The sequence below is a fragment of the Pseudoxanthomonas winnipegensis genome (assembly GCF_030322905.1).
In the GTDB taxonomy this organism is placed as follows: Bacteria; Pseudomonadota; Gammaproteobacteria; order Xanthomonadales; family Xanthomonadaceae; genus Pseudoxanthomonas_A; species Pseudoxanthomonas_A winnipegensis.
Genome location: NZ_CP095475.1, coordinates 3484430 through 3540889, shown reverse-complemented (window position 1 = coordinate 3540889; position 56460 = coordinate 3484430). Strand labels below are relative to the sequence as shown.

Sequence of the window (56460 nt, the reverse complement as noted above, 5' to 3'; positions counted from 1 at the left end):
GATGGCCGCGTACGGCCCGAACCGGCCCAGCCGCACGCTGACCGGCTTGCCGGTCTTGGGATCGGTGCCCAGCTCGCGCGCGCCGCTGGCCTCGGCGCGGTCGACCGATTCCTTCTTCTCGTCCACCAGCTGGATGAAGGGCTCCCAGAAGCGCGTCATCAGCGGCACCCAGTCCTCCTCGCCGCGGCTGACCGCATCCAGCTCGTCTTCCATCTTGGCGGTGAAGTCGTAGTCCACGTAGCGGGTGAAGTGCCCGGACAGGAACTTGCTGACCGCGCGGCCGACGTCGGAGGGCCGGAAGCTGCGGCCTTCCATCTCCACATACTTGCGGAAGATCAGGGTCTGGATGATCGAGGCATAGGTGGAGGGACGGCCGATGCCGTATTCCTCCAGCGCCTTGACCAGCGCCGCTTCGGTGAAGCGCGGCGGCGGCTGGGTGAAGTGCTGCTCGGCGTTGATGCGGTCCAGCGGCACCGTGTCGCCCGGCTTCATCGCCGGCAGCTTGCGGCCTTCGTCCTCGTCCTCGGCGCTCTTGGTGTCCTTGCCTTCCTCGTACACGGCCAGAAAGCCGGGCACCACCACGGTGGTGCCGCTGGCGCGGAAGGCGTGCTGGCTGCCGGCGGCCAGCTCGACGCTGACCGTGTTGAGCGTGGCAGGGATCATCTGGCAGGCCACCGCGCGCTTCCAGATCAGCTCGTACAGGCGGCGCTCGTCGTCGGACAGGTAGCGCGACACCTGCGCGGGCGTGCGCAGGGCCGAGGTCGGGCGCACGGCTTCGTGCGCCTCCTGGGCGTTCTTGGACTTGGTCTGGTAGGTGTTGGGCTTGTCCGGCAGCGAGGCGGTGCCGTAGTCGCGGGCGATGACGTCGCGGATCTCGTCCAGCGCGTCCTGCGAGAGGTTTACCGAGTCGGTACGCATGTAGGAGATCAGGCCGACCGTGCCCTCCTCGCCGATGGCCACGCCCTCGTACAGCTTCTGCGCCACCTGCATGGTCTTGCGCGTGGTGAAGCCCAACTTGCGCGAGGCCTCCTGCTGCAGGGTCGAGGTGGTGAACGGCGGGGCGGGGCGACGCTTGCGCTCCTTGCTCGCCACGTCGGTGACATGCAGCGAGCCCTGCGCGGCCTGCTGGATGCGCAGGCGCGCGGCCTCGGCCGTGTCGCCGTCGGTGATGGTGAACTGTTCGAACTTCTGCCCGTCCAGCTTCACCAGCTTGGCGCTGAAATGCTGGCTGGGATGCGCGCACTCGGCGGCGATGGACCAATACTCGCGGGCGACGAAGGCTTCGATCTCCTCCTCGCGCTCGACGATCATGCGCAGCGCCGGGCTCTGCACGCGGCCGGCCGACAGGCCGCGCTGCACCTTGCGCCACAGCACCGGCGAGAGGTTGAAGCCCACCAAGTAGTCCAGCGCGCGGCGCGCCTGCTGCGCATCGACCAGGTCGGCGGCGATGCTGCGCGGCTTGGTCATGGCCTCCTTGATCGCGCGCGGCGTGATCTCGGTGAACACCACCCGGTGCATGGGCTTGCCCTGGACCAGGTTGCGTTCCTTCAGGATCTCGGCGATGTGCCAGCTGATCGCCTCGCCCTCGCGGTCCGGGTCGGTCGCCAGATAGATGTCGTCGGCCGTCTTGGCCGCCTTGGCGATCGCATCGACGTGCTTCTCGTTCTTTTCGATCAGGTCGTAGCGCATGGCGAAGCCGTTGTCCGGATCGACCGCGCCCTCCTTGGGCACCAGGTCGCGCACATGCCCGTAGCTGGCCAGGACGGTGAAGTCCTTGCCGAGGTATTTGTTGATCGTCTTGGCCTTGGCGGGCGACTCGACGATGAGCAGGTGCTTGGGCATTGGCTGGGGAGGTTCGATGCGGGCCGTGCGGGGCGGCGAGTGTGGGGCAGATCGGGGGAGGACAGAAGGCGACGCCCGGTCCTTTCGGCCCCGGGCGTTCAGCTTGTGGCTTTTTATAGTGGAATCACGGCCATGGTCCGGCTGTCAAGCCGGCCCGGTCACGGCTCACCGGTGGCTCATGGCCGCACCGATGCCCGCGAACACCACGATCGCCACGTAGCCGAGCAGCACCAGACCGGCCAGGACCAGCATGGTGATGGTCACCGCGCCCAGCTCGCGGCGCTGGCGTTCGGGGTGGGCGGTGAAGGCCCAGCGGTCCACCACCAGGGTGTCGCTCATCATGTCGTGCAGGCCCTGCTTGCGCGCGGTGATGCCGGCCATGATGGCCGAGGCGAGCAGGGTCAGGTTGCAGGTCACCGCGCCCAGCAGCACTAGCCCGGCGAACCGGCCGAAGCTGCGCAACACCGAAATGCGCTCGCCGTTGGAGCGCACCACCTTGATGCCCACCGCCAGCTTGCCCAGCGTGGCCTGGCTGCCTGAGGCGTGCATCAGGGTGAAATAGGCCGCCTGCACGAGGAAGGGCACCAAGTAGAACAGCAGGACGAAGGTCACGCCCAGCATCGGCGCGCGCCCGGCCTGCATGTCGGAGAACAGGTTGCCTCCGACGCCCATGACCACCACCACGATCATCAGCACCGCGAACATCACCGCGCCGACGATCAGGCCGTCCAGGGTCGCTGCGGCGAAGCGCTTGAGGAAGCCGGCGTAGACGATCTCGCCGCCGTCGACCACGTCCTGCTCGCGGGCGATGGTGGCGCGCGGGGCGGCGTAGGGCGAGGCCGGTTCGACCGTGGCCCCTGGTACGGCCGAGCGCCAGTCGGCGTTGGCGGGCGGGGTGGGTTCGGCGGCGAATGGCGCCGGATCCGCCGGCGGCGGCGCGACCGGCGCGTCGCCCAGCAGGCCCAGCTCGGCCGCGTGCCGGCCCAGCGGCTGCCAGTCGGGCAGCCCTTCGCGCCAGACCAGCGCGTCCTGGCCGATGCGGCCGGCGTTGAAGGCCTGGGCCAGCGCGGCCGCGTCCATCGGGCCGTGACGCTGGCGGTCACGGTCTGTGTAGTACCAGTTCGACATGCGATCCCCGTGTTGCTTCCAATTCCCCGGGCGCCACGTTAACCCAGGCGGGTGGGCGAACCCAGGCCCTGCCCGGGAGGGGCGCTAGCGCCCGCCGGCGCGGCACTGGGCCGGCAGCTGGCGGCGCGGCAGTTCCGAGCGGCAGCGCCAGCCGCCCGCGCCATCGGCTTCCAGCCAGATCCGTTTGCCGTCCAGGCGCGCCTGTCCGGGCCTGCGCAGGACGATCTCCAGCCCGCAGGCGCCGCTGGCCGGGAACTTGCCGATCGTGATCGCCGAGACCGCGCGCCCTGCGTAATCGCCAGGTGCGCGGAAAGGCGGCTGGCCATTGGCCGGACAGGATCCCGACGGTGCCTGGGCGATGGCCTGCTGGACCTGCGCCTGCACCGGTGCCGCCTCGCTCAGGGCCTGGGCGATCACCGATCGGGTGAGGTAGTCCTGGTAAGCGGGGAACGCGATGGCGGCCAGGACGGCGATCGGCGCAAGGCAGGCCAGCGCGACGATCGCGGCGATCGCGCAGCCGGACAGGCCGCGCCGGGCGGGCGTGCGCTGGGCTGAGGACGTGGCCGCCAGCGGCGGAGGGGCGGGCGGAAGCGCAGGACCCAGGCCCAGCTCGGGCCGCAGGGTCGACAGCGGCTGCCATTGCGCCAGACCTTCGCGCCATAGCAGCGATTGCTGGCCGAGCGTCCCGTCGCGCAGCAGACGCAGGATGTCCTCGGTCGGCACCGGACCCTCGGTCCGGGCCTCGTGCCGGTAATACCACTGACTCATCGATTCTCCCCGCGTCCCTGCGCGGCCTGCGCCTAGGCGCAGGCCGGTTGATCGGTCAGTGCACCGGCTCCGGCTCGTCGGCGAACATCTGGGTCTCCATCCAGGCGTAGGCCGCTTCCGACCCCGGCTGGTTGAACAGCACCATCAGCACGACCCACTTGAGGTCGTCCAGATCCAGTTCGTCCTGGTCCAGCGCCATGGCGCGGTCCAGCACCAGCTCGCGCTGGTCGGCGTCCAGGATGCCGTGCTGCTCGAGGAACATCAGGAAGCCGCGACCTTCCACGTCCAGCTTCTCCAGCTCAAGGCCGTGGAAGATGCGGATCGGGCCGTCCACGCGCGGCTCGCCGGCGCTGGGCCGCTGCTCGGCCAGCGCATCGAGCCAATCGAAGGCTTTATTGATTTCGGTGGGGCTGAAACCGGCCTGGATCAGGCCGTTCTGGAGGGAGTCGCGGTCGCGGACCGGATCGGCGTCTTCGGTGAAGTAATGTTCGAACAGGTATAGCAGGACGTCCAGGATGCTCTCTTTCATTGCCCTCGGCCTGTGCTCAAAAGCACTGTGGAGGTGGGAAAACTACGATCTGCGTGCGTAACGGCCATGTTCGACCGCCACCTGCCCATCCAGTTCCATGACCAGCAGCATGGAGGACACTTCAGCGGTCGTCAATCGGGTCCGCGCGACGAGTTGATCCATACCGGTTGGGTCGTGGCCAAGCGCTTCCCACAAGCGCTGGTAGTCGGGGTCCGGGTGCGTCCTGGCGGGATCGTCCCCTGGATGGGGGCGGTCGGCGGGTGCCGCAAGGCCCCTGGCCAGGTCGCCGGCGGCCTCGGCCAGGCCTTCGAGGATTTCCCGGGGGTGCTCGATCAGGGTCGCCCCGTCGCGGATCAGGCGATGGCAGCCGCGCGCCATCGGGTTGTGGATCGAGCCGGGCAGGGCGAAGACCTCGCGTCCGGCCTCGGCCGCCAGGCGGGCGGTGATCAGCGCGCCTGAACGCTCGGCCGCCTCGATCACCACGGTGCCCAGCGCCAGCCCGGCCAGGACCCGGTTGCGGCTGGGGAAGTGCGGCGCCCGCGCCCGCGTGCCGGGCGGGAACTCGCTGACCACCGCGCCGCGCTCGGCCAGGCGCGCGCGCAGGCGGGCGTGGCCGGCCGGATAGGCCAGGTCCGGCCCGGTGCCGACCACCGCCACCGTGCGCCCATCGGCCAGCGCCAGCGCGGCCTCGTGCGCGGCGGCATCGATGCCGGCGGCCATGCCGCTGAGCACCGCCCAGCCGGCCGAGGCCAGCGCATGGGCGAAGTCGGCGGCGTTGTCGCGGCCTCCTGCGGTGGGCGCGCGGCTGCCGACCACCGCCACGCCGGGGTGCCAGAGCAGGTCCGCATCGCCCTCGACGAACAGCGCCAGCGGCGGCGAGGCCGTCTGTGCCAGCAGCGGCGGGTAGTCGGCATGCCCCCAGTGCAGCAGGCGCCGCCGCGGCCCGGCCAGCCAGGCCAGGCAGCGCGCCAGGGCCGCGGCGCAGGGGGCGTCCAGGCGCGCGCAGCGCTTGGCCTCCAGCCCGGCCTGGCTCCAGGCCGCGGGCCCGGCGGCCAGCGCGGCGGCGGCGCTGCCATGGGTCTCGACCAGCTGCCGGCGTGGCGCGGTGGCGCCGCCTGCGAGCACCAGGGCCAGCCAGGCGCGGGTGTCTTCATCGTCCATGGCCGCCAGCGTGGCCCAGGAAACGACGACGGCGCCCTCGGGCGCCGTCGTGGTGTTGCGTAGGAAAAGTCGGATCAGTCGACGCTGGCGGTGGCCGTGTTCGGCATGCCGGCGTCCGGGTCGCGCAGGAAGTAGCCCACGCGCGAGGGCGCCGAGCCTTCCATGATCAGGCCGTAGCTGACCTTCTCGTAGGTCTTGAAGATCATCACGTGCGCGGTGTACTGGTCGGGCAGCTTGTTGCGGCCCTGGCCGGGCTTCTTGGTCTCGGCGATGCGCGAGGTCGAGCCCTTGAACGGGTCGAGCTTGTAGCTGCCCGGGCGCCACACCGACAGCACCGTGCCGTTGTCCAGGCCTTCGCGGCTACCGCCGGACAGGGCGACCACGTCGTGCGCGCCGCCGTAGGACAGCGTGTCGGAGATCGACATGATGCGCACCTTGCCGTCCACCAGCGGGGTGCGCGGCGGATGCGGGAAGAACTGCAGGTCGAAGGGCTGGGCCTCGACCGGGATCAGGCGATCGCCGGCGCGGACCTCGCGACCGTTGCCTTCCAGGTGCAGCGTGGTGGCGTTGCCCTCCGGATCGACCGCGGTGACGGTGCCGATGGCCATCTGCTCCAGCTCGTAGCCGAGGAAGTCGTCGTTGTCGTTCGGGGCCTGGAACTCCTTCCACAGGTTGCCCTCGCCGAGCGTGCGCTCGCCGCGGTAGTCCAGGTCGGTGCTGGGCTTGGGCTCGTCGTAGTACTTGGTCGGCCGCACCACGGCGTAGCGCTGGCCGACCTGCGGGGCCTCCAGGTCGACGGCGTAGACGTCCTGGCCGCCGAAGGCGCGCAGGCGGTCGTCCTGCAGGCCGGCGACGTAGGGCAGATCGTCGATGCTGTCGACCACGCGCAGGTGGCGCAGGAAGGGCTCGATGTCCGACAGCGGCACGCCGGTGATCGGCGCGTCCTGGCGCGGCCCGGGCTTGACCTGCGCCTGGGCCACGCGGTCCAGATAGGCCAGGCTGATCACGTCGCCGGGGTAGATCAGGTGCGGGTTGGCGATCTGCGGGTTGGCCTGCCAGATCTCCGGCCACAGCCAGGGCTTCTTGAGGAAGCGCGCCGAGATATCCCACAGCGTGTCGCCCTTGCGCACCACGTAGGTGTCGGGGTGGTTGCCGGCGAATTCTTGGGCCGTGGCGAAGGCGGCAAGGGTCAGGAACGCGACAGCCACAGCTGTGCGGCATTGTTTGAACATGGCGGTATGTACCTGATTCCCCTACAGGTGGTCGCCACTATAGTCCAGAAAAAGCCCGCCAACGCAAGCGATGGTGGGGGTCCGCTGCGCGGGGGCTTGTCCTCTGGCGGGGAGTGGGTCGCGCCGCCCTCGGGCGCGCCCGGGACAAGGAAGCGCGAGGAAGTGGACTTGGGTCGACGACCGAGCAATGACGCCGTCACAGGCCTGCCCAGGGGCGCCCTTCGGGTTGGGTCTGCAGGGCGGTCACGGTCGAGGGGCGCGCTGTGAACTGCGCAACGGTCCGTCCCGCGTCATGCGCTGCGCTCGACCGCCCTGTGGGCCCGACGCGGCCTACCCGGTGCCGGAGGACAAGCCCTACAATGTGCGGTCCGTCGCCGGACCGCATCCCGGCCTCCCCACCAGGTGCTCGCCATGGCCCAGTTGCCCATCCTCGAATTCCCCGATCCGCGCCTGCGCACCAAGGCGGTGCCCGTGCGCGCGGAGCAGATCGCCGAACCGGCGTTCCAGACCCTGCTCGACGACATGTTCGAGACCATGTACGAGGCGCCGGGCATCGGCCTGGCCGCCAGTCAGGTGGACGTGCACCAGCGCTTCATGGTCATCGACGTGAGCGAGGAGAAGAACGCCCCGCAGGTGTTCATCAACCCGGAGATCCTGGACAAGGCCGGCGAGCAGGTCTACCAGGAGGGCTGCCTGTCGGTGCCCGGCATCTTCGCCGACGTGACCCGCGCCGATGCGATCACGGTGAAGTTCATCGACCGCACCGGCGCGGCGCAGCAGCTGCGCGTGGACGGCCTGCTGGCGGTGTGCATCCAGCACGAGATGGACCACCTGGACGGCAAGCTGTTCGTCGATTACCTGTCCCCGCTCAAGCGCGAGATGGTCAAGAAGAAGCTGGCCAAGGCGCGACGGAATGCGGCATGAGGTGACGCCGGGGCGCGGGTCTTCGGGCCTGGGACCCGGCCGGTCGGCCCTGCCGACGCATCAGCCACGCGCGTGTCCCCCGTCTTTCGCTCCGAACCCAGAGTTGCGCCCCTCCACATGAAGATCGTCTTTGCCGGCACGCCGGATTTCGCCGTGCCGTCGCTGCGCGCGGCCGTGCGCCACAACGAAGTGGTCGCCGTCTACACCCAGCCCGACCGTCCCGCCGGGCGCGGGCGCGGGCTGACCGCATCGCCGGTCAAGCTCGAGGCGGTCAAGCGCGGCATCCCCGTGCTGCAGCCCGAGACGTTGCGCAATCCCGAGACCCAGGCCGCGCTGCGGCTGATGGCGCCGGATGTGATGGTGGTGGTCGCCTACGGCCTGATCCTGCCCAAGGCCGTGCTGGAGATCCCGCGCTACGGCTGCTGGAACGTGCACGCCTCGCTGCTGCCGCGCTGGCGCGGCGCCGCGCCGATCCAGCGCGCCATCGAGGCCGGCGACACCGAGAGCGGCGTGTGCCTGATGCAGATGGAGGCCGGCCTGGACACTGGGCCGGTGCTGCTGTCGCTGTCCACGCCGATCTCCGAGACCGACACCGGCGGCCAGCTGCACGACCGCCTGGCCGAGCTGGGCGGGCAGGTGCTGGCAGACGGCCTGGGCCTGCTGCGCGCCGACATGCGTCCGGTGCCGCGGCCGCAGCCCGCGCAGGGGGTGACCTACGCGCACAAGCTGGACAAGGCCGAGGCGCGGCTGGACTGGACCCAGCCGGCGCAGGTGCTGGCGCGCAAGGTGCGCGCCTTCGTGCCCTGGCCGATCGCGGAAGGCCAGGTGGCCGGTGAGCGCCTGCGCATCCACGGCGCCATCGCCATCGACCTGGCCCACAACGCCGCGCCCGGCACGCTGCTGGCCGCCACCCGCCAGGGGCTGGACATCGCCTGCGGTCAGGGTGCGCTGCGCCTGCGCGTGGTCCAGCGCGAGGGCGGCAAGGCGATCACCGCCGCCGACTACCTCAACGCGCGCCGCGATCTGTCCGGCGCATGAGCAGCCAGGCCGGCGTGGTGGTGCGGGTCACGGCTGCCCGCGTGCTGGACGCGGTGCTGCATCGCGGCCGCTCGCTCAAGGCCGAGCTGGCCACCGCGCTGCCGCAGCTGGCCGATCCGCGCGATCGCGCGCTGCTCGAGGCGATCTGCTTCGCCGCGCTGCGCCGGCGCACGGCCTACAACGCCGCGCTGAGCGGCTGGATGCCGCGCCCGCTGCAGGCCAGGGACAACGAACTGCGCGCGCTGCTGCTGGCCGGCCTGGCCCAGTTCGACGCGCTGCAGCTGCCGGCGCACGCGGCGCTGTCGGCCACGGTCGAGGCGGCGCGCACGCTGGGCCGGCCGCACCAGGCCGGCATGGTCAACGCGCTGCTGCGCCGCGCCCAGCGCGAAGGCGTGCCGGCGGCCGATGCGTCGGCGGCCTGGCCGCAGTGGCTGCAGCAGCGCATCCGCGCTGATTGGCCGGCGCAGGCCGATGCGCTCTTCGCCGCCAGCGCGCAGGCCGCGCCGCTGTGGCTGCGGGTCAACCGGCGCAAGAGCGGCCGCGACGCCTATCGCACGCAGCTGGCCGAGGCCGGGATCCAGGCCGAGACCGTCGCCGCCTTGCCCGACGGCCTGCGGCTGGCCGAATCGACCGCCGTCGGCGGCCTGCCGGGCTTCGACTCGGGCGTGGTGTCGGTTCAGGACGGCTCGGCCCAGCAGGTCGCCGATCTGTTCGCCCTGGCCGACCAGGCGCGGGTGCTGGACGCCTGCGCCGCGCCCGGCGGCAAGTCCGCGCACCTGCTCGAACGCCAGCCGGGCCTGCGACTGACGGCGCTCGATGTGGATGCGCGCCGCCTGCGCCGGGTCGAACAGACCCTGCAGCGGGTCGGCGCGACGGCCACGCTCAAGGCGGCCGACGCCAGCGATCCGCGCGGCTGGTGGGACGGGGTGCCGTTCGATGCCGTGCTGCTGGACGCGCCGTGCTCGGCCACCGGCATCGTGCGCCGCCAGCCCGACGTGCTGCTGCATCGCCGGCCCGAGGACATCGCCGCGCTGACCGCGCTGCAGGCGCGCCTGCTGGACGCGGCCTGGGCGGTGCTCGCGCCGGGCGGCACGCTGGTGTATGCGACCTGCTCGCTGCTGGCCGCAGAGAACGCCGAGCAGATCGAGGCCTTCCTCGCGCGTCACGACGCCGCGCAGCCGGACGATCCGGGTGAAGCCTTCGGCCACCCCAGCGGCGGCGGGCGCCAGCGCCTGACCGGCGAGGACGGCATGGATGGCTTCTTCTATGCCCGTCTGCGCAAGGCCGCCGCCTGAGCCGACGGCGCGCTTCGCCTCACCACGGCGTTCCGACATCGCCTCGCTATCATCCCGCGCCATGCGTCCCATGACTTACGCCAAGACCCGCTCGCTCGATACCTGGTTGCTGTTCATCACTGCCTTGCTGGTCATCGGTGCGGGCATCGGCCTGCGCGATCCGTGGCCGGCCGACGAGCCGCGCTTCACGCTGGTCGCCAAGCACATGGTGGAAAGCGGCGACTGGCTGTTCCCGCATCGCGGCGTGGAGCTGTACTCGGACAAGCCGCCGATGCTGATGTGGCTGGAGGGGCTGTTCTTCCTGCTCACCGGCAACTGGCGCGTGGCCTTCCTGATGCCCTCGCTGCTGGCCACGCTGGGCGCGATCTGGTGCGTCAAGGACCTGGGCCAGCGGCTGTGGACGCGCAAGGTCGGGCTGTACGCGGGCTGGGCGCTGCTGTTCGCCTTCCAGTTCACTTATCAGGCCAAGCGCGCGCAGATCGACGCGCTGGTGCTGGGCATGATCACGCTGGCCAACTACGGCCTGCTGCGGCATCTGCTCAAGGGGCCGGACTGGAAGATGTGGGTGCTGGGCTGGTTCTTCGCCGGCCTGGGCACGATCACCAAGGGCGTGGGCTTCCTGGCACTGCTGAGCATCGTGCCGGCGGCGGTGGTCTCGGCCCGCGGCTGGCCCGGGGTCAAGGTATGGGCCGGCGACCGGCGCTTCTGGCTGGGGCCGCTGGCCTTCCTGGTGGCGGTGTCGATCTGGCTGGTGCCGATGGTGACCACGGTGCTGCTGTCGGGCGATCCGGAGCACCGCGCCTACCTCAACGACATCCTGCTGCGGCAGACCGCCAAGCGCTACGCGCGCTCCTGGGACCACCCGCAGCCGTGGTGGTACTTCCTGCAGGTGCTGCTGATGTGGGCGCCGACCATCCTGGCGCTGCCCTGGGCGATCGCGCCGTGGGCGCGGCGCCTGCGCCTGCGCCACGATCCGCGCTATCTGGTGCCGCTGGCGTGGTGGCTGATCGTGATGGTGTTCTTCTCCATCCCGCACGGCAAACGCGACGTCTACATCATGCCGGCGCTGCCGATGCTGTGCCTGGCGCTGGCGCCGCTGCTGCCGGGCCTGCTGCGGCGGCGCGACGTGCGCGGGGTGCTGCATGCGTTCACCGCGGTGCTGGTGCTGGCCACGCTGGGGATGGGCATCGCGATGCTGACCGGCGAGCCCTCTTTCGAACGCGGCCTGCATCGCGACCGCGACCTGGACCAGGCCGCGACCCACACCCTGGCTTGGGTCCTGGTGGCGATCGGCACCTGGGGCCTGGGCAGCCTGCTGGCGTTCTGGCGACGGCCGGCGGTGGCGATGTGCTCGACGCTCGGCGCGACCTGGGTGCTGTACGGGTTGGTGGTGTGCCCGTTGCTCAACGATTCCAGCTCCGCGCGCGGGGTGATGCGCGAGGTGGCCCAGGCCATCGGTCCGCAGGCCGAGCTGGGCCTGGTGGCCTGGAAGGAGCAGAACCTGCTCATGAGCCAGTCCAACACCACCACCTTCGGCTTCCGCAAGCTGTGGAAGGACCAGCTGCGCGAGGGTCTGGCCTGGCAGGCGCAGGCGCCGCAGCGGCGCTGGCTGCTGGTCCAGGACATCGCCCTGCCGGCCTGCATCGACCGCGGCGTGGCCCGGCACGCGGGGCAGGCCGGTCGCCGCGGCTGGTGGCTGGTGCCGATGGCCGCGCGCACGGGCTGTCCGGCCTCGCCGGAGATTCCGTTCGACGATTCGGCGCGCAAGGCGCAGGTCGAGGCCCAGGGTGAGTAACGCGATGTTGTGGATGACTGGCGTACATGGGCCCGATGCCGAACGCGCCTGAACGGACATCGCTGCGGTTCCAGCCCTTTCCCGCCTCGCCGCGGCTGCGCGCCGCGCGCGCGCTGTACACGCTGGCCCTGGTGCTGCTGCCGTTCTGCCTGATCGCCACGCCCCTCGGCCTGTTGCCGGCGGCGGTGTGCACGCTGCTGGCGGTGCTGCTGGCGCCGGACCGGATCTGGGCGGCGCGCCTGGATGCCGGCCGGCCGCTGCTGTGGATGCTCCTGGCCGTGGCGCTGGTCGCCCTGGTGGTGAGCACCTCGACGCTGATCCACCACGACCGTTGGAGCGAGGCCGGCAACCGCGGGCGCGTGCTGGTGATGCCGCTGGCCATGCTGCTGGTGATCGGCCTGGCGCCGCCGCGCGCGGCGCTGTGGAGCGGCGCGGTCCTGGGCCTGTTCGGCGCCTGCGCGGTGGCGCTGGTCCAGCTGTGGCAGGGCGTGGCTCGCTCCGATGGCTGGATCAACGCCATCACCTTCGGCGACCTGACGGTGCTGCTGATGGGGCTGGTGGTGTTCCTGCGGCCGTCCGGGCGGCTGCTGCTGACCATCGCGGCCACCTGCGCCGGCCTGGTGACGGTGGTGCTGAGCGGCACGCGCGGGGCCTGGCCGGCGGCGGTGCTGGTGCTGGTCATCGCGCTGATCTCGCGCGCCAACGGCGGCAAGGCGCGACGCTGGGAATTCCTGGCGCTGGCGGGGCTGGCGGTCGTGGCCCTGGCCGCGCTGCTGCCGCATGTCAGCGAGCGGGTGGAGGAACTGCGCGGCGATATCCAGCGCTATGCGGTGGGCGATGCGGATTCGTCCTCCGGCGCGCGCATCGAGCTGATCGGCATGGCCGTGGACGAGCTGCAGCGCCAGCCCTGGACCGGCGTGGGCGTGGGGCATTTCGAACGCGTGGTGCTGGCCTCGCCCGAGTGCCAGCCGCCCGAGCCGCTGAGCTGGTGCGACCTGGACCACGCGCACAGCGACTTCCCCGAATGGGGCGCGACCATGGGCATTCCCGGCATCGTCGCGCTGCTGGCACTTTACGGCGTGCCGGCCTGGCTGTTCGTGCGCCAGCTGCGGGTGCGGCCGTTCCCGCGCCGCTCGCGCAGCGCCGCGTTGGCCGGACTGATGACGGTGGTGTCCTTCGTGCTGTGCGGGCTGAGCCAGTCGATGTGGGCCCACCAGCTCAGCGGCGGCGCCTATCTGACGCTGGTCGGCATCCTGCTGGGCTTCAGCCTGCGCGAGGATCCGCGGAAGGGCTAGGAACGAGAGAAGAGGAACGAGGAACGAGTTGTTGCCTTCACTCGTTCCTCGTTCCTCCTTTCTCGTTCCTCGCTTCATCAGCCACCGGCTGCCCGTGCTGCAGCAGCCACAGCATGATCGCCTTCTGCCGCACGTAGTTGGCGCGCACGTAGGCGTAGACCAGGCCGCGCCAGCCGTCCAGGAAGCCGAGCCGGAACACATAGCCGCGCCAGAAGCGCCACGCCGGCGACACCACCAGCTTGGCCAGCGAGGCGCGCTTGCCGCGGGCGAACTCGTGCTCGGCCATCATCTGCGCATAGCGCTGGGTCTTGGCCAGTTGCTGCTCCAGCGAGCGATATGGGTAGTGGATCAGGTCGCCGGCCAGCGTGCGGACCGGGCCCTCGACGCTGGCGGCTTCGTGGATCTCGCGCTGGCCGCGCCAGCCGCCGCGCCGGCGGTCGAACAGCCGCAGCACCCGGTCCGGATAGGCGTTGCCGTGACGCAGGAAGCGGCCGAAGTAATCGGACAGCCGGTTGAAGCGATAGCCCGCCGCGCCGGCGAAGCCGCCCTCGCGCGCGGCCTCGATCGCCGCGCGCAGCTTCGCGTCCACGCGCTCGTCCGCATCCAGGCACAGCACCCAGTCGTGCGCGGCGCTGCGCACCGCGAAGTCCTTCTGGCTGCGATAACCCTCGAAGTCGCGCAGCAGCACGCGCGCGCCGCGGGCCTGGGCGATGGCGACCGTGGCATCGGTCGAATGCGAGTCCACCACCACACACTCGTCGCAGAAGGCCAGCGAGTCCAGACAGTCGCCGATGCGGTCGGCTTCGTTGAACGTGATAATGCAGGCCGAAATGCGCGGCCGCGGGTCGTGTGGCGACGTCAAGGACATAACACGCTCATGGCCGACTACCTGCTGTTTGCGACCGAACGGTACGCCCTGCCTATTCTGGCGCCTCTGGCCCAGGCGCTGCACGCGTCCGGCCAGCAGGTCCACGCGTGGTTCGAGGGCAACGCGCGCGGGCTGGAGACGCAGGTGGCGCCGTGCGTGCGCCCGGTCGATCTGAAGGGCGCCGTGGCGCTGCGCCCGCGCGCGGTGTTCAGTGCGGCCAACTGGGTGCCGCCCTTCGTGGCCGGCGCCAAGGTGCAGCTGTTCCATGGCTTCAACGTGGAGAAGCGCGCCGACGGGCGCGGCCACTTCCGCGTGCGCGGGCTGTTCGACCTGTACTGCACGCAGGGGCCGGCCACCACCGCGCCGTTCCGCGCGCTGGCCGAGCGCGAAGGGCACTTCGCCGTGGCCCAGACCGGCTGGCCCAAGCTCGATCCGCTGTTCCGCGACGATGGCGGCGCCAGCGCCGCGCTGCGCGCCCCGGCGGGCGAGCGGCCGGTGATCCTGTTCGGCTCGACCTTCACCGAACGCCTGAGCGCCGCGCCGGTGCTGATCGACCAGATCGCCGCCGACATCGCGCGCGGCCAGCGCTACTGGCTGCTGACGCTGCATCCCAAGTGTCCGCCGGCGCTGTTCGATCGTTACCGCGCGCTGGCCGGCGCCAACGCCGCCTTCGTCGAGCCCGAGCAGGTGGTGGCCGCCCAGCGCGCGGCCGATGTGCTGGTGTCGGATACCTCCTCGATCGTCTCGGAGTTCGTCGTCCAGCACAAACCGGTGGTGACCCTGCGCAACCGCGCGCCCAAGCCGCACATGCTGGATTTCGACGACCCGGCGCAGCTGCCGGCGCAGCTGGAGCGCGCGCTGCAGCCAGCGCCGGCGCTGATGGAGGCGATCGTGCGTTATGCCGATTCGATCCATCCCGATCGCGATGGCTTCAGCGCCGAGCGGGTGATCGCCGCGACCGAGGACTTCATCGCCGGCGAGCTGGGCGTGCTCAGGCCCAAGCCCTTCGCCGCACGCCTGCGCGCCCTGCAGATCCGCAAGGATCTGGGCTACTGGGGCCCAGGCGCCCGGCTCTGACCCGCCTGTAGAGCGGAGCTTGCTCCGCTGGGGCCTTCCTCCGCGAGCCGAACGAAGAGCAGCGGAGTCCCCAAAAGGGGATTGCCACAAGCTCCGCTCTACAGGCAGGCCGCTGCGAGATTTGAGTAGACAGTTGCTCCCACCCTGCCAAGCGATGGCTTCCTCACCAGCGCAGCCGGCGCCGTGCCAGGGTGGCGGTGAGCTGATCGTGCAGGGCGCGGGCCTGGTCCAGCGGCATCAGGCGCAGCTCCAGGCGCGGCCCCTGGTGGGCGGCGCCGGCCGAGTCGAGCAGCAGCGTGGCCGTGCCGCAGCGGCGGTCCAGCGGCGAGCGGCTCAGGCGCAGCGCCTGCAGCTTGTCGACCTCGGCGAAGCGCCACCAGCGCGTCCACCAGCCACCGCGCACGGCCACCAGGCGTGTGTCCACGCTCCAGGCCATGCGCTGCATCTGCCGGCGCGCCTTGAACGCCGACCACGGCCACCACGCCAGCACCACCAGCGCCAGCACATCCAGCAGCGGCCACAGCGCCGCGGCCAGGACGATCAGCCAGAACGCCGGCCACAGGCACAGCCGCCACCATTGCCCGACCGGCATCGCATGCCACTGCGCCGGTGGCCACTGCGCGTCGGGCAGCAGGTGCTGCAGCAGCGCATCGCAGCGCTCGGGCGTGGCCAGCGGCACCAGTTCGCGGATCGCGCGGTCCTGTTCGTTGGAGCTGCCGACCACGGCGGTGTCGATGTCCAGGCTGCGCCGCCCGAAGCAGCGATGCAGCACACCCTCGCGCAGCGTCCAGGACTGGATCCGGCGCCGCGCCGCGCTGGAGCGCACGCGCGCCAGCAGGCCGCGTTCGACGGTCAGGCGCTGCTGCGCTTCGCTCAGGCGGAAGCCGTGGTACTGCAGCGCCGCCAGCGCGATCGACAGCGCCCGCAGCAGCGCCAGCGCCAGCAGCAGCACGCTGGTCGCGGTCAGCAGCCAGGTCAGCCAGCCCAGGTGCAGATGGCTGGCGAAGCCGAACGCCTGCCGGCCGTAGCGTTCGATCGCATCGGCGACCACGCGCTGCGGGAACAGCTGGTACAGCGCGCCGGCCGTGGCCGCCATCGCGATCATGCCGCGGTTGGAGATCAGGCCCAGGCGCACGATCTCGCCCGCGCCCAGGGTCAGCAGGGTGTTGCCTTCCTGCGCCTCGGGCGCGGCCTCGGCGCCGGCCTGGCCGCGATGGCGCACCAGCGACTCCAGCGCCAGCGCCTGGTCCAGCCGCAGCACGCGCATCTGCGCCTCGGGCTTGCTGCCGCCGGCCGACTCCAGGCGCAGCTCGGCCACGCCGAACAGCCGGTGCAGCAGGCTCTGATGCACCGCCACGTTGTGGATGCGGGCGAAGGGAATCTCGCGCCGGCTGCGGTTGAGCAGGCCGCTGCGGATGCTCAGGCCATCGGCGCCGACGCGGTAGCGGTAGGTCAGATAGCGCAGCAGCGAGGTGCCGACCAGGATCGCCATCACCACCAGCGTGGCGACATGGTTGTAGCGGTCCGAGTCGCCATCGCGCCCGCCCCCGAACACCACCAGCACGAGCAGCGGCAGCAGGAACTGCTTGAGCTGCTGGAGCAGCACGAACAGCCACGACCACGGATGCAGGCGCTGGTCGCGCGGACCGCGCTGCACGGCGTCAGGCGGCGCATTCACAGCGCGTCGTCGTCGCGGTCGAGCTGGTGCGCCAGGCGCTCGCGCAGGCGTTCGGCATCGCGCTGGTCCAGCCCGGAGACCGAGACCGCGTTCAGCCGCGTGCCGGCGGTATGCACCACCAGCGTGGCCAGCCGTGCGGCGCGATCCAGCGGACCGCGGCGCACGTCCAGATGCTGCACGCGCGAAATCGGCACATGGGTCTCGCTGCGCCACAGCCGGCCCTGCATCAGCGCGAAACCCTGCGCGTCCAGCCGCCAGCGGATGAAGCGATGGCGGCGATAGGCGATCACCGCCGCGCCCAGCGCGATCACTGCGACCGCGATGACGCCTTCGTCCAGCCAGGGCGTCAGGCCCGGCGCGGACAGCCAGGCCACGCCCAGGGCGAAGGCGCCGGCCACCAGCGTGCCGATGAAGGCGCCGAGCGCGGCCAGCCCGGCGCCGCGCGGCGGCAGCGCCTGCCAGCCATCGGGCAGCGCGGTGGCGGGTGCGGGTGCGGGTGGCGGAGCAGTTTCGGGAAGCGGAGGCGAGGACGACACGCGGAGCCTGGACGGGAAGGGCGGGAGCTAAGCGCCGCCGAGTCTAGAGCGTGCGGTGGCCCCGGAGGTGAGCGCGAGGCCGTCTCAGGACACCTCGACCCGGTGTCGCGCCCTCGGCCCAGGCGTCTTCGTCGCTTGCGCGACCCGCGCACTCCCTACCGTCGTTCCCGCGCAAGCGGGAACCCATGGACTTTACGCACAGCCTCCAGCGGCACCGGATCCCCGCTTTTCGCGGGAATGACGATCCTGAAAGCCGCCAGCAATCAGGACAGCGAAGACAGCAGCGCGTCCACGTCCAGCGCGTGCCCGGCGCGGGCGGCCTTGGTGCGCAGGTACTGCTCGTTGTCGGTGGTGATGCGGCCGGTGACCGGCAGGCGTTCGACCACTTCCACACCGACCGCGCGCAGGCGCTCGACCTTGGACGGGTTGTTGCTCAGCAGCCGCACCTGATGCACGCCCAGACCGCGCAGCATGGCCGCGGCGGTGCCGTAGCGTCGCTCGTCCGGGCCGAAGCCCAGCAGCGCGTCGGCATCGATGGTGTCCAGGCCCAGGTGCTGGTAGCCGTAGGCGCGCATCTTGGAGGCGATGCCGGTGCCGCGGCCTTCCTGGTCCAGGTACAGCAGCACGCCGCCGCCCAGCTCGGCCAGCTTGGCCAGGCCGTTGCGCAGCTGGTCGCCGCAGTCGCACTTGAGCGAGCCGAACAGATCGCCGGTCAGGCACGAGGAATGCACCCGCACCGGCACCGGCCGGCTGAAGTCCGGGGTGCCGACGATGATCGCCACCTGGTCGCGCTGGGCCACGCCGCCGCGGAACACCACGAAGCGTGCATCGCCCAGCCCGCGCAGCGGCACGCGGGTGCTGGCGACTTCCTCCCAGTCCTGCCCGGCGTCCGCCTGGCCGGCCTCGACCTGGTCCAGGGTGATGGCCAGACAGGCGTAGAACGGACCGGCCTGCGCGTCCAGGTCGTGCACCACCAGCGCCGGCAGCAGCAGCCCCAGGCGCGCCAGCTGCAGCCCGGCGGCATCCCGCGCGTTGGCCGGGTGCCAGGCGTCGCCGTGCGGCTGGGCCGGCAGATAGCTCAGGTCGGCGAGCTGATCGAAGCGCCCGTCCAGCGCCAGGCGCGCCCCTTGCGGCGCGTCCAGGCCGAGCACGCCGGCGCGGACCGGCCCGATCGACAGCGTCGCCCGCCCGCCGCTGGCCTCCAGGAAGCCGTGGAAGCTGTCCGGGGATGCGGTGTCCACCGCCAGCACGGCGGTCTGCCCACCCTGCGCATCGACCACGCGCAGCGGCCGGCCCGCGCGCAGCTCGGCAGCCGCCCGCTCGCACGCCACGGCGGCGGGATGGCCGAACAGGGCGAGGTGGAGGTGGGAAGCGGTCATGGCGGTCGGAATCAGCGGCGGGGCGAGAAACGGGAGGCGGCGTGCGATGGGGCGAATGGAGCCTGGTGGGCATTTTCGCCGATCCGCCGTGCGGCGGCGGCCACGCCAGCGGAACGATGCGGGTCTGGGCCGTCAGTGCGGGTGCTTGGCGGTCCAGTACGGGTCGGTCTGGCCACTGCCTGGCGGGCGCAGCGTGTAGCGCTTGTAGGTCCACTGGTACTGGGCCGGGTCGCGCCGGGCCACGCGCTCGATCTGCGCATTGAGCAGCGCCGTGCCCGCCACCGGGTCCGCGTCGCCGATGCCCGGCGGTGTCGGCTCGACGTGCAGGGCGAAGTCCAGACCGCTGCCCACGCGCTCGCACCAGCCCAGCAGCACGATCGCGCCGGTGCGCTCGGCCAGGCGGTTGACCAGGGTCATGGTCAGCGCCGGCACGCCGAAGAACGGCACGAACACGCCGTCGCCGGCCTTGGGCTGCTGGTCGGGCAGGATGCCGACCGCACCGCCCTCCTTGAGCACCTTGAACAGCTGGCGCACGGCCGGGCCCTCGGCGCGCACCTGGCGGATGTTCTCCGCCCCGCGCACGCGCTGCAGAAAGGCGTCGCCGGCGGCCGAGGCCGGCGGCTTGTAGACGATGGCGATGTCCCCGCGCGAGGCCAGCCACTGGTTCAGCAGCTCCCAGTTGCCGAAATGCGGCGCGGCCACGATCACCCCGCGCCCGGACTTGAGCGCCGCGTCGTACAGGTCCTGGCCGTGGCGCTGGCGCAGGTGCGCGTCCAGGTTCCGCGCGTGCGGCCGGGTCCAGAAGCGCAGCGTCTCCAGCGCCTGACGCGCGGTGCCGCGCAGGATGCGCCGGTGCAGATCGGCGCGCTGGCTGGGCAGCAGCTCGGGATAGGCCAGCTCCAGGTTGCGGCGGGCCACCCGGCTCTCGCGCGCGTCCAGCCGGCCCCAGGTCCAGGCCAGGGCATCGGCGAGGCGGCGCAGCAGCGGCCAGGGCAGGGAGGTGAGGGCGGCGGCGGCGCGGTAGGCGCCAGCGGCCAGCAGGTGCGGCTTCATCGTGCCAGTCTATCGGCGGTGTCAACCGGGCGGGGATTGCAAAGCCCGGCCCCCGTCCGCACCTTGGGCGGCCGAGACCGGTGCCCGAGGAGTTTCAAGCCGATGTTGTCGCTGATCCAGCGGGTGACCCGCGCCAGCGTGACGGTGGACGGCCAGACCGTCGGCGCCATCGGCCCCGGGCTGCTGGCCCTGGTCGGGCTGGAGCCGGGCGACGGCGAGGCGCAGATCCAGCGCATGGCCCAGCGCCTGCTGGGCTACCGGGTCTTCGCCGATGACGCCGGGCGGATGAACCGCTCGCTGACCGACACCGGCGGCGGCCTGCTGCTGGTCAGCCAGTTCACCCTAGCGGCCGATACGGCCTCGGGCATGCGGCCCAGCTTCACCACCGCCGCCCCGCCGGAAGAGGCTGAACGCGGCTTCAACCGGCTGGTGGAGGTCTGCCGGGCGCGGCACGGGGGGGTGGAAACCGGGCGTTTCGGCGCCCATATGGTGGTGGACCTGGTCAACGACGGCCCGGTGACTTTCCTGCTGCGGCCCTGAGCTGCTGCAAATGCTTCAAGACGCGAAAGCGTCAAATCTCGCGGCCCCGGGATAGGGGCGCGCGGCGGCGCGGTGACCTGGCTGGTGAACTATTTGCAGCCAGGCGCGGTATAATACGTGGTTCTCCAGACCTTTTCTTTTAGGCGGCGCAAGCACTCATGGCCAACGAACGTCCTGCCCAGGCATCCGACATCAAGCTGCTGATCAGCAAGGGCCTTGAACAAGGCTACCTGACCTATGCCGAGGTCAACGATCACCTGCCTGACGACATGGTCGATCCGGAGCAGATCGAAGACATCATCGGCATGATCAACGGCATGGGCATCCAGGTCCATGAAGTGGCGCCGGATGCCGAGACCCTGCTGCTGGCCGGCGAGGCCAGCGGCAACCGCGAGGTCGACGAGACCGCCGCCGAGGAAGCCGCCGCCGCGCTGACCTCGCTTGACACCGAGGGTGGCCGCACCACCGACCCGGTGCGCATGTACATGCGCGAGATGGGCACGGTCGAGCTGCTGACCCGCGAGGGCGAGATCGCCATCGCCAAGCGCATCGAGGAAGGCCTGGGCCAGGTGCAGGCCTCGCTGGGCCTGCTGCCGTCGATCGTGGACATGGTCCTGGAGGACTACGAGCTGCACAAGGCCGGCAAGAAGCGCCTGGCCGAGGTGGTCGTGGGCTTCAACGACATCGTCGAAGAGCCGGAGGCCCCCGCGGTCGAGGCGGCCGACGTCAGCGACGCCGATGCCGATGCCGACACCGACGACGAGGATGAGGACGAAGAGGGCGGCGCCGAAGAGGAAGCCGGCCCGACCGGTCCGGACCCGGAGGAGGTGGCGCGCCGCATGGAAGTGATGGCCGCCGCCATGGCCAAGTTCAAGAAGGGCTACGCCAAGAGCGGCGCCGACAGCAAGACCGGCGCCAAGCTGCGCGCCGAGATGGCCGAGGTGTTCGTCACCCTGAAGCTGCCGCTGGCCCTGACCGACAACCTGGTCAAGCACGTGCGCGACGTCCTGCAGCAGATCAAGGACCAGGAGCGCCGCGTGCTGCACCTGTCCACGGTCACCGCCAAGATGCCGCGCAAGGACTTCATCCGCTCCTGGGAAGGCAACCAGACCAACCTGGAGTGGGTCGACGAGGCGCTCAAGCGCAAGCAGAAGTGGTCCTCGGGCCTGCGTGAGGTCAAGGACCAGATCATCGCCCAGCAGCAGGCCACCATCGAGGTGGAGCAGGCGATGTACCTGACCCTGGCCGATCTGAAGGACATCAGCCGGCAGATGGCCTATGGCGAGGCCAAGGCGCGCAAGGCCAAGAAGGAAATGGTCGAGGCCAACCTGCGCCTGGTGATCTCCATCGCCAAGAAGTACACCAACCGCGGCCTGCAGTTCCTGGACCTGATCCAGGAGGGCAACATCGGCCTGATGAAGGCGGTGGACAAGTTCGAATACCGCCGCGGCTACAAGTTCTCGACCTACGCCACCTGGTGGATCCGCCAGGCGATCACCCGCTCGATCGCCGACCAGGCGCGCACCATCCGCATCCCGGTGCACATGATCGAGACGATCAACAAGCTCAACCGCATCTCGCGCCAGATGCTCCAGCAGTACGGCCGCGAGGCCACGCCGGAGGAGCTGGCCAAGGAGATGGACATGCCCGAGGACAAGATCCGCAAGGTCATGAAGATCGCCAAGGAGCCGATCTCCATGGAGACCCCGATCGGCGACGACGAGGACTCGCACCTGGGCGACTTCATCGAGGACACCAACGTGGAGTCCCCGATCGAGAACACCACCAACATCAACCTGATGGAAACGGTGCGCGACGTGCTGGCCGGGCTGACCCCGCGCGAGGCCAAGGTGCTGCGCATGCGCTTCGGCATCGACATGAACACCGACCACACCCTGGAAGAGGTCGGCAAGCAGTTCGACGTCACCCGCGAGCGCATCCGCCAGATCGAGGCCAAGGCGCTGCGCAAGCTGCGTCATCCCTCGCGTTCGGAGACGCTGCGCAGCTTCCTGGACATCGACTGATCCAGGCCAGGCGCGGGACCGTCCAGGCCCCGCGACGCGATCCACGACAGGCCCGCCATCGGCGGGCCTGTCGCGTTCTGCGGCGTCGGCGCGCGCGCCGTCCGGCAAAACCCTAACGTTCCATCGTCTAGCATCGGCGTTCTTGTCCCCCCAGCAAGGAGTCTGCGTGCGTGCCAACGCCGCCGACTGCGGTGTCTCCATCGCGGTCTTCCCGCAACGCCCCCCGTCCGCGCCGCGGCCCGAGTCGCCTTCGCCGGCGGATCGGACTCGCCAAGCGCGCCGGCGCCTGTATTCTTCTGCGCATGTCCCCGCGTCCGACCCTGTTGTGTTCCTTCCGCTGCGCCTGCACGCCAGCGTGGCGATCGCGCGCGTGATTCCCCTCCCGCAGCCAGGCCCCGCGCGTCGTACCGAATGAAGATCGCCGAACCCATCCGCGTGCCCTATCCCGAGCACGTCATCGACGAGCAGGCCTTCGCCTACGAACTGCTGCCGCCGCCGGCGCCTTTGGAGATGCCGCAGCAGTCGCTGCGCACCGGCAAGCTGCGCAGCCCGCCCATGCCCTCGGCGCCGCCGAACATGGCGCTGCGCCGGCTCTACATCTTCGGCGGGACGCTGGCGATCACGCTGGTCGGCCTGTACCAGATGTTCCGGGTGATGGCGACCGATGGCATCAACCTGCTCGAGGGGCTGTTCCTGACCCTGTTCGCGCTGCTGTTCGCCTGGGTGTCGCTGTCCTTCTGCAGCGCGCTGGCCGGCTTCCTGCTGATCGTCACGCGCCGCCGCCGCCGGCTGGGCCTGCGCCCGGAAGATCCGCTACCCACGCCGACCGTGCGCACCGCGCTGCTGATGCCCACCTACAACGAGGAGCCGCAGCGGCTGATGGCCGGCCTGCAGGCGATCTACGAGTCGGTGCGCGAGACCGGGCATATCGACCGCTTCGATTTCTTCATCCTCTCCGACACCACGCGCGGGCCGATCCGCATGGACGAGGTGGAGGAGTTCCATCGCCTGCGCGAGCGCCTGGGCGGCGCGCCCAACCTCTACTACCGCCACCGCGCCGACAACGCCGAGCGCAAGGCCGGCAACATCGCCGAGTGGGTGCGGCGCTTCGGCGCGGCCTATCCGCAGATGCTGATCCTGGACGCCGACAGCCTGATGACCGGCGACACCATCGTGCGCCTGGCCTGGGGCATGGAGACCCACCCGGACGTGGGACTGATCCAGTCGCTGCCGCTGATCGTCAACGGCAGCACGCTGTTCGCGCGCATGCAGCAGTTCGCCGGGCGCGTCTACGGCCCGGTGATCGCGCACGGCGTGGCCTGGTGGCACGGCACCGAGAGCAACTACTGGGGCCACAACGCGGTCATCCGCACCCAGGCCTTCGCCGATCATGCCGGCCTGCCCAAGCTCGGCGGCGTGCGCCCGTTCAAGGGCCATGTGCTTAGCCACGACTTCGTCGAGGCGGCGCTGATCCGCCGCGGCGGCTGGGCCTGCCACATGACGCCGGCGCTGGGCGGCAGCTTCGAGGAGGGCCCGCCCTCGCTGACCGACCTGCTGGTGCGCGACCGGCGCTGGTGCCAGGGCAACCTGCAGCACGTGGGCATCCTGCCCACGCGCGGGCTGCACTGGATCAGCCGCACCCACTTCATGATCGGCATCGGCCATTACCTGACCGCGCCGATGTGGGCGATGATGATGCTGATCGGCATCGCCATCCCGCTGGAGCAGGCCGGCACGCTGCTGAGCCTGTCGGACCTGGCGCATTTTTCGCCAGTGAGCTACTGGCGCTCGCTCGACCCGGACCGGATCCTGTACGTGTTCGAGGCGACGATGTTCGCGCTGTTCGCGCCCAAGGTGATGGGGTATCTGGCGGTGCTGGCCGACCGCAAGGTGCGACGCGGCTGCGGCGGTTGGTTCCGCATGATCGTGAGCATCGTGATCGAGAGCGTGCTGGCCGCGCTGATGGCGCCGATCGTGATGTACGTGCAGTCGCGCGGCGTGGCCGAGGTGCTGGCCGGCAAGGACTCGGGCTGGGACGCGCAGCGCCGCGACGACGGCTCGATGCCGTGGGGCCTGCTGGTGCGCCGCTACGGCGGGCTGTCGGTATTCGGCGTGCTGATGGGCGCGGCGGCGTACTTCGTCTCGCCTTCGCTGGCGCTGTGGATGTCGCCGGTGATCGCCGGCCTGGTGCTGTCGATCCCGATCGTGGCACTGACCTCGGCGCGTGGACCGGGGCAGGCGCTGCGCCGGCTCAAGCTGCTCAGCATCCCCGAGGAAACGCGGCCGCCGGCGATCCTGGTCCGCGCCGGCCGCCTGCGCCAGCGCATCGAGGCCGAAGCCGAGGCCGCTGCGGAAGCGAACTGATCGCTTCCGCAGCCATACACCCAACGCTTTGCTAGCGGAAACCAGATAAACGCCTAACACACGGCTCATGGGCACTTAATCGAGGCCCTCCAGGCTGGCGACATGACCTGGAACCTCACTCCCACCCTGGCGCCCTTCGCGGGCCGGTTCGCGCACGTGGCGCTGATCGACCGCCAGCACCCGCAACGCACGGCGGTCGAAGCCTTCATCGCCGCGGTGTACGAGGCGCGCTATGGCGCGCGCCTGCGCCACTTCCTGCCGCACCTGGTGGCCTATTGGGACGCGTCCGGCGCGCTGGTGGCCGCCGTGGGCATCCGCCTGGGCGACGAAGGCGCGCTGTTCGTCGAGCAGTACCTGGACGGCCAGGCCGAACACGCCATGGCGCAGCGGCTGGCCATGACCGCGCCGGTGCGGGCGAGCCTGGCCGAGGTCGGCAACTTCGCCGCGCGCACGCCCGGTGCCGCGCGCGAGCTCATCGTCCAGTTGACCTGCCTGCTGCACGCCGCGCAGGTCCGCTGGGTGCTGTTCGCCGCCACGCGCCAGTTGCGCAACGCCTTCGAGCGCCTGCAGCTGTCGCCGGTGGAACTGGCCGAAGCCCGGCCGGACCGGCTGCACGGCGCCGCCACGGACTGGGGCCGCTATTACGACACCCAGCCCTGGGTGATGTGCGGCAACGTGGCCCTTGGGCATGCCTACCTGCTGACGCGGCAGACGCAGGACGCCGTGGTCCAGCCGCAGACGGGGTTCTGCCTGGCCGGTGCGCTGTGATCGCCGCGCAGTGGCCGGCGCTTTCGGCGGGGCGCAGCGAGCGTGTGCTGACCGCGCAGGGCGCGTTGGGCGATCTGGCGCTGCTGGCGCGCGTGGAGCGGCTGGCCGGTCTGCTCGACACGGCCGGCCTGCGGCGGATCGCCAGCCGCCTGGACAACGGCGTGGAGTGGCTGGTGCTGGATCTGGCCGTTCGCCAGCTGGGCGGTGTGCATGTGCCGCTGCCGACCTTCTTCTCCGACGAGCAGGTGGCCCACGCGCTGGCCTCCAGCGCGGCCCAGGCGATGCTGGTGGCCGAAGGCGCCGGCGCGCGGCAGGGGTTGCGTTCGCTCGCGCCGCTGCTGGCCGGCACCGGGTTGTCGGGCTGGGCGCTGGAGCATGCCGAGCTCGCGCTTCCGGCCGGCACCGCCTGCGTCACCTACACCTCCGGTACGACCGGGCGCCCCAAGGGCGTGTGCCTGGATGCGGAGGCGCTGATGACCGTGGCCGGCTCGCTGGTGGCCGCCTCCGCGCGCATCGCCCCGCAGCGCCATCTGTGCCTGATGCCGCTGTCGACCCTGTTGGAGAACGTGGCCGGGCTGTACGCCACGCTGCTGGCCGATGCGCAGATCGCACTGCCGTCGCTGGCCGAGATCGGCTACACCGGCGCCAGTGGCCTGGACGTGCCCACCTTGCTGCGCTGCCTGCATCGCTACCAGCCGCAGAGCGTGATCCTGGTGCCCCAACTGCTGCTGGCCCTGGTGATGGCGGCCGAACAGGGCGCGCCACTGCCGTCGAGCCTGCGCTATCTCGCCGTCGGCGGTGGCCGGGTCGGCCCTGGCCTGCTGGCGCGCGCGCAGGCGCTGGGGCTGCCGGTGTTCGAAGGCTACGGCCTGACCGAATGCGCCTCGGTGGTCTGCCTCAACCGGCCCGACGCCGCACGCACCGGCAGCGTCGGCCAGCCGCTGCCCCACGCGCAGGTGGAAATCGACGGTGGCGAGATCCTGGTCCACGGCGTCAAGGCGCTTGGCTACCTGGGCGGCGAGACGCTCGCGCCCGGTCCGATCCGCACCGGCGATCTGGGACACATCGACCAGGCCGGTTTCGTTCACGTCACCGGTCGCCGCAAGAACGTCTTCATCACCGCCTTCGGCCGCAACGTTTCGCCCGAATGGGTGGAAAGCGAGCTGCTCTCCCACCCGGCGCTGGCCCAGGCGGTGGTGTGGGGCGAGGCGCAGGCCGACAACGTCGCCGTGCTCTGGCCGCGCCGCCCCGACCTGGACGCCGCCGCCATCGCCCGCGCATTGGCCGAGGTCAACGCAGGCCTGCCCGACTACGCGCGCGTGGCGCGCTTCGTCCGCGCGGATGCCCCGTTCTCCGCCGCCGACGGCCTGATGACGGCCAACGGACGCCCGCGGCGCGAAGCCATCCTCGCCCGCTACCAGGCCCAGGTGGACGCCGCCTACCGCAACCCGCTCAACGTTCCCCCTACCGGAGTTTCCCCATGCGCTTCCACGACACCCTGATCCAGCAGACGCAAGCCGAACGCGCCGGCCTGCTGTCCATCCCGATCATCCAATCGGCCCTGGCCGGGCAGATCGCCCGCGAAGACTACGTGGCCTTCCTGGGCCAGGCCTATCACCACGTGCGGCACACGGTGCCGCTGTTGATGGCTTGCGGCGCGCGCCTGCCGGCGCGCCTGGAGTGGCTGCGTACGGCCATCGGCGAGTACATCGAGGAGGAGATGGGCCATCAGGAATGGGTGCTGGACGACATCGCCGCCTGCGGCGCGGACCGGGCCGCGGCGGCCGCCTCCTCGCCGTCGCTGGCGACCGAGCTGATGGTGGCCTACGCCTACGACACGATCGCCCGCGGCAACCCGGTGGGCTTCTTCGGCATGGTGATGGTGCTGGAGGGCACCAGCGTCGCCCTGGCCACCCGCGCGGCCACCACCATCGAGGCGACGCTGGGGCTGCCTCGCAACGCCTTCAGCTATCTGCTCTCGCATGGCGACCTGGATGTGGAGCATGTGGGCTTCTTCGAAGGCCTGATGAACCGGCTCGACGATGCCGGCGACCAGGCGGCGGTGGTCCACGCCGCGCGCCGCTTCTATGTGCTGTACGGCGACATCTTCCGCACCTTGCGCGTCGATGGCGTGCGTCTGGCGGAGGCGGCGTGATGCGGCTCGATGGCAGGACGGTCGTCCTGACCGGTGCCAGCGGCGGCATCGGTTCGGTCCTGTGCGCTGAACTGGTGCGGGCCGGGGCGCGGGTGCTCGCCGTCGGGCGCAGCGCCGCGCGCCTGGCGGTGCTGGCGGGGACGCAGCCGACCGGCATGGTCACCTGGCTCGCGGCCGATCTGGACAGCGCGCCGGGCCGCGCAGCGTTGGTCCAGCGCGTGCGTAGCCTGCCGGCGCCTCCGGCCATGCTGATCCTGGGCCATGCGCACGCCGGTTTCGGCCTGTTCGAGGAGCAGTCCGGCGCGGAACTCGCGCAGGCGCTGCAGGCCAACCTGGTGTCGCCGGCGCTGCTGATCCACGACCTGCTGCCGCTACTGGACCGGCGCGGCGGCGCGGCGGTGGTGGCGATCGGCTCGACCTTCGGCAGCATCGGCTTCGCCGGGTTTTCCGCCTACAGCGCCAGCAAGTTCGGCCTGCGCGGGCTGTTCGAATCGCTGGCACGCGAATACGCGGACGCGCCGGTGCGGTTCCAGTATCTGTCTCCACGGGCGACGCGCACGGCGTTCAACGCGCCGCAGGTGGACGCGCTCAATGCCGAGCTCAAGACGGCCTACGACACGCCCGAGGCGGTGGCGCGCCAGCTGATGGACGCCATCGTGCGCGGCGTGCCGCGCCGCCAGCTGGGCTGGCCGGAAAAACTGTTCGTGCGGATCAATGGCGCCTTCCCCGCGCTGGTCGACCGCAGCCTGCTCGCGCAGCTGCCCATCATCCGGCGCCATGCGCGGCGCTCTTCCGTTTCTTCTTCCTGCGAGGTCGTGCATGAACCTGTCGCTCCGTGATGTCGTGCGCGGTGCCATCCTCGGCGCCGTTCTTGCCTGCGCGGGGCTGGCCTCGGCCGCCACGCAACCGGTGCCCGCCGACGTGGTCCGCATCCGCGATCGCTGGGCGGAAGTGAACTACCAGTTGCCCAAGGCGCAGCGCGCGGCCGCATTCGAGGCGCTGGCCGCGCAGGCCGCGCAGGTGCGCCAGGCCAGGCCCGACGATGCCGCGGCGCTGATCTGGGAGGGCATCGTGCTGTCCAGCTGGGCGGGCGAGAAGGGCGGCATGGGCGCGCTGTCGCTGGTCAAGCAGGCCAAGGCCGACTTCGAGACCGCGTTGAAGCGCGACCCCGCCGCGCTGGAAGGCTCGGCCTATACGAGTCTGGGCGCGCTCTACTACCAGGTGCCTGGCTGGCCGATCGGCTTCGGCAACGACGATACCGCCCGGCAGATGCTGCGCAAGGGGCTGGAGATCAACCCCAACGGCATCGACGCCAACTACTTCTATGGCGACTTCCTGCGCGACCAGAAGGACTGGGCGGGCGCACAGGCCGCGCTGAACAAGGCGCTGGCCGCGCCGGATCGTCCCGATCGCAAGGTCGCCGATGAAGGGCGCCGGCAGGAGATCGCGGCCAAGCTCGCGCAGGTGCGCCCGCACCTTGCCAAGCCCTGAGCCGCGCCAGCACACTGCCCGACATGCGCATCCTGCTGGTGGAAGACGATGTCTCGCTGGGTGAGGGCATTCGCACGGCGCTGCGGCGGGCGGCCTTCACGGTGGACTGGGTACAGGAGGGTGCCGCGGCACTGGCCGCCATCGGCGATGGCGCGTTCGATCTGGTCCTGCTGGACCTGGGGCTGCCGCGCATGGATGGGATCGAGGTCATCCGGCGCGCGCGCGCGCAGGGGGCCGACCTCCCGATCCTGGTGCTGAGCGCGCGCGAGCGTCCTGCCGATCGCACCCTGGGGCTGGACGTGGGCGCCGACGACTACCTGGGCAAGCCCTTCGACACGGCCGAACTGCTCGCCCGCGTGCGCGCCCTGCTGCGCCGCAGCGCGGGTCGCGCGCGGCCCACGCTCGAGGCCGGCGCGCTGCAGCTGGACCCCGCGCGGCTGACCGTGAGCTGGCACGGCAAGGGCCTGGACCTGACCCGGCGCGAGTTCGCGTTGCTGCGGCTGCTGATGGAACAGCGCGGACGCCCGCTGGGGCGCGACACCATCCAGCAGCATCTTTACGGCTGGGATGCGGACGTGGCCAGCAATGCGGTGGATGTGCATGTGCACCAGCTGCGTCGCAAGCTTTCGGCCAGCCTGATCCGCACGGTGCGCGGCATCGGCTATGCCTTGGACATGGAGGCCACGCAGTGAGGCCGCGCGCGCATTCGATCCGGCGCATGCTGCTGGTGTCGCTGCTGGGCATCGTGTCGGTGCTGATGGCGCTGGCGGCCGGCTTCAGCTATCACGCCGGGCTGCAGGAGGCGGGCGAGATGTTCGACGCGCGCCTGGTGCAATCGGCGCGCGTGCTGTCCAGCCTGATGGACGAGCCGCTGGGCGATGTCGCCGATCACCCCGGCGAGCCCATCGTGCTGCGCGGCTGGCACGGCCAGGCGCAGGGCGTGGGCGAGGCGCTGGCGTTCGACACCGGACACGCCTACGAGACCAAGCTCGCCTTCCAGGTGTGGAAGGACGATCGCCGCCTGCTGTTGCGCTCGGACAGTGCGCCGTCGGTGCCGTTCGCGCCGCTGCGCGCGGGCTATGCCGACGCGGTGGTCGCCGGCGAGCGCTGGCGCGTGTTCACCCTGCATTCGCCGCAGGGGCGCTGGTTCCAGTCCGCCGAACGCGCCGACATCCGCGAGGAACTGGCCGGCGACATCGCGCTGGGGACACTGTTGCCGCTGCTGTTGGCCCTGCCGCTGATGGCGCTGCTGACCTGGCTGGCGGTGCGCTGGGCCACGCGCTCGCTGGTGCGGCTGTCCGATCAGATCGGCGAGCGCGATCCGGAGAACATGCAGCCATTGGCGCCGCTCAACCTGCCGCTGGAAGTGCAGGGGCTGGTCGGCGCGCTCAATGCGCTGCTGCGTCGTCTGGAGGAAGCGCTGGCCCGCGAGCGCCGCTTCATCGCCGACGCGGCGCACGAACTGCGCACCCCGATCAGCGCGCTGAAGGTGCATGCCGGCAATGTGCGCATGGCGCGCGGCGAGACCGAGCGCGAGGACTCCCAGCGTCATCTCGACGCCAGCGTCGAGCGCATCGAGCGCCTGGTGTCCCAACTGCTCTCGCTCAGCCGCGCCGAGCACGGCCATTCCTCGGCGCGGATGCAGGTGCTGGACCTGGACGCGCTGGTGGCCATGGAACTGGACGACATCGCGCCGCTGACACGCGCCCGGCAGCAGACCGTCGCCACCGCCTTCGGCGAGTGCCGCGTCTGTGGCGATGAGCTGGGCCTGTCGTTGCTGGTGCGCAGCCTGGTGGAGAACGCCGCGCGCTACGCGCCGGAGGGCGGCTGCCTCGTGGTCTCGACCCAGGACACCATCGGTGGCGTCCTGCTGTGTGTCGCCGACTCCGGCCCGGGCATCCCGCCCGCGGCGCGCGAGCGCGTGTTCCTTCGCTTCCATCGCGAACTGGGAAGCGGCGTGGAGGGCAGCGGGCTGGGCCTGGCGATCGCCGACGAAGTGGTGCGCGCGCATCGCGGGCGGATCGAACTGGCCACGTCCCACACGCTGGGCGGGCTCGAGGTGCGCGTCTACCTGCCCGGCCCGCCGCGCGCGGCCTCGCACTGACGCCGCTCCGGGACGTGTGTGGGGTGAGTCGGCTTTCGTGCGGGCCGTCCTCAGACCGCGGCGACCGCCTGCGCGATGACCCCGGCCACCGCGTCCGGCATGGACAGCGGCGACATGTGGCTGGCGGGCAGTTCGGTGGTGCGGGCCTGTAGACGCGTGGCCAAGGCGCGCTGCAGATCGACGCTGACCGCCCTGTCCTGACTGGACACGACGTACCAGTTCGGTCGGTCGCGCCAGGCCGCATGGCCGATCCTGTCGTTGAAGGTGGTCAGCGCCAGCGGCGTCTGCACCACGGCCAGCGTGCGGGCTTCTTCCTCGGGCAGGTCCTGGGCGACGTTGGCGATCCAGCTGGCCTCACCCATCTTGAGGAACCCTTCGCCGAACGGCACGACCCCGCCCAGTCCGGGCGGCGGCGGGTGCTGGCCCACTTGATCGCCGGTCGACTCGCCGGCATCGGGCGCGAAGGCCGCCACGTAGACCAGCGCGCGCACCTTCGGGTCGTTGCCGGCCTCGGTGATGACCGTGCCGCCCCAGCTGTGCCCGACCAGGACGACCGGGCCATCGATGGCCTGGAGGGTGCGGCGGGTGGCCGCGACGTCGTCGGCCAGCGACGTGGTCGGGTTCTGCACGGCGACCACCTGCAGCCGCGCGCGCAGCAGCCGCGCGATGACGGCGCGCCAGCTGGAGGCGTCGGCCCAGGCGCCGTGCACCAGGACGACGGTGGGATTGGGGGCCTGTGCCATCGACGATTTCTCCTGATGAAGCGACGTGTCGCGTCGCGCGCTTTTGCGGATGTGGGAAAGAGCGTGGGGGCACCGGTCTCCTCAAATCTCGCAGCGGCGTGCCTGTAGAGCGGAGCTTGCTCCGCTGCTTTTCGTTCGGTTCTTAGGGAAGGCCCCAGCGGAGCAAGCTCCGCTCTACAGACGGGGACCGCCATGGCGGTGAGGGGCTCTAGCGGGAAGGCCTCATCGCCGGCATGCCGGCTCCCACCCGCACTCGCTCCGACGTCCACTCCAACTCTTCCCAGGTGCCACTCCCACATTTGCTTCCGGGCTGCCGTGGCGTGCGCGTCCTCAGCTCTTGACGAAGGCGAGCAGGTCCGGGTTGATGACGTCGGCGTGCGTGGTCAGCATGCCGTGCGGGTAGCCCTTGTAGACCTTGAGCGTGCCGTTCCTGAGCAGCTTGATCGACTTCAGCGCCGAGGCCTGGATCGGCACCACCTGGTCGTCGTCGCCGTGCAGGACCAGGGTCGGCACGGTGATGGCCTTGAGGTCTTCGGTCTGGTCGGTCTCGGAGAAGGCCTTGACGCCATCGACGTGGGCCTTGGCGCTGCCCATCATGCCCTGGCGCCACCAGTTCTGGACCACGCCGGGATAGACCTTCGCATCGGGCCGGTTGAAGCCGTAGAACGGACCTGCGGCCACGTCGAGGAAGAACTGCGCGCGGTTGCTGGCGGTGCTGTTGCGGAAGCCGTCGAACACCTCCAGCGGCAGGCCTTCCGGACTGGTCGGGGTCTTGAGCATCAGCGGCGGCACGGCGCTCACCAGCACGGCCTTGGCCACGCGGCCCTGCGGCTGGCCGAACCTGGCCACGTAGCGCGCCACCTCGCCACCGCCGGTGGAGTGGCCGATATGCACGGCGTTGCGCAGGTCCAGGTGTTCGGCCACGGCCGAGGCGTCGGCGGCGTAGTGGTCCATGTCGTGGCCTTCGCTGACCTGGGCCGAACGGCCGTGGCCGCGCCGGTCATGGGCGACCACGCGGTAGCCGTGCTGGACGAAGAACATCATCTGCGCGTCCCAGTCGTCCGAGGACAGCGGCCAGCCGTGGTGGAACACGATGGGCTGGGCGTTCTTCGGGCCCCAGTCCTTGTAAAAGATCTGGACGCCGTCTTTGGTCTGGACGTAGCTGCTGGTCATGGGCGGATTTCCTTGTGCGGTCGAGGGGGCCGGTCGTGGCAGGGCCACGGCCGGCAGGACGGCGGTGGCGATCAGGGCGGCACCGGCCTGGAGGGTCTGACGACGGGTGAACGTCAGGGGATCGTGCGGGTCGTGCGACATGCGAAGGGCTCCTTCGGCGGAAATGCCGCCCGGTCAGGCGCGGTGGGGCGAAGGCCATCGTGTCGCCAGCGACACAGGGACGCCTACCCTCGTTCGTTGCGTCCGTCGCTCCCTCTTTCGGGGGACGCGGCGTCGTGGCGGACGACGCGGCGGCCGAAGCGCCGTGCGTCCAGCGAGTACGCGCCGGGGCCCAGCAAGGCCAGGCCGGCGATGAGCAGCAGGGTCGGCGCCTGATCGACGGCCAGGTGCGCCAGCGCATGCACGCAGGCGAGCAGCAGCGCCAGCGGCGTGAGCCAGCCGCAGATCAGCAGCAGGCCGCCCGCCAGTGCCACGCCGGTCCACGCAGGGCTGCCCGCCGTGCGCGACTGCCACAGCGCCACCGCCAGCGCCACGCGCAGCAGCAGCAGGCCCACGCCGGGCCCCCGGTCGGGAAACATCGAGAACAGTCGCTGCATGGCCACCTCCGCCCGCGATGGGCGCATGGTCAAGGCGCGCTGCGCATCCCCCGAAAGAGGCGTCAGCGCGCCCCCCTGTCCTGACACAATCGATCCATGAGGGGCGCCGGCGTGCAGGGACACCGAGGGAACTGGATCATCCGCGCGTGCTCGGCGTGGCTGGTCCTGGCCTGGCTGTGGCCGTGCCTCGCGCACGCCGAAGACGCGCCGCCGGACGCGGCGCTGTCGGGATTCGACCACAGCAGCTGGACGCTCGAACGCGGCGCCCCGGCCGATATCTGGGACATGTTCCAGGGCCGCGATCGCGCCCTGTGGCTGGGTACCGGCAGCGGGCTCTACCGCTTCGACGGGCAGCGCTTCATGCGCACCGCGCCGCCGCCGGGGCAGGCCTTCCCCTCCAACAACCTCACCGTGCTCAAGGACGACGGCGCCGGGGGTGTCTGGGCGGGCACCTACGATGCCGGCGTCTTCCATCTGCATGGCCAGACGCTGCAGCGCTACGGCCCAGAGCAGGGCCTGCCGCCGGGGATCGCGTTCTCGATGGCGCGCGACGGGCAGGGGCGCTGGTGGGTGGCCAACGGCGACGGCCTGCGCTGGTTCGACGGGCAGCGCTGGCGCGCGCCGCAGGCCGGGCAGGGCTTCGCCGCGGGCGAGGCGTACTGGGTGCTGTGCGACGCGGGCGGCACCCTGTGGGTGGCCACGGCCGATCGCCTGCTGTATCTGCCGCGCGCGGGGCAGCGCTTCCTGGATGCCGGCGTGCCGCTGACCCGCTACGCGGCCTGGCGCAGGCGCCGGACGGCACGGTGTGGGTGGCCGATCGCAGGCGCGGCCTGTGGCCGGTGGCCGACCGCGCCGGGCTGTTGCCGGAAGATGCGCGGCAGCGGCGCGCCCTGCCGCAGCTGCGCCTGCAGCGCTTCGCCTTCCAGCGCGATGGCAGCCTGTGGGGCAGCGTGCTGGGCGGCGGCGGGATCGTGCGGCTGCGCTGGGAGCGCTCCGACGCCATGCCGCGTATCGAACGCTTCGATGTCGGCCAGGGCCTGCCTTCCACCTATGCCTCGCCGGTGCTGGAAGACCTGGAGGGCGACGTCTGGGTGGGCACCAATCTGGGCCTGTCGCGATTCCGCCGACACCTGATCCATCGCCTGGCCTGGCCGGGGCGCGATGCGCCGGACACGCTGATGACGCTGCCGGGGCAGCAGGTGCGCGCCTATGGCGAGGCCGGCACCGTCTGGCCGCTGGACCGCGCCCGCCTGGCGGCGCTGGGCCAGGGGCAGCGCCCGATGCCGGCGCAGGACGCCGCAGCGGTCTGGCGCTGGCAAGGGGGTCGGATCGTGCGTTCGCCGCGTCCGGCCGCGATGGCCGCAGCGCCGTCCGACGCAGGGCCGGGCGAGGTCTCGGCCCTGATCCAGTCCGCGCAGGCCGTGTGGGTGTGCGCGACCGCGGGCGGCGTGCTGCGCAACGCCGGCAGCGGCTGGTTACGCGAGACGCGCCTGCCCGACCGGCGCTGCTCGGCCCTGCAGGTGGATGCGCGCGGCGCGCTGCTGGTCGGCTACCCGGACGGCGGTGTCGCCGTGTTGGCGGACGATGCGCAGGGCGCGGCGACGGTGTCGCAGGCCGGCGTGGGGCCGATCACCGGGCTGTACCGCGACCAGGCGCTGACCTTGGTCGCGGGCGAGGAAGGCCTGGCGCTGGCCGACGCGGCGGGCGGCTATGCCCGCGTGCGTGGACTGCGCGAGGACCTGCTGCTCGGCATCAGCGGCATCGTGCGCCAGGGCGAAGGCGACCTGTGGCTTTACGGCATCCGGGGGCTGGTGCGCGTCTCGCCCGACGACCTGCGGCGCAGCGCCGCCACCGGGTTGCCGCTGGACCAGGCCCGCGCCTTCGACGCCGTCGACGGTCTGCCCGGCGTCGCCCTGCAGGCCAGTGCCGTGCCGACGTTGGCGCTGGGCCAGGATGGGCTGCTGTGGATGGCGAGCAACCAGGGCCTGGCCTGGCTGGACGTGAATGCCATCGCGCGCAACCGCGTCGCGCCGCAGGTCCGCCTGGGCGAGGTGGTGTCGGGCCAGGGCCGGCGGCCGCTGATCGACGGGCTGGTCCTGCCCAAGCGCACGCGCGAGCTGGAGCTGGACTATTCCGCCGCCAGCCTCGCGCGCCCGGACCGGGTGCGCTACCGGGTCCGCCTGGAGGGCGTGGATGCGCACTGGCGCGAGATGGGCGAGCTGGCCCAGGTGCGCTACGCCAACCTGCAGCCGGGGCGCTATCGCTTCGAGGTCATGGCCGCCAACGAGGACGGCGTGTGGAGCGTGCCGGTCCAGGCGGGCTTCGCCATCCGCCCCGCGTGGACCCAAACCGGGCTGTTCCGCGTGGCGATGCTGGTGCTGCTGGCGCTGGCGATCGCCGCGGTCATCGTCCTGCGCAGCCGCGCGCTGGCCGCGCGCTGGCGCGCGCGCCTGGAGGAACGCCACGGCGAGCGCGAACGCATCGCCCGCGACCTGCACGACACCTTGCTGCAGGGCATGCAGGGCCTGGTGCTGCGGCTGCATGCGGCCAACCAGCGGCTGCCGCCGACCGAGCCGGTGCGGCACGAGGTGGAGCACGCCCTGGAGCTGGCCGAATCCACCCTGCGCGAGGGGCGCGAGCGGGTGGTCGGCCTGCGCGGCGAGGACACGCGCATCGAACTGGGCGCGCGCCTGGCGGCGGTCGGCAAGCGCCTGGCCGACGGTCCGGCGCCCAGCCTGCGCCTGCTGATCGAAGGCCAGCCGCGCGCGCTGCCGACCTGCGTGGCCGAGGAGGCGTTCCTGATCGGGCGCGAGGCGCTGACCAACGCGCTGCGCCACGCCCAGGCCAAGGCCATCGAAGTGGAGATCGGCTACGGCCGCGAGGCGCTGCACCTGCGCGTGCGCGACGACGGCCTGGGCATGCCGGCCGACGCGCAGGCCAGGCGCGCGCACTTCGGCCTGCGCGGCATGCGCGAGCGCGCCGCGCGCATCGGCGGCACGCTGCAGGTGTGGTCGGCGCCGCGGATGGGCACGGAGATCGCCCTTTCGGTCCCGGCCGCGCGCGCCTACGCTGTGGCACGGACGCGCTGGTGGCAGCGCCTGCGCCGGGCTTCGCAGGAGGACGCGTGATGCAATCGCAGATCGGCGTGCTGGTGGTGGACGATCACCCGCTGTTGCGCGACGGGCTGCGCGCCATGCTCGAGGCGCAGCCGGACATGCGCCTGCTGGGCGAGGCCGGAGACGGCCACCAGGCCCTGGAGCGTTACGCGCAGCTGGCGCCCGATGTGGTGCTGATGGATCTGCAGATGCCCGGCATGGACGGTGTGGAAGCCATCGAGCGGCTGCGCCGGCACGATCCGCGTGCGCGCATCCTGGTGCTGACCACCTACAGCGGCGATGCGCGCGCGGTGCGCGCGCTGCAGGCCGGCGCCGCCGGCTATCTGCTCAAGGACATGCTGCGCCACGACCTGCTGGATACCATCCGCGCGGTCTTCGCCGGCCAGCGCCCGCGCATGCCGATGCACATCGCCGAGGGCATCGCCTGCCACGTGGCCGACGACGGGCTGTCCCAGCGCGAGACCGTGGTCCTGTCGGCCGCCGCCAGCGGGCTGACCAACAAGGCCATCGGCCAGCGCCTGTCGATCTCCGAACAGACCGTCAAGGCGCACATGAAGAGCCTGATGGCCAAGCTCGGCGCGCGCGATCGCACGCATGCGGTCACCATCGCCCTGCAGCGCGGGATCATCTCGCTGGAGCGGATCGAGCTGTAGGCGCGGCGAGGATTCGTGTGCGCGTGATGGCGGGCCCGGCGCGTTGCTCATGCGTTCCGACGCGCCGGGCTCGCCTTGCACTGCGCTGAGGTCAGCGCAGCATCTTCAGGCCGGCGTCGTATTCGGCCGGGCTGAGCTTGCCGTCGCGGTCCATGTCGATCATGCCGAAATGCGGCGCCAGCGGATGGTCCTTGGGCAGCTCGGCCTTGTCGATGAAGCCGTCGTGGTTCCTGTCCAGCGCGGCGAAGTCGCCCTGGGCCGGCGCGGCCGCGGCATGGTCGCCATGCGGGTGCGCCTGCGGACCGGCCCAGGCGGCGCCGGAAAGCAGACCGGCGCAGACCAGGGAGACAGCGAAGAACGGATGTTTCATGGAGAGCCTCTTGGGGTGGGAGAAGAAGGGGAACCTCAGAACCACACGCGCACACCGGCCACCAGCGCGGTCTCGCGCGGGTGGTCGGCCGCGTCGGCGCTGCCGCCGAAGGAGCGGGTGTGGTTCACGCCGATGTAGGGCGCGAAGCGGCGGGTGACCTCGTAGCGCAGGCGCAGCCCGGCCTCGACACTGTTGAGCCCGCTGCCCTGGCCGGTGCGCGGATCGTCCTTGGCCGACAGGTCGGCCTCGATGCGCGGCTGCAGGATCAGGCGGTTGGTGAGCAGCAGCTCGTACTCGGCCTCCAGGCGCGCGCCGAGCTGGCCCGCGCTGCCCAGATACGCGGTGGCGGCGACCTCGAACTTGTACGGCGCCAGGCCCTGCACGCCGAGCGCGGCCCAGGTGCGCCCGTCGCGCGGGCGGAAGTCCTGGCGCACGCCGGCGACCAGATCCCACCAGGGCGTGATGCTGCGGCCGTAGAGCACTTCCAGATCGGCCGATTCGGTGCGACCCGCGCTGCGCTCGCCTTCGCTGCGCAGCCACAGGCGATTCACGTCGCCGCCGATCCAGCTGCTGGCTTCCCAGGCCTGGCCGTGCGCATCGCTGGCGTTCCATGCCTCCAGGCGATCCAGCTGCACCAGCCAGTTGAGCGTCGGGCCATGCGCCATGGAGGCGTGCGAGAGCTGCGGGAAGGCGGCCGCGCGGTCTGCGTCGGTCAGGACGGGAATGGGCTCGCGCGGTTGCTGCGATGCGCCGTGATCCATCGCCGAATGGTCCATCGCGGAGTGGTCCATCGAGGAGTGATCCATCGTGGAGTGATCCATCGTGGAGTGGTCCATCGCGGAGTGGTCCATCGAGGAGTGATCCATCGAGGAGTGATCCATCGAGGAGTGATCCATCGTGGAGTGATCCATCGTGGAGTGGTCCATCGCGGAGTGGTCCATCGAGGAGTGATCCATCGAGGAGTGATCCATCGAGGAGTGATCCATCGTGGAGTGATCCATCGTGGAGTGATCCATCGCAGCGCTTCCCATGGACGAGGCGTGCTGCTTCGGCCTGTGCGGGCATGGCGAGGACGAAGGCTGTCCATTGGCTTGCGCTTGCGCGGCCTTCTTGCAGGTGGCGTGCGGCGTTTCCGCGGCGGTCTGGCCGGCCAGCGCCGGCGACAAAACGAGCAGGCCCAGGGCGATGGCCAGTGCGGTGTGGGGCGAGGTCTGCATGCTCATTCCTCCACCCGCACTTCGCGCATCATCCCGCTGTCCATGTGGTAGAGCAGATGGCAGTGGTAGGCCCAGCGGCCCAGCGCGTCGGCGCGCACGCGATAGCTGCGGCGCGTGCCCGGCGGCATGTCCACGGTGTGCTTGCGCACCTGGAAGCGGCCCTGCGCATCCTCCACATCGCTCCACATGCCATGCAGATGGATGGGGTGCTGCATCATGGTGTCGTTGACCAGCACGATGCGCACGCGCTCGCCGTAGTTGAGCCGCAGCGGCTCGGCGCTGGCGAACGGGATGCCGTTGAACGACCAGGCGAACTTCTCCATGTTGCCGGTCAGGTGCAGCTCGATCTCGCGGCCGGGCTCGCGCCCGTCGGGATCGTCGAAGACGCTGCGCAGGTCCGCATAGGTCAGTACCTTGCGGCCGTTGTCGCGCAGGCCGATGCCGGGGTCGTCCAGCTTGGGCGCGGTGGCCATCGACTGCATGTCCACCAGCGGGTTGCCGGTCTCGCTGGCCGGATGCGCAGGCATGCCACCGGCGCCATGGCCCATCGCGCCGTGATCCATCCCGGCCATGCCGCCGTGGCCCATGGCCGAGTGATCCATGCCGGCCATGTCGCCGTGCCCCATCGCCGCATGGTCCATGCCCGGCATGCTGGCCATGTCGTGTCCGGCCGCACTGTGGTCCATGCCGCCCATCGCGCCCATGTCGTGGCCCATGTCGCCCATGCTCAGCAGCGGGCGCGGATCGAGCGCGGGAATCGGCGCCTCCAGCCCGATGCGGGTGGTCAGCGTGCCGCGCGCATAGCCGGTGCGGCCCATGTCCTGGGCGAAGACGGTGTAGGCCTCCTGGCCGCGCGGCTCGACGATCACGTCCACCGTCTCGGCCACGGCCATGCGGAACTCGTCCACGCTGACCGGATGGACGTATTGCCCGTCCACCGCGACCACGGTCATCTTCAGGCCCGGGATGCGGATGTCGAAATAGGTCATGTTGGCGGCGTTGATGAAGCGCAGCAGCACCTTCTCGCCCGGGCGGAACTCGCCGCTCCAGTTGGCCGCCGGCGTCGTGCCGTTCATCAGATAGGTGTAGGTGTGGCCGTTGACGTCGGACAGGTCGCTGGGCGTCATCCGCATCCGGCCCCACATGCCGCGGTCGGCCAGCGTGGCCGAGAGCCCGTCGCGCCGCGCATCGCGCACGAAGTCGCCCACCGTGCGCTGGTAGTAGTTGTCGTAGGACGCCATCTTCTTCAGCCTCCGGAACAGCGCGGCCGGATCCAGGTCGGTCCAGTCCGACAGCAGTACCACGTGCTCGCGGTCGTAGTGGTACGGCGGCGGCGTGGCCGGCTCGATGACGATGGGCCCGTACAGCCCTGCCTGCTCCTGATGCAGCGAATGGCTGTGGTACCAGTAGGTGCCCGACTGGCGCAGCTTGAAGCGGTACAGATAGGCCTCGCCCGGATAGATGCCGTCGAAGCTCAGGCCCGGCACGCCGTCCATGTTGGCCGGCAGCAGCAGGCCATGCCAGTGCACCGAGGTCTGCGTGCCGGCGGCCAGGCGATTGCTGACGCGGATGGTGACCGTGTCGCCTTCGCGCCAGCGCAGCAGCGGGGCGGGCAGGCGGCCGTTGACGGTGATCGCCGGCCGCTCGCGGCCGGTGAAGTTGACGCGGCTCGCGCCGATGGCCAGGTCGAATTGGGTGCCGCGCAGTTCGTCGGCGGCCGCGAGGCGGTCCTGGGCGAAGGCGGGTACCCGCGCCAGCCCGAGGCCGAGCGTGGCGCCGCCCAGCGCCAGGCCGGTGACGAAGGTACGGCGGGAAGGGTCCGGGACCCGATCGGGCCCGGAGAAAAAGCGTGATGGCATAGACGCCTCGATCGAAAGCCGTGCCGATGCGGCACGAAGTGCAGGCGCAGCGCGCCAGGCCAGGGCCGGGCTGCGACTGCGATCCAGGCCGCGACAGACGCGGCCGAGCGGGCGCTAACGGATCGGGGGGCGGATCAGCGGCGGCATGGCGGGCGCGCCGCGCGTGGTCGCGTCGAACGCCAGCGTGCGGCTGGCGGGTGCGTGCGGGTGCACCAGGGTCGGCAGCGCCGGCACGATGACCTGCGAGGCCGCGGCGCAGTGGCATTCGGACGAGGCGCAGCAGTGCTCACCATGCTTCTGGTGCGCGCCCTCCATCGCCTGCCCGCAGGCCGGCGCGGCGCGCTGGTGCATCTGGCAATCGGCCTGCGCGTGGCCGGGCCGATGCTGCATCGACGCGTGCGCTTCATGGCCGCGCGATGCCGACGATGCGGCCGGCCCGTGCGCATTCGCCGCCGCCTGCGCCCAGGCGCGCGCCGCAGCGTCGCCTGCGCCATTCAGCAGCAGGATCGTGCACAACAGCAGGCGCAGGAGGGCGGACGGCAGCGACAAGGCGGATGCGGAAGCAGCGAGGAATGGCTGCAGGATAACCAAGAGATCCGCACGGGCAAGCCGATCGCCGCGCGTGGCCCCAGATAGGACAGAACCCTGGAGCCCACTCCACAAGGCCCTGCACGACGCATCGTCGTTCGTGGAATGAACAAATAATGAATGTCCATCTCGCAATGCAACAATCACGTTGACTCTGGACTTAGGTCCAAGTCTTAGGGTCCACCTCATGAACTCCACACCGCCACGTTCCCACTTCACGATCGGCGTGCTGGCCCAGCAGTCCGGGGTGGCGATCGACACGATCCGCTACTACGAGCGCGAGGGGCTGCTCTCGCCCGCCTATCGCCGCGCTTCGGGCTATCGCGAATACGACACGCAGTCGGTCGAGCGCATGCGCTTCATCCTGCGCGCCAAGGAGCTGGGCTTCAGCCTGGAGGAGATCCGCGAGCTGCTGGCGCTGGAATCCGATCGGGTCAACGGCGTGGAAGGCGTCAAGCAGCGCGCCAGCCGGCGCCTGCAGGAGTTGAACGTGCGCATCGCCCAGCTCACCGAGATGCGCGACGCCCTGGCGCGGCTGATCGACGCCTGCCCCGGCTGCGGCGAGCCGGAAGGCTGCCCGATCCTCTCCAGCATCCACGGCGCGCCGCCCGAGTCGAACGATGCGGCCGCGCCTTCGCCCGCGCCGGCCTCGTGCTGCGGCGCGGATCTCAAAGACAGGAAACACGATTCATGAGTCAGGCGGCAGCCACCACGTTGAACTTCCCGGTCCGCGGCATGACCTGCGCGGCGTGCGCGACCACGATCGAGAAGCTGCTCAACAAGCACCCGGGCGTCAAGGCGACGGTCAACTTTGCCAGCGAACGCGTGCAGCTGCAGTACGACCGCACCCTGGTCCAGCCGCAGGCCCTGGTGGAGACGCTGGACAAGGCCGGCTTCTCGGTGCCGCCGGAGACCGTGGCGCTGGAGATCACCGGCATGAGCTGCGCCGCCTGCGCGGCCGGCATCGAAGGCGTGCTGGCCAAGACGCCCGGCGTGATCGCCGGCAACGTCAACTTCGCCTCTGCCAAGGCGCGGGTGGAATATACCCCGGGCGTGGTCGACGTGGCGCAGATCGTCGAGCGCATCGGCAAGGCCGGCTTCGGCGCGAGCGAGGTGCGCGAGATCGGCGAGGCCGAGATGGCCGCGCGCGAGGCCGGCGAACGCGCGGCCTGGCGCCGCCAGGTCTGGATGTTCGTGGCCTCGGTGGTGCTGACCCTGCCGCTGTTCGCGCAGATGTTCACCATGTTCGACTTCGCCGACCTGGGCCACGCGCTGGGCGGCCACCACGCCGAACTGCTGCCGCGCTGGCTGCAGCTGGTGCTGGCCACGCCGGTGCAGTTCTGGATCGGCGCGCGCTTCTACAAGGCGGCCTTCAAGTCGCTGCGCAGCGGCACGGCCAACATGGACGTGCTCGTGGCGCTGGGCACGTCCATGGCCTATCTGTACAGCGTGGTGGTGACGGTACTGGATCTGCCGGGCCAGCATGTGTACTTCGAGGCCAGCGCCTCGATCATCACCCTGATCCTGCTCGGACGCCTGCTGGAGACGCGCGCCAAGCGCAAGACCTCCTCGGCGATCCGCGCGCTGCTCAACCTCAAGCCCAAGACCGCCAAGGTCGAACGCGACGGCAAGCTGGTCGAGGTCGATGCCGGCAGCCTGGTGGTGGGCGATGTGTTCGTGGTCGCCGCGGGCGAAAGCGTGCCGGTGGACGGCGAAGTGCTCAGCGGCACCTCCAGCGTGGACGAGGCGATGCTCTCGGGCGAGTCGATGCCGGTGAACAAGGAGCCCGGCAGCCGGCTGTTCGCCGCCACGGTCAACCAGTACGGCATGCTGCGCGCGCGCGCCACCGGCATCGGCGCGGACACCATGCTGGCCCAGATCATCCGCATGGTCGACGAGGCGCAAGGCTCCAAGGCGCCGATCCAGCACCTGGTCGACCGGATCGCCGGCATCTTCGTACCCGTCGTCGTGGCCATCGCCGCGCTGACCCTGGCCATCACCTGGATGGTGGCCGGCAGCTTCTCCGTCGCGTTGGTGCACGCGGTCGCGGTGCTGGTGATCGCCTGTCCGTGCTCGCTGGGCCTGGCCACGCCGACGGCGATCATGGTCGGCACCGGCATGGGCGCGCGCGCCGGCATCCTGATCCGCAACGCCGAGGTGCTCGAACGCGCCCGCGCGCTCAAGACCCTGGTGGTCGACAAGACCGGCACCCTGACCGAAGGCAAGCCGCAGGTGACCGATCTGCTGCCCAGCGCGGAGATCGAACGCGATGCCCTGCTGCGCCTGGCGGCCAGCCTGGAGGCCGGCTCGGAGCATCCGCTGGCCAAGGCGATCATGCAGGCCGCCGAGGCGGCCGGCGTGCAGGCGGCGGGCGTGACCGACTTCGAGACGATCCCGGGCAAGGGCGTGCGCGGCGTGATCGACGGGCGCCAGGCGATCCTGGGCTCGCCGGCCTGGCTGGCGGCCGAGCAGGCCCGCACCAGCACCGCGCTGGAAGCCCGCGCCCAGGCCGTGCAGGCCCAGGGCAAGACCGTGGTCGGCGTCGCGGTGGACGGCGTGACCGCCGGCTTCATCGCCATCGCCGACCAGCTGCGCGACACCTCGCGCGAGGCCGTGCGCCGGCTGCAGGCCATGGGCGTGGACGTGGTGATGATGACCGGCGACAACCGCCACACCGCCGAGGCGATCGCGCGCCAGGCCGGGATCACGCGCTATTTCGCCGAAGTCCTGCCGCAGCACAAGGCCGATGAGGTCAAGCGCCTGCAGCAGGCGCAGGTCGGGCACGTGGGCATGGTCGGCGACGGCATCAACGACGCACCGGCGCTGGCCGCGGCCGATGTGAGCCTGGCCATCGGCGCCGGCTCGGACATCGCCATCGAGGCGGCCGACGTGGTGCTGGTCAAGGGCGACCTGCGCCATGTGGCCACCGCCATCGACCTGTCCAGCGCCACGCTGCGCAAGATCCGCCAGAACCTGTTCTTCGCCTTCTTCTACAACGTGCTCGGCATCCCGCTGGCCGCCTTCGGCCTGCTCAATCCGGTCATCGCCGGCGCGGCGATGGCGATGAGCTCGATCTCGGTGGTGAGCAATTCGCTGCTGCTCAACCGCTGGCGTCCGAAATGATCGGATCGCCCTGGCCGGCCCGCTTTGAAGTCCCACTTCCCACACCCAAGGAAAGCCCAAGATGCATATCGAACTGACCGTAGACGGCATGAAGTGCGGAGGCTGCTCCGGCCGCCTCAAGCGCGTGCTGGAAGGCACCGACGGCGTGCAGGCCACGCAGATCGTGCTGGAGACCAAGCAGGTCGCCGTCGATTTCGACGAGGCCGGCATCGACGTCGATGCGATCAAGCACGTGATCACCGACGCCGGCTTCACCGTGCTGGCCGCCTGAGGCATGACCGGCCTGCGCCTGGCGGAATGACGGCGCGCCTACGGCCCGCGTTCGACGCGTGCCGCAGGCGCCCGGCCGACCGCCAGCACGCACAGGCCACCGACGCTGCAGCGGGGAGACGCCGCGGCGAAGGATGAAGGACAAGGACCGGAGCGGCGGAGGGGCCGTCCGAGGAGAAGGGGAACGCTTTCGCAGACGTCCGTTGTGCTGGCCGCCGTCCAGGCGGCCCGTGGCGGCGCGCTGCCACCTGGGGCCATCGCGCTCTGCCCGCTGCCGTTGCCACGGAGCCTCGATGAACGACACCGACCACGACGAAAGGCACCTGCCGAAGGTCCCGGCGCGTCAGCTCTGGCGCCTGCTGGGCGGCTACTGGCGCTCGGACGACCGGCTCATGGCCTGGCTCCTGCTGCTGTCCATCCCCGCGCTGCACGGGGTGATGGTCTACCAGGGCCTGCTGCAGAACCGCATCTACGGGGTGATGTTCGATGCGCTGGGCGATCGCCAGGCCAGCGTGTTCTGGCGGCAGCTGATCCTCACCGGCGCCGTCATGGCCACCTGGGTGCTGGCCCATACCCTGGTGGAATGGCTGATGCAGCTGCTCTACATGCGCTGGCGCACCTGGCTCAATGCGCACTTCTCCGACCGCTGGCTGGAGCGCAAGGCCTATTACCGCATGGACCGCACCGGCAGCATCGACAACCCGGATCAGCGCCTGTCCGAGGACCTGCAGATCCTGACCGAGAAGGGCGTGACCAAGGGCTTCGAGTTCCTGCACCAGATGGGCGTGGTGGTGGTCTTCACCGGCGTGCTATGGAACCTCTCGCGCGATATCGCCTTCACCGTCGCCGGGCAGCAGGTGGCCATTCCCGGGCTGGTGGTCTTCGTGTTCCTGGGCTTCTGCCTGCTCAGCACCGGCCTGGTGGAATGGCTGGGGCGGCCGCTGCTGCGCGCCCGCTATCGCCAGCAGGCGCGCGAGGGCGACTACCGCTTCGCCCTGGTGCGCGTGCGCGAGCACGCCGAGCCCATCGCGCTCTACGCGGGCGAGGCGTCCGAGCGCCGCCGCCTGGGCGGCGCCTTCGGCCGCATCCGCCAGAACTGGCGCAAGGTGGTGCGCCATACCTTCAGCGTCAATCTGGCCACCGATACCGGCAACCAGGGCGTGCAGCTGCTGCCGTGGATGCTCGGCGCCGGCGCGTACTTCGCCGGCGGCCTCTCGCTCGGCCAGCTGACGCGGCTGCATCAGACCTGCAACCAGACCCGCATCGGCCTGCTGTGGTTCATCCAGAACTACACCGAGCTGGCCGACGTGCGCGCCGCGCTGGCGCGCCTGGTCGAGCTGGACCACGCGCTGGACACCCACGATGCGCGCCACGACATCGTCGTGGCCGACAGCCAGGACGAGGTACTGCGCACCTACGCGCTGGCGCTGGAGTGCCCGGACGGGCGCGCGCTGGGCGAGCCGGTCTCGGTGGACATCAAGGCCGGGTCGAGCTGCGTGATCGTGGGGCCGTCCGGCTGTGGCAAGAGCACGTTCCTGCTGTCGCTGGCCGGCCTATGGCCGCACGGGCATGGCCGCATCGAGATGCCGCGCGGACGGCGCAGCATGTTCATCCCGCAGCGGCCCTACGTGCCGATCGGCTCGTTGAAGGAGGCGCTGTGCTACCCGGGCGACAGCGCCGACTTCGACGACCAAAGCTGCGTCGACGCCTTGCGCGCCTGCCGGCTGGAGCATCACGCCCAGCGCCTGGACGAGGTCGATCACTGGAGCAAGCGGCTCTCGCCCGGCGAGCAGCAGCGCCTGGCGTTCGCGCGCGTGCTGATGCAGCGCCCGCAGACGCTGTTCCTGGACGAGGCCACCTCGGCCCTGGACCAGGACACCGAGGCCTTGCTCTACCGGCAACTGCGCGAGCGGCTGCCGGGCTGCACGGTGATCAGCGTCGCCCATCGCGACTCGGTCATCGCCATGCACGAACGCAAGCTGAGTTTCTCCGGCGCGGGCAGGCCGGCGTGGTGTTCCGCGCCGCCTGCGCAGGTGGTCCCCGCGACGGGCTAGCCAGCCGGACCACGCAACAGCGGTAAGCGCCCAGGTGGGAAGGCCGGGTGCGCAGGCGCGCGGGGAGCGCGCCTGACACAAGCAAGTGGGGGGCGTAGCTCCCATCCCGGACGAGGCGGCCCGTGCCGCAGCGGCGGGCGAGTTTGACCCAGCGGTTCCCTTCTTCTCACGACCGGAGAGCCTTCGTTGAACACGATCACCCTGAGCGCACTGGCCATCGCCGTGTCCCTCTGCCTTGCCAGCGCGGCCCATGCCCAGACCGCGGACGCCGACGAAACGCAGGCGTCCAACCCGTTCACACAGCAGGTCCAGCCGCGACAGCTGGATGGCGTCAGCGTCACCGGCTCGCTGCTGCCGCGCAGCCAGCTGGAGACCTTCGTGCCCACCGTGACCATCACCCATCAGGACATGGTCCGGCAGGGCTTCAAGGACGTCGCCACCGCGCTGCGCGCGTCCACCCTGGGCGGCGGCGGCCTGCGCGAAGGCGCACCGATCGGCTCGGGCAATACGCAGGCCACGCGTTCGGTCAACCTGTTCGGCCTGGGCGCCAGCTATACCAAGATCCTGATCAACGGCCATCCCTTCGCCAACTTCCCGATGGCGGCCAATACCACCGACGGCGGCATGCTGGCCGACCTGAGCAACATCCCGATGGCGATGATCGACCGCGTCGAGATCCTGCCCGGCAGCCAGTCGGCGACCTATGGCGCCGACGCGGTGGCCGGCGTGGTCAACATCCTCCTGCGCCGCGATGTGCAAGGCACGGAGGTCAGCGTCCAGTCCAACGTCTACACCGAAGGCGGCGGCGCCAGCCAGCGGCTGCAGCTGGTGGGCGGAAGCGCGCTGGGCAGCGCCACCTCGCTGACCTATGCGCTGCAGTACGACCATGCCGCGCCGCTGCTGGGCACCGAGCGCAGGCTCACCGCCTACACGCCGGCCAAGGACGATGCCTTCGCCCGCACCTCGGCCACGTCCTACTACGATCCGGGCGCGCAGGGCTGCGCCCAGATGGCCGACCTGTTCGGCGGCACGATGGAATACAAGACCAACGGTGCGGCCAGGTACTGCGGTTCGGACAACACCGCGGCCTCGGTCTCCACCTACGACGCGGCGCGGCGCACGGTGGCCGGCTATCTTTCGCTCCAGCACGATGTCTCCGAGCGCATGACCGCCTATGCGGACCTGAACTACGCCCTGGGCCAGACGCAGAGCAACTGCTGCCTGACCTGGTACTGGCAGAACGTGACCGACCAGGCCTCCGGCAGGAACTACCTGATCTCGCGCGAGTTCGCGCTGGAGGAGATCGGCGGATTCGGCAACGCGGCCCGGCGCAACCGGACCCATCAGTACGACTTCACCGGCGGCCTGCGCGGCGATCTCGGCGATGGCGACTGGCGCTACGACGCCTACTATTCGCGCTCGGCGTATGCGGTCAAGCAGCACCAGCTGCAGCCGGTGACGCCGACGATGAATGCCTACCTGGCCCAGCGCTACCGCGATGTGCGCCAGGTCTTCGTGCCGCTGACGCCGCAGGAGTATCTGGGTTTCAGTTACGACCAAACGCGCAAGGCAGACACGATGACCCAGCAGGTCAGCGCGCGGGTCTACAACACTCGCCTGTTCGGCCTGCCCGGCGGCGACGCGGGCCTGGCGGTCCTGCTGGAAGGCGGCAACGAGCGCTGGAACGACAGCCCCGACGCCATGTCCCGCTCCGGTGCGATGTTCGGCGGCGCCACGCAGGCCAGCCACGGCGATCGCGATCGCTGGGGCGGCGCGGTGCAGATGGATCTGCCGGTGGCCTCGATGCTGACCGCGACCCTGGCCGGTCGCTACGACGACTACCGCTACTCCGGCTACGACCGCAACCGCCCGACCTGGCGCCTGGGCCTAGAGTTCCGGCCGTTCGAAAGCCTGCTGTTGCGCGGCGGCCTGGGCACCTCGTTCCGCGCGCCGGACATGTCCTTCCTGTATTCGGGCGCCAGCAAGGGCAACCAGAACACCTACGACTTCTATCGCTGCGATCAGCTGGGCGTGTCGCGCAGCAGTACGCAGTGCCGCTACATCATGCCCAGCTACACCAGCGGCAACCTGGCGCTGGAGCCGGTGACCTCCAAGTCCAAGAGCATCGGCCTGGTGTGGGCGCCGCTGCGCAACCTGACCTTCAACGCCGACTTCATGGACATCGAGATCCACAACGAGGTGCGCGCGCTGAGTCTGGCCAACATCCTCTTCGACGAGGCCGCCTGCCGGCAGAACGGGCAGGCGTCCTACCTGCCCAGCTGCGCCGACGCGCTGGCCCGGGTCAGCCGCGGCGCCGACGGGCTGATCACCGGCGTGCAGAACGGGTACTTCAACGTGGCCTACAAGCAGATGAAGCTGCTGATGGGCGGGGCCCACTATCGCCTGGCCACCGAGCGCCTGGGCAGCTGGAACTTCAAGCTCAACGCCAGTCGCATCGTCGACTACCGGGCGCAGCTGGATTCGGTGTCGCCCATCGTCGATGTGATCGACGAGCCCAAGGGCCAGGCCAGCTTCTTCCCGCGCATGCTCAACGCCACCGTCGGCTGGGAGCAGGGGCCGCTGTCGGTCACCCTGTGGGGCGTGCGCTACGGCAAGACGCCCAACTTCTCGGTGCGCACCTGGGGCTGGAGCCCGACCGCGGCGCAGGTGGCGCTGTACGGCCCGCCCGGCTACGACGATGCCTGGCTGCTGTTCAACGGCTCGGTGCAGTATCAGCTGCCGTTCCAGGCCACGTTGTCGCTGGCGGTCACCAACCTGGCCAACAGGATGCCGCCGAACCGCAACTGGACCTCCGCGCCGTACTTCAACTCCCAGCTCTACAACGTCTATGGGCGCGGCCTGAGCTTCGAGGTCACCAAGAAATTCTGAGCGCCTCATGCGGTCGCCCGCTTCGCTCCATCGGGCATCGGCGCGACCGCCTTGCACACCAATCGGGAATCTCCATGTCTTCTTTGATCGCCCAGGCCGAGCAGCGCCTGCTGGCACCGGCCTGCCTGTCCCTGGACGGGCTGGATCGGGTCTTCGCGCGTCTGCTGGCGCCGTCCACCGACGAGGCCGACCTCTATTTCCAGCAGACGCGCAGCGAGTCCTGGTCGCTCGAGGATGGCATCGTCAAGCAGGCGCGCCACAGCAGCGCGCAGGGCGTCGGCCTGCGCGCGGTCTGCGGCGACAGGACCGGCTTCGCCTACACCGATGCGATGGAGCTGTCGGCGCTGCTCAAGGCGGCCGGCTCGGCCCGGGCCATCGCGCAGGCGGGCGGGCAGGGGCGTGCGCATGCGCTGGTCCGCAACGCGCCGGCGCCGCTGTACGAGGCCATCGATCCCATCGATGGCCTGGCCGCGGAGGAGAAGGTCGCGCTGCTGCGCACGATCGACGCAGCGGCGCGCGCCCTGGACCCGCGCATCAGGCAGGTCAGCGCCAGCCTGATGGCCAGCTGCGAGACCGTCCTGATCGTCGCCGCCGACGGCACGCTGGTCGCCGACGTGCGGCCGCTGGTGCGGCTCAACGTGCAGGTGATCGCCGAACACGATGGCCGCCGCGAATCGGGCAGCGCCGGCGGCGGCGGACGCTACGACCTGGCGACGCTGATCGAGGGCGGTGCCGCGCTCGAGCACACGCGCGAGGCGGTGCGCCGCGCGCTGGTCAATCTGGAATCGGTCGCCGCGCCCGCCGGTGAGATGACCGTCGTGGTGGGACCCGGATGGCCGGGCGTGCTGCTGCACGAGGCCGTGGGCCATGGCCTGGAAGGCGACTTCAACCGCAAGCAGACCTCGGTGTTCTCCGAGCGCATGGGCCAGCGCGTGGCGGCCAGGGGCGTGACCATCGTCGACGACGGCACGCTGGCCGGCCGGCGTGGCTCGCTCTCGGTGGACGACGAAGGCACGCCGACCCAGCGCACCACGCTGATCGAGGACGGCGTGCTCAAGGGCTATCTGCACGATCGCATGAGCGCCCGGCTGATGGGCAAGGCGCGCACCGGCAACGGCCGGCGCGAGTCGTATGCCCACCTGCCGATGCCGCGCATGACCAATACCTACATGCTGCCGGGCGAGCACGCGCCCGAGGAGATCCTGCGCTCGGTCAGACGCGGGCTGTATGCGGTGAACTTCGCCGGCGGCCAGGTCGACATCACCAGCGGCAAGTTCGTGTTCTCCGCCAATGAGGCCTATCTGGTCGAGGACGGGCGCATCGTCGCGCCGGTGCGCGGCGCGACGCTGATCGGCGCCGGGGCCGAGGTGCTGAGCCGGATCTCGATGATCGGCAACGACCTGCGGCTGGACGCCGGCATCGCCATCTGCGGCAAGGCCGGGCAGAGCGTGCCGGTCGGCGTGGGCCAGCCCACCCTGCGCATCGATGCGATGACCGTGGGCGGGACCGCCGCATGAACCTGCGCGTCCATCCCGATGCGAACCAGGACGATCCCCAGCTGCTCGAGCTCGCCACGCTGTGCGAGCAGACCGTGGCCGCGTGCCGCGTCTTGGGCGCCGACCAGGCCGAGGTCGTCGCGCACGCCGCCAGCGGGCTGGAGGTGGGCGTGCGCAGGGATCAGGTCGAGACCCTGATCCGCAGCCAGGACGTCAGCGTGACCGTGACGGCCTGGCGCGCGGGCCGCAAAGGCGTGGTCAGTGTCGGCGACACACGCGCTGGCTCCCTGCGCGAGGCGGCCGAGCGCGCCTGCGCCTTCGCGCGCCTGACCGAGCCGGATGTCCACGGCGGACTGGCCGATCCGGACGGGTCTGCGCGCCAGCGGCCGCCGCTGGACCTGTGGCATCCCTGGGCACTGGAGGCCGAGCACGCCATCGCACTGGCCCGGCAGACCGAAGCCGCAGGGCGCGACTTCGACGCCCGGATCGCCAACACCAACGGCGCGCAGCTCGGCACGAGCGCGGAGCGCTCGGCGCGCGCCGATTCCAACGGCTTCCTCGGCACCGCCAGGCGGACCCGCCACCAGCTGTGGGCCTCGTTCATCACCCGCGACGCGCGCGGCATGCAGACGGGCAGCTGGTACGACAGCCGCTGTTCGCCCCAGGACCTGCAGGATCCGATCGAGATCGGCCGGCGCGCGGCGCTGCACGCCGTGCAGCGGCTGGGCGCACGCCGGCTCGGCACGCGTCAGTGCCCGGTGCTGTTCGCCGCGGACGTGGCGGCCGGCCTGCTCGGCCACTTCCTGGAGGCGGTGAGCGGCGCCGCGCTCTGCCAGCAGGCCAGCTTCCTGGCCGACGGCCTGGGGAGGACGGTGTTTCCCGCCTTCATGGACCTGCACGAGCGCCCGCATCTGCCGCGCGGCGCCGGTTCGCGCCACTTCGATGCCGAAGGCGTCGCCGCGGCAGACGACGCCTTGGTCCTGGGCGGCCGGCTGCAGCGCTATGCCCTCGACGTCCGTTCGGCGCGCCAGCTGGGCATGGCCAGCACCGGCAACGCCGGCGGCCTCAGCAATCTGCAGGTCGGTCATGGAACGGAGGATCTCGATGGCCTGCTGCGCCGCATGCACACCGGCCTGCTGGTGACGCAGGTGATGGGGCAGGGCGTGTCGATCGTGACCGGCGACTACTCGCGCGGCGTGTCCGGCTTCTGGGTCGAGCACGGCGCCATCGCCTATCCCGTGGACGAGATCACCATCGCCTCCAACCTGCGCGAAATGTTCGCCGGCATCGTCGCGGTCGGCCGCGATGTGGACACGCGCGGGCGGATCCGCACGGGATCGCTGCTGATCGAGCGCATGACGGTTGCCGGTGCGGGCTGAAGTCTTGGAGACGGCCAGGAACGCGCATCGAGTGCGTCGAAGGCGATGGCCTCCATGGCAGCTGCGGAGCCGCAGGTTAGATGGACGCGATCACGCGCCCTGCGCCCTGACGAAATCGATGAAGGCCCGCAGCGGCGGCGGCACCAGCACGCGATTGGGGTAGTACAGGAAGGGGCCCTGAAACGTCTGCCACCACGGCTTGAGCACGGGCTCCAGCGCGCCGGACGCCAGATGCGGCTGGAGCCAGTCCTCGAACAGATGGACGATGCCATTGCCGGCGACGGCCGCCTCGATCGCCAGGTCGACCCCTCCGCCGAGCTCCACCAGCAGCTGTCCGCGCGGGACGATGGTGATCACGTCCTCGCCCTGCTCGAACTCCCATTCGGACACCACGCCGCTGGGAAAGCGCCCGCGGATGCAGTCGTGGGCGAAGAGGTCGCGGGGATGGGCCGGGCGCCCGCGCCGGTCCAGATACGAGGGGGAGGCCGCGGTCGCGCTGCGCTGCACGCGTGGGCCGATCGGGAGGGCGATCATGTCCTGCTGCAGACGCTCGCCATAGCGAATGCCCGCATCGCAGCCGGCGGCGATGACGTCGACGAAGCTCTCCTGGGTCAGCACCTCCACGCTGATATCGGGATAGCGCGCCATGAAGGGCGGCAGGATCCGCGGCAGGACCAGGCGCGCGGCGCTGACCGGCACATTGAGCCGCAGCGTGCCGGTGGGCGTGCTCCTGAATCCGCTCATCGCGTCGGTCGCGGTGTCCAGTTCCCGCAGGGCGGGCTCGATGCGCGCCAGCAGCGCCTTGCCTGCGTCGGTCAGGCCGACACTGCGGGTCGTGCGGTTGAGCAGGCGCACCCCGAGCCGCGCTTCCAGGCGCTTGACCGCATCGCTGAGCTTGGACGCACTGATCCCGGCCACCCTGGCCGCCTCGCGGAATCCCGCGGCCCGCGCCACCAGGACAAAGGCCTGCATCTCGCCCAGCTGGTTCGTCATTGTTCGCTGATCCGGACGGCCTGTTCGCTTTGTAGTGGATTGTCGCACAGCCATCGCGTCCGTAGCTTTCCTCCACCCCCGACGAAACGAGTGCCACCATGAACGCTTCTTCCATCACTTCCACCCCTTCCACCACGCCGCGGGACTTCACCCTCGGCGACCGCAGCGTGGCCCGCCTCGGCTATGGCGCCATGCAGCTGTCCGGCCCGCACGCCTTCGGGCCGCCGAAGGATCGGGATGCGGCCGTGCGCGTGCTGCGCCACGCCGTGGAGCTGGGCGTCAACCATCTCGACACCAGCGACTTCTACGGCCCGCACATCACCAACCAGATCATCCGCGAGGCCCTGCATCCCTACCGCGACGGGCTCACCATCGTGACCAAGATCGGTGCCCGGCGCGGCGCGAGCGGCGAGTGGCTGCCGGCGATGTCGGCGGCGGAGCTCACCAGCGCCGTGCACGACAACCTGCGCAACCTCGGGCTCGAGGTCCTGGACGTGGTCAACCTGCGCTGCATGTTCGACGTGATGGCCCCGGCCGAAGGCACGATCGAACCCTACCTCACCGTCCTGGCCGAGCTGCAGCAGCGTGGCCTCATCCGCCACATCGGCCTGAGCAACGTCACCGGCACGCAGGTCGCCGAAGGCCGCGCGCTCTGCCGCATCGTCTGCGTGCAGAACCAGTACAACCTGGTGCACCGCGCCGATGACGCGCTTGTGGATTCCCTGGCGCGGGACGGCATCGCCTACGTGCCCTTCTTCCCGCTCGGCGGCTTCAACCCGCTGCAGGTCTCGGCGCTGTCCGCCGTCGCGCAGAAGCTGGGCGCCACGCCGATGCAGGTGGCACTGGCCTGGCTGCTGCAGCGCTCGCCCAATCTGCTGCTGATCCCGGGCACCTCCTCGGTGGAACACCTGCGCGAGAACATGCAGTCGGCGCAGCTGGTGCTCGATCGTGAGGACGTCGCGACGCTCGATGCGGTCGCTCAGCTGCAGGCCTGACCAGGCTCCATGGGCCAGCGACGTGCTGAAACAAGCGCGCGCGGAAATCCGCTTTCAATCGGAAGCGGACCGGGCTCCGGCTAGCGCTGGCATACCACTTCGACATTGACGCCATCCGGGTCCAGCACATAGGCCGCGTAATAGCGGGCGTGATAGCGCTCGCGCACGCCGGGTGGGCCGTTGTCGATGCCTCCCGCCGCCAGGGCCGCCTTGTGGAAGGCATCGACCGCAAGGCGGCTGTTCGAGGCGAAGGCCAGATGCATTCCGGCCACGGCCGCTTGGCCATCATGGATCCAGAGGCATGGATAGCCGCCCTGGCCGAGCCCGTAGCGCCAGCCGCCGGTCCTTGTTCGCTCGGGCTCCACCGCGATGATGCGGGCGAACCCCAGCGGGCCCAGGGCCGCCTCGTAGAAGCGACACGAGCGCGCGGCGTCGGTCACGGGGAATTCGATGTGATCAAGCATCGTCATGCGGCCTCGGGTCTAGGTGAAGGGGGCGGTGTCGTCTCGCACGGCCGCCCGGTCCGTGGAGGAAGGGCAGAGCAGGGGAGCGGGCACCCGCGCTCTGCCGGGTGGCGCCGGGCCGAGCAAGGCGCTCCGCGCTTCGCGCGAAGCCAGCAGTCCCGCATCGCGCGACTCGCCGCGGCAGCTCGCTCGAATCGCGCTGCCTACTCCAGATCCGCATCGATCCGGACGATGCGGCCGTCCGCTCCCAGCGTGATGTCCAGCAGGCCGATCTCGTGGCCGAAATCTCCGGTGAAGTCCACGCGGGCCACGGCCTGGTTCGGCGCGCGCTGCTGCAGCGAGAGCAGTCGGGTGACCGTGCGGTAGCCGATGAAATAGCGTTCCACATAGTCGCGGATGCCGGCATGGCCGACGAAGCTTCGTCCGGTGGACGGGTCGTCCACGATCGCGTCCGGAGCGAACAGTGCCAACGCGGCCTGCGCATCGAAGGCATTGGTCGCGGCGATGAGGGCCTCTGCAGCGGACTGCAACCGTTGTGTCGGGGTCATGGGCTCACTCCTCGAGCTGCCAGCGCTTGTAGACGAACTCCAGGCTGTAGCCATCCAGATCCCTGACCTGCGCCGCGTAGTAGTGCGGGTCGTAGTGGAGCTGGGCGCCGGGCGGGTGGATCTCGGTGGCGCCGGCCCGCATGGCGGCGCGATAGGCCGCATCCACGTGCTCGGCGGAAGCGGCCACGAAGCCCACATGGGCGGCAACGCCACTGGGCTGCCCTTGCCTGAGCCAGAAGAACATCCTGCCGTTGGCGCCGAAGCCCTTGAGATCGGGATGGCCGGGCGGGCCGTCGCGGCCGTCGTAATCCAGGCGATTGACGATGCCGAGCGGCCTCAGCGCGGCCTCGTAGAAGGCCACCGAGCGCCGCAGGTCGCTTACCGTCAGAAACACATGATCCAGCATGGCGTCCTCCTCAGACGATGTAGCCGCCGGCGACTTCGATCGACTGCGCGTTGATCCATCCGCCGTCGGCCGACAGCAGCATCGCGATGACCCGCGCGACCTCTTCGGGCTCGCCGACACGGCCCAGCGCGGTCTGCGCGGACAACAGGGCCTCGAATTCATCGTTGAGCCCGCCGCCCAGCTCGGTCCGGATCGGGCCTGGCGAGACGGCGTTGACGCGGATGCCGCGCGCGCCGAACTCCTTGGCCATGTAGCGTGTCAGTACCTCCAGCCCGCCCTTGAAGGCGGCATACGGCGCCACGCCGGCGGTGGCCACGCGGGTGGTGGCGCTGGTCAGGTTGACGATGGAGGCGCCGCGTTCGAGCAGCGGCAGCAACTGCTGGACCAGGAAGAACGGGCCCTTGAGGTGCACGCCGAACAGACCGTCGAACTCCTGCTCGGTGACGGACTCGATCGGATTGAACAGCCCGTAGCCGGCGTTGTT

General features: G+C 70.8%; 50 protein-coding genes (2 of these 50 only partly in view). 27 read left to right on the top strand and 23 right to left on the bottom strand.

What is annotated here, in order from left to right; all coding sequences use genetic code 11:
• From MWN52_RS15535 to MWN52_RS15510, 6 genes are all read right to left on the bottom strand, one after another.
• On the bottom strand, positions 1-1842 hold the 5' portion of the coding sequence (locus MWN52_RS15535) for a DNA topoisomerase I (protein ID WP_286575383.1). Its footprint begins 702 nt before the window's first position; only the first 1842 of its 2544 coding nucleotides appear in the window; its start codon is at positions 1840-1842; the stop codon falls past the left edge of the window.
• A gap of 165 nt (positions 1843-2007) precedes the next feature.
• Complete coding sequence (locus MWN52_RS15530) at positions 2008-2970, bottom strand: RDD family protein (RefSeq protein WP_286575382.1); 963 nt, start codon at positions 2968-2970, stop codon at positions 2008-2010.
• 84 nt (positions 2971-3054) lie between these two features.
• A complete protein-coding gene (locus MWN52_RS15525) occupies positions 3055-3738 on the bottom strand; it encodes a GYF domain-containing protein (protein ID WP_286575381.1) in 684 nt (227 codons plus the stop codon).
• Between the two features lie 55 nt (positions 3739-3793).
• On the bottom strand, positions 3794-4267 hold the full coding sequence (locus tag MWN52_RS15520; protein ID WP_130516831.1) for a DUF494 family protein: 474 nt from the start codon (positions 4265-4267) through the stop codon (positions 3794-3796).
• Positions 4268-4309: 42 nt separating this feature from the next.
• Entirely contained in the window at positions 4310-5428 is a 1119-nt protein-coding gene (gene dprA, locus MWN52_RS15515; protein ID WP_286575379.1) for a DNA-processing protein DprA, read from the bottom strand.
• Positions 5429-5502: 74 nt separating this feature from the next.
• A complete protein-coding gene (locus tag MWN52_RS15510; protein WP_286575378.1) occupies positions 5503-6660 on the bottom strand; it encodes a LysM peptidoglycan-binding domain-containing protein in 1158 nt (385 codons plus the stop codon).
• A gap of 411 nt (positions 6661-7071) precedes the next feature.
• Here MWN52_RS15510 and def point away from each other — a divergent pair, with 411 nt between their 5' ends.
• From def to MWN52_RS15485, 5 genes are all read left to right on the top strand, one after another.
• Positions 7072-7584 carry a peptide deformylase gene (gene def, locus MWN52_RS15505; RefSeq protein WP_130528300.1) on the top strand — a complete coding sequence of 171 codons (513 nt, stop codon included), beginning with the start codon at positions 7072-7074 and terminating at the stop codon, positions 7582-7584.
• A gap of 117 nt (positions 7585-7701) precedes the next feature.
• Positions 7702-8622, top strand: a complete 921-nt coding sequence (fmt, locus tag MWN52_RS15500; RefSeq protein WP_131659096.1) for a methionyl-tRNA formyltransferase — start codon at positions 7702-7704, stop codon at positions 8620-8622.
• A complete protein-coding gene (rsmB, locus tag MWN52_RS15495) occupies positions 8619-9917 on the top strand; it encodes a 16S rRNA (cytosine(967)-C(5))-methyltransferase RsmB (RefSeq protein WP_286575377.1) in 1299 nt (432 codons plus the stop codon). Before fmt ends, rsmB begins: the two co-directional genes overlap by 4 nt.
• Before the next feature lie 61 nt (positions 9918-9978).
• On the top strand, positions 9979-11712 hold the full coding sequence (locus MWN52_RS15490) for an ArnT family glycosyltransferase (protein WP_286575376.1): 1734 nt from the start codon (positions 9979-9981) through the stop codon (positions 11710-11712).
• 35 nt (positions 11713-11747) lie between these two features.
• A complete protein-coding gene (locus tag MWN52_RS15485) occupies positions 11748-13007 on the top strand; it encodes an O-antigen ligase family protein (RefSeq protein ID WP_165394640.1) in 1260 nt (419 codons plus the stop codon).
• Between the two features lie 37 nt (positions 13008-13044).
• Here the strand turns inward: MWN52_RS15485 and MWN52_RS15480 are convergent, their stop codons facing one another.
• Positions 13045-13875, bottom strand: a complete 831-nt coding sequence (locus MWN52_RS15480) for a glycosyltransferase family 2 protein (protein WP_286575375.1) — start codon at positions 13873-13875, stop codon at positions 13045-13047.
• 9 nt (positions 13876-13884) lie between these two features.
• On the opposite strand from MWN52_RS15480, the gene MWN52_RS15475 reads away from it, so the two are divergent.
• Positions 13885-14952, top strand: a complete 1068-nt coding sequence (locus MWN52_RS15475; protein WP_286575374.1) for a CDP-glycerol glycerophosphotransferase family protein — start codon at positions 13885-13887, stop codon at positions 14950-14952.
• 163 nt (positions 14953-15115) lie between these two features.
• Here MWN52_RS15475 and MWN52_RS15470 read toward each other — a convergent pair whose 3' ends face one another.
• From MWN52_RS15470 to MWN52_RS15455, 4 genes are all read right to left on the bottom strand, one after another.
• Positions 15116-16630, bottom strand: a complete 1515-nt coding sequence (locus tag MWN52_RS15470) for a PH domain-containing protein (protein ID WP_286575373.1) — start codon at positions 16628-16630, stop codon at positions 15116-15118.
• Entirely contained in the window at positions 16627-17166 is a 540-nt protein-coding gene (locus tag MWN52_RS15465; protein WP_425608047.1) for a PH domain-containing protein, read from the bottom strand. Before MWN52_RS15465 ends, MWN52_RS15470 begins: the two co-directional genes overlap by 4 nt.
• 263 nt (positions 17167-17429) lie before the next feature.
• Positions 17430-18545, bottom strand: a complete 1116-nt coding sequence (ribA, locus tag MWN52_RS15460) for a GTP cyclohydrolase II RibA (protein WP_286575372.1) — start codon at positions 18543-18545, stop codon at positions 17430-17432.
• A 132-nt stretch (positions 18546-18677) separates the two neighbouring features.
• Positions 18678-19598 carry a lauroyl acyltransferase gene (locus tag MWN52_RS15455; protein WP_286575371.1) on the bottom strand — a complete coding sequence of 307 codons (921 nt, stop codon included), beginning with the start codon at positions 19596-19598 and terminating at the stop codon, positions 18678-18680.
• Between the two features lie 102 nt (positions 19599-19700).
• On the opposite strand from MWN52_RS15455, the gene dtd reads away from it, so the two are divergent.
• The 10 genes from dtd (at position 19701) to MWN52_RS15405 (ending at position 31044) form a co-directional block, all read left to right on the top strand.
• A complete protein-coding gene (dtd, locus tag MWN52_RS15450) occupies positions 19701-20138 on the top strand; it encodes a D-aminoacyl-tRNA deacylase (protein ID WP_130516857.1) in 438 nt (145 codons plus the stop codon).
• Between the two features lie 158 nt (positions 20139-20296).
• Positions 20297-22162 carry an RNA polymerase sigma factor RpoD gene (rpoD, locus tag MWN52_RS15445; protein WP_130535096.1) on the top strand — a complete coding sequence of 622 codons (1866 nt, stop codon included), beginning with the start codon at positions 20297-20299 and terminating at the stop codon, positions 22160-22162.
• A 411-nt stretch (positions 22163-22573) separates the two neighbouring features.
• A complete protein-coding gene (mdoH, locus tag MWN52_RS15440; RefSeq protein ID WP_286575368.1) occupies positions 22574-24526 on the top strand; it encodes a glucans biosynthesis glucosyltransferase MdoH in 1953 nt (650 codons plus the stop codon).
• Between the two features lie 102 nt (positions 24527-24628).
• Positions 24629-25294, top strand: coding sequence for a thermostable hemolysin (locus tag MWN52_RS15435; RefSeq protein WP_345783497.1), 666 nt, complete (start codon positions 24629-24631; stop codon positions 25292-25294).
• The gene (locus MWN52_RS15430; protein WP_425608046.1) at positions 25291-26796 is read left to right on the top strand and encodes an AMP-binding protein; all 1506 of its coding nucleotides are present in this window, start codon (positions 25291-25293) and stop codon (positions 26794-26796) included. The genes MWN52_RS15435 and MWN52_RS15430 overlap by 4 nt, the downstream gene beginning before the upstream one ends.
• A complete protein-coding gene (locus MWN52_RS15425) occupies positions 26775-27449 on the top strand; it encodes an iron-containing redox enzyme family protein (protein WP_286575366.1) in 675 nt (224 codons plus the stop codon). Before MWN52_RS15430 ends, MWN52_RS15425 begins: the two co-directional genes overlap by 22 nt.
• Positions 27449-28288: an SDR family oxidoreductase gene (locus MWN52_RS15420; protein ID WP_286577767.1), complete on the top strand. Its 840-nt coding sequence runs from the start codon at positions 27449-27451 to the stop codon at positions 28286-28288. Before MWN52_RS15425 ends, MWN52_RS15420 begins: the two co-directional genes overlap by 1 nt.
• Positions 28269-28940 (top strand): tetratricopeptide repeat protein, encoded by a 672-nt coding sequence (locus MWN52_RS15415; RefSeq protein ID WP_286575365.1) that lies wholly within the window; start codon positions 28269-28271, stop codon positions 28938-28940. Before MWN52_RS15420 ends, MWN52_RS15415 begins: the two co-directional genes overlap by 20 nt.
• Positions 28941-28963: 23 nt before the next feature.
• Positions 28964-29632 (top strand): response regulator transcription factor, encoded by a 669-nt coding sequence (locus tag MWN52_RS15410; protein ID WP_286575363.1) that lies wholly within the window; start codon positions 28964-28966, stop codon positions 29630-29632.
• Positions 29633-29661: 29 nt separating this feature from the next.
• Positions 29662-31044 (top strand): ATP-binding protein, encoded by a 1383-nt coding sequence (locus tag MWN52_RS15405; protein ID WP_286577766.1) that lies wholly within the window; start codon positions 29662-29664, stop codon positions 31042-31044.
• Between the two features lie 50 nt (positions 31045-31094).
• Here the strand turns inward: MWN52_RS15405 and MWN52_RS15400 are convergent, their stop codons facing one another.
• From MWN52_RS15400 to MWN52_RS15390, 3 genes are all read right to left on the bottom strand, one after another.
• Entirely contained in the window at positions 31095-31787 is a 693-nt protein-coding gene (locus MWN52_RS15400; RefSeq protein WP_286575361.1) for an alpha/beta fold hydrolase, read from the bottom strand.
• Positions 31788-32117: 330 nt separating this feature from the next.
• On the bottom strand, positions 32118-32960 hold the full coding sequence (locus MWN52_RS15395) for an alpha/beta fold hydrolase (protein ID WP_286577765.1): 843 nt from the start codon (positions 32958-32960) through the stop codon (positions 32118-32120).
• Between the two features lie 224 nt (positions 32961-33184).
• Complete coding sequence (locus MWN52_RS15390) at positions 33185-33556, bottom strand: hypothetical protein (protein ID WP_286575359.1); 372 nt, start codon at positions 33554-33556, stop codon at positions 33185-33187.
• A gap of 96 nt (positions 33557-33652) precedes the next feature.
• Between MWN52_RS15390 and MWN52_RS15385 the strand changes: the two genes are divergently transcribed.
• Genes MWN52_RS15385 through MWN52_RS15375 form a run of 3 tightly spaced genes read left to right on the top strand, consistent with a single transcriptional unit; the run spans position 33653 to position 37325 of the window.
• Entirely contained in the window at positions 33653-34690 is a 1038-nt protein-coding gene (locus MWN52_RS15385) for a ligand-binding sensor domain-containing protein (protein ID WP_286575358.1), read from the top strand.
• A 44-nt stretch (positions 34691-34734) separates the two neighbouring features.
• Positions 34735-36684, top strand: coding sequence for an ATP-binding protein (locus tag MWN52_RS19570; protein WP_345783519.1), 1950 nt, complete (start codon positions 34735-34737; stop codon positions 36682-36684).
• Entirely contained in the window at positions 36684-37325 is a 642-nt protein-coding gene (locus MWN52_RS15375) for a response regulator (RefSeq protein ID WP_286575357.1), read from the top strand. Before MWN52_RS19570 ends, MWN52_RS15375 begins: the two co-directional genes overlap by 1 nt.
• Positions 37326-37416: 91 nt before the next feature.
• On the opposite strand, the gene MWN52_RS15370 is transcribed toward MWN52_RS15375, so the two are convergent.
• The 4 genes from MWN52_RS15370 to MWN52_RS15355 all read right to left on the bottom strand — a co-directional run bounded on the left by MWN52_RS15370 (position 37417) and on the right by MWN52_RS15355 (position 41320).
• Positions 37417-37695 carry a hypothetical protein gene (locus MWN52_RS15370; RefSeq protein ID WP_286575356.1) on the bottom strand — a complete coding sequence of 93 codons (279 nt, stop codon included), beginning with the start codon at positions 37693-37695 and terminating at the stop codon, positions 37417-37419.
• A 35-nt stretch (positions 37696-37730) separates the two neighbouring features.
• On the bottom strand, positions 37731-38666 hold the full coding sequence (locus tag MWN52_RS15365) for a copper resistance protein B (protein ID WP_425608134.1): 936 nt from the start codon (positions 38664-38666) through the stop codon (positions 37731-37733).
• A gap of 248 nt (positions 38667-38914) precedes the next feature.
• Positions 38915-40771, bottom strand: a complete 1857-nt coding sequence (locus MWN52_RS15360) for a copper resistance system multicopper oxidase (protein WP_286575354.1) — start codon at positions 40769-40771, stop codon at positions 38915-38917.
• Positions 40772-40885: 114 nt separating this feature from the next.
• Positions 40886-41320, bottom strand: coding sequence for a CopL family metal-binding regulatory protein (locus tag MWN52_RS15355; protein WP_286575352.1), 435 nt, complete (start codon positions 41318-41320; stop codon positions 40886-40888).
• Positions 41321-41546: 226 nt separating this feature from the next.
• Between MWN52_RS15355 and MWN52_RS15350 the strand changes: the two genes are divergently transcribed.
• The 7 genes from MWN52_RS15350 to MWN52_RS15320 all read left to right on the top strand — a co-directional run bounded on the left by MWN52_RS15350 (position 41547) and on the right by MWN52_RS15320 (position 52570).
• Complete coding sequence (locus MWN52_RS15350) at positions 41547-42053, top strand: heavy metal-responsive transcriptional regulator (protein ID WP_286575351.1); 507 nt, start codon at positions 41547-41549, stop codon at positions 42051-42053.
• Positions 42050-44482 carry a heavy metal translocating P-type ATPase gene (locus tag MWN52_RS15345; RefSeq protein WP_286575349.1) on the top strand — a complete coding sequence of 811 codons (2433 nt, stop codon included), beginning with the start codon at positions 42050-42052 and terminating at the stop codon, positions 44480-44482. Before MWN52_RS15350 ends, MWN52_RS15345 begins: the two co-directional genes overlap by 4 nt.
• A gap of 61 nt (positions 44483-44543) precedes the next feature.
• A complete protein-coding gene (locus tag MWN52_RS15340; RefSeq protein WP_234852709.1) occupies positions 44544-44753 on the top strand; it encodes a heavy-metal-associated domain-containing protein in 210 nt (69 codons plus the stop codon).
• A 292-nt stretch (positions 44754-45045) separates the two neighbouring features.
• Positions 45046-46806, top strand: a complete 1761-nt coding sequence (locus tag MWN52_RS15335; RefSeq protein WP_286575346.1) for an ABC transporter ATP-binding protein/permease — start codon at positions 45046-45048, stop codon at positions 46804-46806.
• A 186-nt stretch (positions 46807-46992) separates the two neighbouring features.
• On the top strand, positions 46993-49695 hold the full coding sequence (locus MWN52_RS15330) for a TonB-dependent receptor domain-containing protein (RefSeq protein ID WP_286575345.1): 2703 nt from the start codon (positions 46993-46995) through the stop codon (positions 49693-49695).
• A gap of 74 nt (positions 49696-49769) precedes the next feature.
• Positions 49770-51212, top strand: a complete 1443-nt coding sequence (tldD, locus tag MWN52_RS15325; protein WP_286575343.1) for a metalloprotease TldD — start codon at positions 49770-49772, stop codon at positions 51210-51212.
• A complete protein-coding gene (locus tag MWN52_RS15320; protein WP_286575341.1) occupies positions 51209-52570 on the top strand; it encodes a TldD/PmbA family protein in 1362 nt (453 codons plus the stop codon). Before tldD ends, MWN52_RS15320 begins: the two co-directional genes overlap by 4 nt.
• 90 nt (positions 52571-52660) lie before the next feature.
• Here the strand turns inward: MWN52_RS15320 and MWN52_RS15315 are convergent, their stop codons facing one another.
• Positions 52661-53542 (bottom strand): LysR family transcriptional regulator, encoded by an 882-nt coding sequence (locus tag MWN52_RS15315; protein WP_286577762.1) that lies wholly within the window; start codon positions 53540-53542, stop codon positions 52661-52663.
• A gap of 119 nt (positions 53543-53661) precedes the next feature.
• Here MWN52_RS15315 and MWN52_RS15310 point away from each other — a divergent pair, with 119 nt between their 5' ends.
• On the top strand, positions 53662-54558 hold the full coding sequence (locus MWN52_RS15310) for an aldo/keto reductase family oxidoreductase (RefSeq protein ID WP_286575339.1): 897 nt from the start codon (positions 53662-53664) through the stop codon (positions 54556-54558).
• An 80-nt stretch (positions 54559-54638) separates the two neighbouring features.
• Here MWN52_RS15310 and MWN52_RS15305 read toward each other — a convergent pair whose 3' ends face one another.
• From MWN52_RS15305 to MWN52_RS15290, 4 genes are all read right to left on the bottom strand, one after another.
• Positions 54639-55028 (bottom strand): VOC family protein, encoded by a 390-nt coding sequence (locus MWN52_RS15305; RefSeq protein WP_345783496.1) that lies wholly within the window; start codon positions 55026-55028, stop codon positions 54639-54641.
• A gap of 197 nt (positions 55029-55225) precedes the next feature.
• On the bottom strand, positions 55226-55570 hold the full coding sequence (locus MWN52_RS15300; RefSeq protein ID WP_286575337.1) for a nuclear transport factor 2 family protein: 345 nt from the start codon (positions 55568-55570) through the stop codon (positions 55226-55228).
• Between the two features lie 4 nt (positions 55571-55574).
• The gene (locus tag MWN52_RS15295) at positions 55575-55976 is read right to left on the bottom strand and encodes a VOC family protein (protein WP_286575335.1); all 402 of its coding nucleotides are present in this window, start codon (positions 55974-55976) and stop codon (positions 55575-55577) included.
• A 10-nt stretch (positions 55977-55986) separates the two neighbouring features.
• Positions 55987-56460 carry the 3' portion of an SDR family NAD(P)-dependent oxidoreductase gene (locus tag MWN52_RS15290; protein ID WP_286575334.1) on the bottom strand. Its footprint extends 270 nt past the window's final position, so only the last 474 of its 744 coding nucleotides appear in the window; the start codon falls outside the window, past its right edge — the gene reads right to left on this strand; it ends in the stop codon at positions 55987-55989.

What these genes read in the sequence shown, in the direction of transcription:
- dtd (WP_130516857.1), top strand. Translation starts at nt 19,701, where the DNA reads ATGTTGTCGCTGATCCAGCGGGTGACCCGCGCCAGCGTGACGGTGGAC.
- MWN52_RS15480 (WP_286575375.1), bottom strand. Translation starts at nt 13,875, where the DNA reads ATGTCCTTGACGTCGCCACACGACCCGCGGCCGCGCATTTCGGCCTGC.
- MWN52_RS15300 (WP_286575337.1), bottom strand. Translation starts at nt 55,570, where the DNA reads ATGACCCCGACACAACGGTTGCAGTCCGCTGCAGAGGCCCTCATCGCC.
- rpoD (WP_130535096.1), top strand. Translation starts at nt 20,297, where the DNA reads ATGGCCAACGAACGTCCTGCCCAGGCATCCGACATCAAGCTGCTGATC.
- dprA (WP_286575379.1), bottom strand. Translation starts at nt 5,428, where the DNA reads ATGGACGATGAAGACACCCGCGCCTGGCTGGCCCTGGTGCTCGCAGGC.
- MWN52_RS15365 (WP_425608134.1), bottom strand. Translation starts at nt 38,666, where the DNA reads ATGGATCACTCCTCGATGGATCACTCCTCGATGGACCACTCCGCGATG.
- MWN52_RS15305 (WP_345783496.1), bottom strand. Translation starts at nt 55,028, where the DNA reads ATGACGATGCTTGATCACATCGAATTCCCCGTGACCGACGCCGCGCGC.
- MWN52_RS15310 (WP_286575339.1), top strand. Translation starts at nt 53,662, where the DNA reads ATGAACGCTTCTTCCATCACTTCCACCCCTTCCACCACGCCGCGGGAC.
- MWN52_RS15510 (WP_286575378.1), bottom strand. Translation starts at nt 6,660, where the DNA reads ATGTTCAAACAATGCCGCACAGCTGTGGCTGTCGCGTTCCTGACCCTT.
- rsmB (WP_286575377.1), top strand. Translation starts at nt 8,619, where the DNA reads ATGAGCAGCCAGGCCGGCGTGGTGGTGCGGGTCACGGCTGCCCGCGTG.
- MWN52_RS15530 (WP_286575382.1), bottom strand. Translation starts at nt 2,970, where the DNA reads ATGTCGAACTGGTACTACACAGACCGTGACCGCCAGCGTCACGGCCCG.
- MWN52_RS15520 (WP_130516831.1), bottom strand. Translation starts at nt 4,267, where the DNA reads ATGAAAGAGAGCATCCTGGACGTCCTGCTATACCTGTTCGAACATTAC.
- MWN52_RS15340 (WP_234852709.1), top strand. Translation starts at nt 44,544, where the DNA reads ATGCATATCGAACTGACCGTAGACGGCATGAAGTGCGGAGGCTGCTCC.
- MWN52_RS15525 (WP_286575381.1), bottom strand. Translation starts at nt 3,738, where the DNA reads ATGAGTCAGTGGTATTACCGGCACGAGGCCCGGACCGAGGGTCCGGTG.
- MWN52_RS15370 (WP_286575356.1), bottom strand. Translation starts at nt 37,695, where the DNA reads ATGAAACATCCGTTCTTCGCTGTCTCCCTGGTCTGCGCCGGTCTGCTT.
- MWN52_RS15350 (WP_286575351.1), top strand. Translation starts at nt 41,547, where the DNA reads ATGAACTCCACACCGCCACGTTCCCACTTCACGATCGGCGTGCTGGCC.
- MWN52_RS15335 (WP_286575346.1), top strand. Translation starts at nt 45,046, where the DNA reads ATGAACGACACCGACCACGACGAAAGGCACCTGCCGAAGGTCCCGGCG.
- def (WP_130528300.1), top strand. Translation starts at nt 7,072, where the DNA reads ATGGCCCAGTTGCCCATCCTCGAATTCCCCGATCCGCGCCTGCGCACC.
- tldD (WP_286575343.1), top strand. Translation starts at nt 49,770, where the DNA reads ATGTCTTCTTTGATCGCCCAGGCCGAGCAGCGCCTGCTGGCACCGGCC.
- MWN52_RS15295 (WP_286575335.1), bottom strand. Translation starts at nt 55,976, where the DNA reads ATGCTGGATCATGTGTTTCTGACGGTAAGCGACCTGCGGCGCTCGGTG.
- mdoH (WP_286575368.1), top strand. Translation starts at nt 22,574, where the DNA reads ATGAAGATCGCCGAACCCATCCGCGTGCCCTATCCCGAGCACGTCATC.
- MWN52_RS15455 (WP_286575371.1), bottom strand. Translation starts at nt 19,598, where the DNA reads ATGAAGCCGCACCTGCTGGCCGCTGGCGCCTACCGCGCCGCCGCCGCC.
- MWN52_RS15395 (WP_286577765.1), bottom strand. Translation starts at nt 32,960, where the DNA reads ATGACCAGCAGCTACGTCCAGACCAAAGACGGCGTCCAGATCTTTTAC.
- MWN52_RS15410 (WP_286575363.1), top strand. Translation starts at nt 28,964, where the DNA reads ATGCGCATCCTGCTGGTGGAAGACGATGTCTCGCTGGGTGAGGGCATT.
- MWN52_RS15425 (WP_286575366.1), top strand. Translation starts at nt 26,775, where the DNA reads ATGCGCTTCCACGACACCCTGATCCAGCAGACGCAAGCCGAACGCGCC.
- MWN52_RS15315 (WP_286577762.1), bottom strand. Translation starts at nt 53,542, where the DNA reads ATGCAGGCCTTTGTCCTGGTGGCGCGGGCCGCGGGATTCCGCGAGGCG.
- MWN52_RS15385 (WP_286575358.1), top strand. Translation starts at nt 33,653, where the DNA reads ATGAGGGGCGCCGGCGTGCAGGGACACCGAGGGAACTGGATCATCCGC.
- MWN52_RS15485 (WP_165394640.1), top strand. Translation starts at nt 11,748, where the DNA reads ATGCCGAACGCGCCTGAACGGACATCGCTGCGGTTCCAGCCCTTTCCC.
- MWN52_RS15475 (WP_286575374.1), top strand. Translation starts at nt 13,885, where the DNA reads ATGGCCGACTACCTGCTGTTTGCGACCGAACGGTACGCCCTGCCTATT.
- MWN52_RS15390 (WP_286575359.1), bottom strand. Translation starts at nt 33,556, where the DNA reads ATGCAGCGACTGTTCTCGATGTTTCCCGACCGGGGGCCCGGCGTGGGC.
- MWN52_RS15400 (WP_286575361.1), bottom strand. Translation starts at nt 31,787, where the DNA reads ATGGCACAGGCCCCCAATCCCACCGTCGTCCTGGTGCACGGCGCCTGG.
- MWN52_RS15435 (WP_345783497.1), top strand. Translation starts at nt 24,629, where the DNA reads ATGACCTGGAACCTCACTCCCACCCTGGCGCCCTTCGCGGGCCGGTTC.
- MWN52_RS15375 (WP_286575357.1), top strand. Translation starts at nt 36,684, where the DNA reads ATGCAATCGCAGATCGGCGTGCTGGTGGTGGACGATCACCCGCTGTTG.
- MWN52_RS15320 (WP_286575341.1), top strand. Translation starts at nt 51,209, where the DNA reads ATGAACCTGCGCGTCCATCCCGATGCGAACCAGGACGATCCCCAGCTG.
- MWN52_RS15490 (WP_286575376.1), top strand. Translation starts at nt 9,979, where the DNA reads ATGCGTCCCATGACTTACGCCAAGACCCGCTCGCTCGATACCTGGTTG.
- MWN52_RS15415 (WP_286575365.1), top strand. Translation starts at nt 28,269, where the DNA reads ATGAACCTGTCGCTCCGTGATGTCGTGCGCGGTGCCATCCTCGGCGCC.
- MWN52_RS15360 (WP_286575354.1), bottom strand. Translation starts at nt 40,771, where the DNA reads ATGCCATCACGCTTTTTCTCCGGGCCCGATCGGGTCCCGGACCCTTCC.
- MWN52_RS15345 (WP_286575349.1), top strand. Translation starts at nt 42,050, where the DNA reads ATGAGTCAGGCGGCAGCCACCACGTTGAACTTCCCGGTCCGCGGCATG.
- MWN52_RS15420 (WP_286577767.1), top strand. Translation starts at nt 27,449, where the DNA reads ATGCGGCTCGATGGCAGGACGGTCGTCCTGACCGGTGCCAGCGGCGGC.
- ribA (WP_286575372.1), bottom strand. Translation starts at nt 18,545, where the DNA reads ATGACCGCTTCCCACCTCCACCTCGCCCTGTTCGGCCATCCCGCCGCC.
- fmt (WP_131659096.1), top strand. Translation starts at nt 7,702, where the DNA reads ATGAAGATCGTCTTTGCCGGCACGCCGGATTTCGCCGTGCCGTCGCTG.
- MWN52_RS19570 (WP_345783519.1), top strand. Translation starts at nt 34,735, where the DNA reads ATGACGCTGCCGGGGCAGCAGGTGCGCGCCTATGGCGAGGCCGGCACC.